The 57,671-nt window shown below is 68.1% G+C and carries 52 protein-coding genes and 3 tRNA genes (2 of these 55 only partly in view); 47 read left to right on the top strand and 8 right to left on the bottom strand.

The features are described from left to right. From QME70_04940 to QME70_04775, 34 genes are all read left to right on the top strand, one after another. A protein-coding gene (locus tag QME70_04940; protein ID MDI6893950.1) for an ADP-ribosylglycohydrolase family protein crosses the window boundary here: on the top strand, window positions 1–715 show its 3' portion. 272 nt of this gene lie to the left of the window's left edge; 715 of the gene's 987 nt are visible here — the last part of the coding sequence; its start codon lies beyond the left edge, outside the window; its stop codon occupies window positions 713–715. An 8-nt stretch (window positions 716–723) separates the two neighbouring features. Next, a complete protein-coding gene (locus tag QME70_04935; protein MDI6893949.1) occupies window positions 724–957 on the top strand; it encodes an NAD(P)H-dependent oxidoreductase in 234 nt (77 codons plus the stop codon). 82 nt (window positions 958–1,039) lie between these two features. Next, entirely contained in the window at window positions 1,040–2,896 is a 1,857-nt protein-coding gene (locus QME70_04930) for an ATP-binding protein (protein MDI6893948.1), read from the top strand. 260 nt (window positions 2,897–3,156) lie between these two features. Further along, window positions 3,157–6,108 (top strand): N-6 DNA methylase, encoded by a 2,952-nt coding sequence (locus QME70_04925; protein MDI6893947.1) that lies wholly within the window; start codon window positions 3,157–3,159, stop codon window positions 6,106–6,108. A gap of 464 nt (window positions 6,109–6,572) precedes the next feature. Then, window positions 6,573–8,567: a methionine--tRNA ligase gene (metG, locus tag QME70_04920; protein MDI6893946.1), complete on the top strand. Its 1,995-nt coding sequence runs from the start codon at window positions 6,573–6,575 to the stop codon at window positions 8,565–8,567. Window positions 8,568–8,601: 34 nt separating this feature from the next. After that, entirely contained in the window at window positions 8,602–9,435 is an 834-nt protein-coding gene (locus tag QME70_04915; protein MDI6893945.1) for a TatD family hydrolase, read from the top strand. Between the two features lie 111 nt (window positions 9,436–9,546). Further along, window positions 9,547–10,005: an Hsp20/alpha crystallin family protein gene (locus QME70_04910; GenBank protein MDI6893944.1), complete on the top strand. Its 459-nt coding sequence runs from the start codon at window positions 9,547–9,549 to the stop codon at window positions 10,003–10,005. A 218-nt stretch (window positions 10,006–10,223) separates the two neighbouring features. Then, entirely contained in the window at window positions 10,224–11,168 is a 945-nt protein-coding gene (locus QME70_04905) for a ubiquitin-like domain-containing protein (GenBank protein MDI6893943.1), read from the top strand. Beyond that, window positions 11,129–12,070 (top strand): 16S rRNA (adenine(1518)-N(6)/adenine(1519)-N(6))-dimethyltransferase RsmA, encoded by a 942-nt coding sequence (gene rsmA, locus QME70_04900; protein ID MDI6893942.1) that lies wholly within the window; start codon window positions 11,129–11,131, stop codon window positions 12,068–12,070. Before QME70_04905 ends, rsmA begins: the two co-directional genes overlap by 40 nt. 171 nt (window positions 12,071–12,241) lie before the next feature. After that, the gene (locus QME70_04895; protein MDI6893941.1) at window positions 12,242–12,712 is read left to right on the top strand and encodes a ribonuclease H-like YkuK family protein; all 471 of its coding nucleotides are present in this window, start codon (window positions 12,242–12,244) and stop codon (window positions 12,710–12,712) included. 43 nt (window positions 12,713–12,755) lie between these two features. Beyond that, window positions 12,756–13,595, top strand: a complete 840-nt coding sequence (locus QME70_04890) for a GNAT family N-acetyltransferase (protein ID MDI6893940.1) — start codon at window positions 12,756–12,758, stop codon at window positions 13,593–13,595. A 286-nt stretch (window positions 13,596–13,881) separates the two neighbouring features. After that, on the top strand, window positions 13,882–14,160 hold the full coding sequence (locus QME70_04885) for a Veg family protein (GenBank protein MDI6893939.1): 279 nt from the start codon (window positions 13,882–13,884) through the stop codon (window positions 14,158–14,160). Between the two features lie 167 nt (window positions 14,161–14,327). Continuing rightward, window positions 14,328–15,326: a hypothetical protein gene (locus QME70_04880; protein MDI6893938.1), complete on the top strand. Its 999-nt coding sequence runs from the start codon at window positions 14,328–14,330 to the stop codon at window positions 15,324–15,326. A 133-nt stretch (window positions 15,327–15,459) separates the two neighbouring features. After that, complete coding sequence (gene ispE / locus QME70_04875) at window positions 15,460–16,359, top strand: 4-(cytidine 5'-diphospho)-2-C-methyl-D-erythritol kinase (GenBank protein ID MDI6893937.1); 900 nt, start codon at window positions 15,460–15,462, stop codon at window positions 16,357–16,359. A 49-nt stretch (window positions 16,360–16,408) separates the two neighbouring features. Further along, entirely contained in the window at window positions 16,409–17,167 is a 759-nt protein-coding gene (locus QME70_04870; protein MDI6893936.1) for a nucleotidyltransferase family protein, read from the top strand. Next, window positions 17,106–18,083, top strand: coding sequence for an NTP transferase domain-containing protein (locus tag QME70_04865; protein ID MDI6893935.1), 978 nt, complete (start codon window positions 17,106–17,108; stop codon window positions 18,081–18,083). Before QME70_04870 ends, QME70_04865 begins: the two co-directional genes overlap by 62 nt. 5 nt (window positions 18,084–18,088) lie before the next feature. Continuing rightward, on the top strand, window positions 18,089–19,033 hold the full coding sequence (locus QME70_04860; GenBank protein ID MDI6893934.1) for a ribose-phosphate pyrophosphokinase: 945 nt from the start codon (window positions 18,089–18,091) through the stop codon (window positions 19,031–19,033). A 10-nt stretch (window positions 19,034–19,043) separates the two neighbouring features. Continuing rightward, window positions 19,044–19,700 carry a 50S ribosomal protein L25 gene (locus QME70_04855; GenBank protein ID MDI6893933.1) on the top strand — a complete coding sequence of 219 codons (657 nt, stop codon included), beginning with the start codon at window positions 19,044–19,046 and terminating at the stop codon, window positions 19,698–19,700. Between the two features lie 12 nt (window positions 19,701–19,712). After that, window positions 19,713–20,279, top strand: a complete 567-nt coding sequence (pth, locus tag QME70_04850; protein ID MDI6893932.1) for an aminoacyl-tRNA hydrolase — start codon at window positions 19,713–19,715, stop codon at window positions 20,277–20,279. Further along, window positions 20,263–23,760 (top strand): transcription-repair coupling factor, encoded by a 3,498-nt coding sequence (gene mfd / locus QME70_04845; GenBank protein MDI6893931.1) that lies wholly within the window; start codon window positions 20,263–20,265, stop codon window positions 23,758–23,760. The genes pth and mfd overlap by 17 nt, the downstream gene beginning before the upstream one ends. A 117-nt stretch (window positions 23,761–23,877) precedes the next feature. After that, window positions 23,878–24,438, top strand: coding sequence for a stage V sporulation protein T (spoVT, locus tag QME70_04840; protein MDI6893930.1), 561 nt, complete (start codon window positions 23,878–23,880; stop codon window positions 24,436–24,438). 15 nt (window positions 24,439–24,453) lie between these two features. Beyond that, a complete protein-coding gene (locus tag QME70_04835) occupies window positions 24,454–26,055 on the top strand; it encodes a polysaccharide biosynthesis protein (GenBank protein ID MDI6893929.1) in 1,602 nt (533 codons plus the stop codon). Beyond that, window positions 26,022–27,650, top strand: coding sequence for a nucleoside triphosphate pyrophosphohydrolase (mazG, locus tag QME70_04830; protein MDI6893928.1), 1,629 nt, complete (start codon window positions 26,022–26,024; stop codon window positions 27,648–27,650). Before QME70_04835 ends, mazG begins: the two co-directional genes overlap by 34 nt. A gap of 59 nt (window positions 27,651–27,709) precedes the next feature. Beyond that, window positions 27,710–27,985, top strand: a complete 276-nt coding sequence (locus tag QME70_04825; GenBank protein ID MDI6893927.1) for an HU family DNA-binding protein — start codon at window positions 27,710–27,712, stop codon at window positions 27,983–27,985. A 12-nt stretch (window positions 27,986–27,997) separates the two neighbouring features. Beyond that, entirely contained in the window at window positions 27,998–28,255 is a 258-nt protein-coding gene (locus tag QME70_04820; protein ID MDI6893926.1) for a S4 domain-containing protein, read from the top strand. Window positions 28,256–28,296: 41 nt separating this feature from the next. Further along, entirely contained in the window at window positions 28,297–29,214 is a 918-nt protein-coding gene (locus QME70_04815; GenBank protein ID MDI6893925.1) for a SpoIID/LytB domain-containing protein, read from the top strand. 157 nt (window positions 29,215–29,371) lie between these two features. Continuing rightward, window positions 29,372–29,674, top strand: a complete 303-nt coding sequence (yabP, locus tag QME70_04810; protein MDI6893924.1) for a sporulation protein YabP — start codon at window positions 29,372–29,374, stop codon at window positions 29,672–29,674. A 15-nt stretch (window positions 29,675–29,689) separates the two neighbouring features. Next, on the top strand, window positions 29,690–30,058 hold the full coding sequence (locus QME70_04805; protein ID MDI6893923.1) for a spore cortex biosynthesis protein YabQ: 369 nt from the start codon (window positions 29,690–29,692) through the stop codon (window positions 30,056–30,058). Between the two features lie 86 nt (window positions 30,059–30,144). Continuing rightward, window positions 30,145–30,402, top strand: coding sequence for a sigma factor-like helix-turn-helix DNA-binding protein (locus QME70_04800; GenBank protein ID MDI6893922.1), 258 nt, complete (start codon window positions 30,145–30,147; stop codon window positions 30,400–30,402). A gap of 6 nt (window positions 30,403–30,408) precedes the next feature. Then, window positions 30,409–30,762 (top strand): septum formation initiator family protein, encoded by a 354-nt coding sequence (locus QME70_04795; protein ID MDI6893921.1) that lies wholly within the window; start codon window positions 30,409–30,411, stop codon window positions 30,760–30,762. Between the two features lie 88 nt (window positions 30,763–30,850). Next, a complete protein-coding gene (locus QME70_04790; GenBank protein MDI6893920.1) occupies window positions 30,851–31,240 on the top strand; it encodes a S1 RNA-binding domain-containing protein in 390 nt (129 codons plus the stop codon). Between the two features lie 92 nt (window positions 31,241–31,332). Next, a tRNA-Leu gene (locus QME70_04785) sits at window positions 31,333–31,419 on the top strand. 94 nt (window positions 31,420–31,513) lie between these two features. Then, window positions 31,514–33,616: an acetate--CoA ligase gene (locus tag QME70_04780; GenBank protein ID MDI6893919.1), complete on the top strand. Its 2,103-nt coding sequence runs from the start codon at window positions 31,514–31,516 to the stop codon at window positions 33,614–33,616. 10 nt (window positions 33,617–33,626) lie between these two features. Then, window positions 33,627–34,685: a phosphotransacetylase family protein gene (locus tag QME70_04775; protein ID MDI6893918.1), complete on the top strand. Its 1,059-nt coding sequence runs from the start codon at window positions 33,627–33,629 to the stop codon at window positions 34,683–34,685. Between the two features lie 63 nt (window positions 34,686–34,748). Here the strand turns inward: QME70_04775 and QME70_04770 are convergent, their stop codons facing one another. Beyond that, window positions 34,749–35,177: an NUDIX domain-containing protein gene (locus tag QME70_04770; protein MDI6893917.1), complete on the bottom strand. Its 429-nt coding sequence runs from the start codon at window positions 35,175–35,177 to the stop codon at window positions 34,749–34,751. 210 nt (window positions 35,178–35,387) lie between these two features. Here QME70_04770 and QME70_04765 point away from each other — a divergent pair. Both QME70_04765 and QME70_04760 read left to right on the top strand, forming a co-directional pair. Beyond that, window positions 35,388–35,464, top strand: a tRNA-Met gene (locus QME70_04765). 9 nt (window positions 35,465–35,473) lie between these two features. Next, window positions 35,474–35,549, top strand: a tRNA-Lys gene (locus tag QME70_04760). Window positions 35,550–36,405: 856 nt separating this feature from the next. On the opposite strand, the gene QME70_04755 is transcribed toward QME70_04760, so the two are convergent. Beyond that, window positions 36,406–36,639, bottom strand: a complete 234-nt coding sequence (locus tag QME70_04755) for a hypothetical protein (GenBank protein MDI6893916.1) — start codon at window positions 36,637–36,639, stop codon at window positions 36,406–36,408. A gap of 103 nt (window positions 36,640–36,742) precedes the next feature. Here QME70_04755 and QME70_04750 point away from each other — a divergent pair, with 103 nt between their 5' ends. The 3 genes from QME70_04750 to QME70_04740 all read left to right on the top strand — a co-directional run bounded on the left by QME70_04750 (window position 36,743) and on the right by QME70_04740 (window position 40,476). Continuing rightward, window positions 36,743–37,762, top strand: coding sequence for a DUF362 domain-containing protein (locus tag QME70_04750; protein ID MDI6893915.1), 1,020 nt, complete (start codon window positions 36,743–36,745; stop codon window positions 37,760–37,762). Between the two features lie 219 nt (window positions 37,763–37,981). Continuing rightward, window positions 37,982–38,701, top strand: coding sequence for a response regulator transcription factor (locus tag QME70_04745; GenBank protein MDI6893914.1), 720 nt, complete (start codon window positions 37,982–37,984; stop codon window positions 38,699–38,701). A gap of 2 nt (window positions 38,702–38,703) precedes the next feature. Continuing rightward, window positions 38,704–40,476, top strand: a complete 1,773-nt coding sequence (locus QME70_04740; GenBank protein ID MDI6893913.1) for an ATP-binding protein — start codon at window positions 38,704–38,706, stop codon at window positions 40,474–40,476. 28 nt (window positions 40,477–40,504) lie between these two features. On the opposite strand, the gene pstB is transcribed toward QME70_04740, so the two are convergent. Genes pstB through pstS form a run of 4 tightly spaced genes read right to left on the bottom strand, consistent with a single transcriptional unit; the run spans window position 40,505 to window position 44,287 of the window. After that, window positions 40,505–41,380: a phosphate ABC transporter ATP-binding protein PstB gene (gene pstB, locus QME70_04735; GenBank protein ID MDI6893912.1), complete on the bottom strand. Its 876-nt coding sequence runs from the start codon at window positions 41,378–41,380 to the stop codon at window positions 40,505–40,507. Continuing rightward, window positions 41,377–42,267 carry a phosphate ABC transporter permease PstA gene (pstA, locus tag QME70_04730; protein ID MDI6893911.1) on the bottom strand — a complete coding sequence of 297 codons (891 nt, stop codon included), beginning with the start codon at window positions 42,265–42,267 and terminating at the stop codon, window positions 41,377–41,379. The genes pstB and pstA overlap by 4 nt, the downstream gene beginning before the upstream one ends. After that, window positions 42,267–43,187 (bottom strand): phosphate ABC transporter permease subunit PstC, encoded by a 921-nt coding sequence (gene pstC / locus QME70_04725; protein MDI6893910.1) that lies wholly within the window; start codon window positions 43,185–43,187, stop codon window positions 42,267–42,269. Before pstC ends, pstA begins: the two co-directional genes overlap by 1 nt. Continuing rightward, on the bottom strand, window positions 43,184–44,287 hold the full coding sequence (gene pstS / locus QME70_04720) for a phosphate ABC transporter substrate-binding protein PstS (GenBank protein ID MDI6893909.1): 1,104 nt from the start codon (window positions 44,285–44,287) through the stop codon (window positions 43,184–43,186). The genes pstC and pstS overlap by 4 nt, the downstream gene beginning before the upstream one ends. Window positions 44,288–44,484: 197 nt before the next feature. Between pstS and QME70_04715 the strand changes: the two genes are divergently transcribed. The 4 genes from QME70_04715 (at window position 44,485) to QME70_04700 (ending at window position 47,626) form a co-directional block, all read left to right on the top strand. Next, on the top strand, window positions 44,485–45,330 hold the full coding sequence (locus QME70_04715; GenBank protein MDI6893908.1) for a class I SAM-dependent methyltransferase: 846 nt from the start codon (window positions 44,485–44,487) through the stop codon (window positions 45,328–45,330). A gap of 169 nt (window positions 45,331–45,499) precedes the next feature. Beyond that, window positions 45,500–46,549 carry a DUF5685 family protein gene (locus QME70_04710; protein MDI6893907.1) on the top strand — a complete coding sequence of 350 codons (1,050 nt, stop codon included), beginning with the start codon at window positions 45,500–45,502 and terminating at the stop codon, window positions 46,547–46,549. After that, window positions 46,437–47,069 carry a DnaJ domain-containing protein gene (locus tag QME70_04705; protein ID MDI6893906.1) on the top strand — a complete coding sequence of 211 codons (633 nt, stop codon included), beginning with the start codon at window positions 46,437–46,439 and terminating at the stop codon, window positions 47,067–47,069. Before QME70_04710 ends, QME70_04705 begins: the two co-directional genes overlap by 113 nt. Next, entirely contained in the window at window positions 47,060–47,626 is a 567-nt protein-coding gene (locus QME70_04700) for a hypothetical protein (protein ID MDI6893905.1), read from the top strand. Before QME70_04705 ends, QME70_04700 begins: the two co-directional genes overlap by 10 nt. On the opposite strand, the gene QME70_04695 is transcribed toward QME70_04700, so the two are convergent. Beyond that, on the bottom strand, window positions 47,614–48,966 hold the full coding sequence (locus QME70_04695) for an HD domain-containing protein (protein MDI6893904.1): 1,353 nt from the start codon (window positions 48,964–48,966) through the stop codon (window positions 47,614–47,616). The genes QME70_04700 and QME70_04695 overlap by 13 nt on opposite strands. 325 nt (window positions 48,967–49,291) lie before the next feature. Between QME70_04695 and QME70_04690 the strand changes: the two genes are divergently transcribed. The 3 genes from QME70_04690 (at window position 49,292) to ftsH (ending at window position 55,112) form a co-directional block, all read left to right on the top strand. Then, a complete protein-coding gene (locus QME70_04690; GenBank protein ID MDI6893903.1) occupies window positions 49,292–51,448 on the top strand; it encodes a SpoIIE family protein phosphatase in 2,157 nt (718 codons plus the stop codon). Window positions 51,449–51,700: 252 nt separating this feature from the next. Further along, the gene (tilS, locus tag QME70_04685) at window positions 51,701–53,191 is read left to right on the top strand and encodes a tRNA lysidine(34) synthetase TilS (protein ID MDI6893902.1); all 1,491 of its coding nucleotides are present in this window, start codon (window positions 51,701–51,703) and stop codon (window positions 53,189–53,191) included. Between the two features lies 1 nt (window position 53,192). Then, window positions 53,193–55,112, top strand: coding sequence for an ATP-dependent zinc metalloprotease FtsH (ftsH, locus tag QME70_04680; protein MDI6893901.1), 1,920 nt, complete (start codon window positions 53,193–53,195; stop codon window positions 55,110–55,112). Between the two features lie 65 nt (window positions 55,113–55,177). Here ftsH and QME70_04675 read toward each other — a convergent pair whose 3' ends face one another. Next, window positions 55,178–57,394: an LUD domain-containing protein gene (locus tag QME70_04675; protein MDI6893900.1), complete on the bottom strand. Its 2,217-nt coding sequence runs from the start codon at window positions 57,392–57,394 to the stop codon at window positions 55,178–55,180. A 239-nt stretch (window positions 57,395–57,633) separates the two neighbouring features. On the opposite strand from QME70_04675, the gene QME70_04670 reads away from it, so the two are divergent. Then, window positions 57,634–57,671: the beginning of an IclR family transcriptional regulator gene (locus QME70_04670; GenBank protein ID MDI6893899.1), read on the top strand. 760 nt of this gene lie beyond the right edge of the window; 38 of the gene's 798 nt are visible here — the first part of the coding sequence; it begins with the start codon at window positions 57,634–57,636; the stop codon falls past the right edge of the window.

Here is a 57,671-nt window from a genome sequence, read left to right as displayed (position 1 = left end):
GTGGCTGGCAGCGCAGGACGACCCGGGCCAGCGAAGGGCGCCGGGGCTAACCTGCCTCGCGGCACTGAGGTCTGGGAAGATGGGCACGGTCGAGCGCCCCCTCAACGATAGCAAGGGTTGCGGAGGAGTTATGCGGGTGGCGCCGGTGGGCCTGGCGCTGCCGGGGCAGCCCGACGCCGCCTTCGCCTTGGGGGTGCGCACCGCCGCCATCACCCACGGCCACGCAGGCGGATACCTCCCGGCCGGGTCGCTGGCTGCGCTGCTTTCCCGGCTGGTGGCCGGCCAGGATCTGCACGAGGCGGCGGCTGCCGAGGCACATCGGCGTGAGCTGGACCCTGACACCCGGCACCTGCTGGGCCGGGCCATGGACCTGGCCCAGGGCGATCTGCCGCCGGCTCATGCCATCGCGGCTCTGGGCGAAGGGTGGACGGGTGACGAGGCACTGGCGATAGGCGTGTTCTGCGCCCTGAGGTACGCTGGATCGCCGGCGAAGGACGATTGCTTCCGGCAGGGCGTGCTGGCATCCGTCAACCATTCGGGCGACAGCGATAGCACCGGTGCGGTGGCGGGGGGAATCCTCGGTGCTTGGCTGGGCGAGGGTGCCATCCCGCCCGACTGGCTCACCGACCTGGAAGGCAGGGCGTCCCTCGTGATGGTGGCCGACGAGATATACGGGGCCTTCGGTACGCCTGCCCCGCCATCGGTGCCGAGGTAGCCAAAGGGGTGGGCGGCGTGCTGGTGGTGGGGATGGTGGCAAGTCCCCGCAAGGGGATGAATACGGACACGCTGGTAAGGCGGACCCTGGAAGGTGCCCGCGCAGCGGGGGCCGAGACCGGCCTCATCTACCTCAATGACCTGGAGGTCAGGCCCTGCCAGGCCTGCCCCCGGCCGCCGAGGGCGCTTTTATCTGGGTGGCGGACTATTCTCGAGATCCGGGGCATGCTCTGGTCACGATGAGGTTGTGGTGCAGGGACGTGAACGCAGAGGGCCTTCGACCTGGGCCTGCGCGTGGCCGGTGCCGAGGTGGGGGGGAGAAGCAGTGCGCTTTCAGGTGGTGGGTGCCACCACCCCGCATGAAGTGTGGGTGGTATCGGGGGAGCGGCCCCTGCGGGTGAGCGAGATGGTGGTGCTGGAGGACGAGTTGCTGGGCAATCCCCAGGCCCAGGTGGTGGAGACCCGCTCCCATAACCGGTTTTTCCCGCTGACCACGGACCAGGGGGCCCCCGACCGCCAGGTCCTGCAGGCCCTACAGCTGATGGGGTACGACGTGCAGCAGGAGGAAGTCCACCTGGCCCGCGTGCGGCTGCTGGAGGAGGCGCCGTTCCCGGTGCGGGTGGGGATCACCGCCCGCCCGGCCACCTTCGCCGAGGTGCGGCACCGGCTGGTGCGGGCGTCTCCCGCCCGGGGGCTGGTGCTGGGCGTGATCAAGAGCACCGAGGAAATGGTGCCCGAGCTGGACGACGACTTGCAGGATCTCGTGTGCACGGTGCGGGGCGATGAGGTCCGTCCCCAGGACGGGGTGCCCTTCCTGATCGGCCCCGCTTCCTGGCAGCAGTATCCCCACCTGGGCATCTTCGGAGGGTCGGGGTCGGGGAAGTCCTTCGCCGTACGCGTGATCCTGGAGGAACTTATGCGCCTGGACCTGCCCGCCGTGGTCCTGGACCCCCACTTCGAGATGGATTTCTCCCAGCCCGCGCCGGGGCTACCGCCGGGAGGGGCACGGGGTTTCGAGGGGCAGTTCCGCACCCTGCTCATCGGCCAGGAGGTGGGGGTGGACTTCACCGAACTGGGGACGTACGACCTGATCAACCTCCTGGGGGCGGTGACCCCCCTCACCGAGCCCATGGCCAATGCCGTGGAACTGCTGCACCGGCGCATGGATTCCTACACTTCCTTCGCCAACCGGGTGGCGGACCTGGCGACGGCCCTCGAAGAGGGGAAGGCGGGGCTGGATCGGCGCGGCCAGGATCCCTCCCTGCCGGCCCAGGAAAAGCAGCGCCACGCCCGCCTCCTGGAGTTGCTGGGCGAGTTCGGCAGCCTGCCCCTGGCCTCGGTGCGAGGCATTCAGTGGCGCCTGCGCCGCCTGGAGCACGCCGGCCTGTTTGGCGCCGACATCCGGCCGGTGGAGCAGTTGCTGCTGGCGGGGAAGGTGGCGGTCATCCAGGGGCCCATCTGGTTGCTGGAGGTCTTTGCCGCCTACCTGCTGGGGAACCTGTACCGCCGGCGCCGTTCTTACCGGGATGCCCTGCAGCGGGGGGAGCAGTCTTCCTTCTTCCCGCCCTTCGTGGTGGTCACCGACGAGGCCCACAACTTCGCCCCCCGCGGGCTGGAGGCGCCCGCCAAGCGCCTTCTCCGCGAGATCGCCCAGGAGGGCCGCAAGTACGGGGTATTCCTGGTACTGGCCACCCAGCGCCCCGCCCTCCTGGACGAGACCGTCACCGCCCAGCTCAACACCAAGTTCGTCTTCCGCACCGTGCGGGCCAGCGACCTGGAAGTGATCAAGGAAGAGACCGATATGACCGCGGACGAGGTCCGCCGCCTGCCTTACCTCCCCACTGGCGACACCTTCGTCTCCGCCGCCGCCATCGGGCGCACCATCCCCGTGCGCATCCGGGCGGCCTGGAGTGCCGCCCCCCACGCCCGCGATCCCTGGGAGGAACTGCGGCAGCGCCAGACGGCATGGCAGGAGAAGGCATGGGAGGCGGTGGCCGACCTCCTCCCCATCTCCACCGCCAACCTGGTGCACCTCCTGCCCAGGCTGCGCGAGAGGCTGGGCGAGGACCTGGGCCCCAAAGAGGTGGTGGACTGGCTGGATCGCCTCGCCAATGAGGGCCGGCTCCACAGGGCCCAGACCCCTTTCGGCGCCACCTACCGCGCCCCCGGCCATCCCGCGTAGCCTGGGTTCTGTGGGGACGGCGCGGGTGTGCGGCTGCGACATCATCTGATGCCCAGCAGATCCGGTTTCTGCCTTTTTGGTATAATCGGCGTGTGTTCGGGCGGGTGCGCGTGCCCCTGTCTTCCTGTGCCACGGGCACGGTTGCGCGGCCAAGGGAGCCCCGGGCCCCGCTGCCGGGACCGCCCGACAGGGTCCGCACTTTGTTGCACCCCGGTAACTGGACACGTTAGAATCTGTCAGGGGTGGGGACACTGGGAGTCATGTCGGAGGACCGGCTCAGGCAGATAGCCACCACCCTTGCTCAGCGCCCCGGTCACGAGACGGTCCGGGCACTGATCAGGGAGCTTGTCGTAAACTTCCTCGGGCTGAACGATTCCGACGTCAGGCTGGAAGACCCCCTTCCCCGGATACGCGGTCGGATCGATGCTTTGACCGGACGAACAGCCATGGAGATCAAGTCCGACCTTAGACGTGAAAACAAGGACGCCGAAGAAAAGCTTGGGCGATACCTCGCAGAACTGGAAGACAAGAGCCCGGAAAGGTACATAGGCATCACCACCGACGGTGCCCTTTACCGCTCGTACTCCCTAAAACACGGGAACCTGAGACTCCTGCAAGAGTTCGTTCTCTCCCGAGACGACCCCAGGCAGTTTCTGGCGTGGCTGGATGCATCCCTGGCCGCGCGGTCCACGTTGCCTGCGGAACCGGAAACGGTCCGGCAGGTGCTCGGCAAGGGAAGCCTCGCCTGGCAGGTAGCCAAGCAAGAGCTTTCAGGCCTTTGGCAGGAGGTCGGTAGCCGCTCGAGTTCCCTACTCAGACGGCAACTGTGGGCCAAGTTGCTCGAGATGGTCTACGGATCGCGCGTCGACGCCGACGATTTGTTTTTCCAGCACACGTACCTGAGCATAGTGGCTAAAGCTGTGGCCACTCGGGTCCTGGGCGGCGGCCTGTCTGAGCCGGAACAGTTGCTGTCCGGCCGGTTCTTTCGCGACGTGCGCATCTTCGGTGTGGTGGAGCACGACTTTTTCAGTTGGGTCCTCCTGGCATCGTCGGGCGCCGAGGTGGTCAGACGCATTGCGCGCGAGGTGCTGCGCATACGCCTCGAGGAAATGCGCCACGACATCTTGAAAGGCCTGTACGAGTCACTGGTCGATCCTGAACAGCGCCACGACCTGGGGGAGTACTATACGCCCGACTGGCTGGCTGCGTGGATCTGCGACCATGCCATCACTGACCCCCTCAACCAGAGGGTTCTGGACCCAGCTTGCGGGTCGGGTACGTTCCTCTTCCACGCAGTTCGCAAGTTTATTGCCGCCACAGAGCACGCCGGGTTGGACCGGCCAACTGCTCTTTCCCTTTGTTGCAGACAAGTACGGGGGATTGACATACACCCTCTTGCGGTTCAGATCGCCCGCGTGACCTATCTGCTGGCGATAGGCCAGGAACGGCTGCGTGAGCACCCCGCGCTGACGATCCCCGTTTACCTCGGCGACTCCCTCCAGTGGGGAGGCGGCATCTACGGCAGGATCTTCGGCCAGGACGTGTCGATCCCCGTGAATGGGGGCGAACTCTACTTTCCCGCCGCCATCGCGGAGAATCCGGTGCTTTACGACGAACTGGTGGATGTCATGATCGACCTTGCCGCGAAGGCTTGCGATGACCAGCCGGTGAGGGCGTGGTTGACCCGCAAGGGGATGGACGACGAGCGAGTTCTGAGTGGTGTGTGCGAGACCTACAGGCAGTTGCGGCAACTCCTGGAGACAGGCAGGGACGACATATGGGGTTACTACGCGCGAAACCTCAGTCGGCCCATATGGCTGTCTAGCAAGGGCGAGCGCTCGGACGTGCTGGTGGGAAACCCGCCCTGGCTATCATACCGGTTCATGTCCGATCGCATCCAGGAACGGTTTCGCCTGGCGTGTCACAACTACAACATATGGGTGGGCGGCAAGGTGGCCACCCATCAGGACCTGTCTTCCTACTTCTTCGTCAGGTGTGCGGACCTGTACCTTCGCGAAGGCGGTACCCTTGCCTTCATCATGCCGTACGGAGCGATGAATGCCCGACAGTATGCCCGCTTACGGTCCGGCCAGTTCGGGGCACTGATGAGGTTCCGGTTCACCGAAGCCTGGGCCTTCGATGAGAAGGTCCGGCCTCTCTTCGAGATCCCGTCTTGCGTCCTTTTCGGCAGCGTTACCAGGGGAACGACCGGGGTGCCCGCGACTGTCAAGAGGTACACCGGTGCGCTCCCGCGGAAGGACGCAACTCCTGAGGAGGCAGAATCGCATCTGGCTGTGAGCGAAGCGCCCTGGCCCACCGAAAGGGGAGACGAACAGTCCGAGTACGCGAGACTGTTCAAGAACGGTGCCACCGTCTATCCCCGGGTCCTCGTCGTGGTGAGAAAGTCTTCTCCCGGTCCGCTGGGCGAGGATCCTGCCTATCCGCGGATTGAGAGCCGCAGGAGCGGCCGCGAGAAGAAACCCTGGAGCAATGTGCCGCCACTTGGCGGTACGGTCGAAGCAGAGTTCCTGTACCACTTGTGGTTGGGGGAATCCGTCGCACCGTTCCGGCTCTTGCGCCCGCTACTGGCGGTCATCCCGTGGGATCGGGTGCAGGGTCGGCTGCTGGATGCGGAGGCTGCACGCCGGACGGGCTACCTGCGCCTGGCGACTTGGCTTGCCAATGCCGAAGCCTTCTGGGTCAAATACGGCAGACGAGGGGTCACCCTCATCGAGCACCTGGACCATTACGGCAAGCTGTCATCTCAGTTCCCATCCCCGGTGGTAAGAGTTGTGTATGCCGCATCAGGCTCCTTGCCTGCTGCCGCTATCCTGGAAGATGCGCAGGGGATTGCGGAACACGGCCTCTACTGGGCTGCCGTCAAGGATCGATCGGAGGGCCTGTACCTGTGCAGCGTTCTGAACAGCGATGTGCTGAGGGAGCGGATTGCCAGCCGGCAGGTCAAAGGCCAGTGGGGAGCACGCCACTTCGACAAGCTGCCAGTGAGCGCTCCCATCCCCGAGTTCGAAGCCCGAGATGCCCTGCACCAGAAGCTAGTAGAAGCGGGCGAGCGGGCTGAGCAAGTTGCGTCTACTGTCTCCGTGGAGGAAGTCACCCATTTCGTGCGGGCACGCCAGCTCATCCGCCGGGCGCTTGAGGACGCGGGCCTCCTGGCTGAAACCAACGCCCTGGTGCTGGAGTTGCTGTCTTAAGCGGGGACTGCATGGGGCACAGGCTGGTTGACAGGGGTTGACCTGACGGATATATTACTGGCAAAGGCGATGCGGGGGCGGGAGTACGGCTGGAGGGCCGTCCCAGAGAGCCGGGGAAGGTGCAAGCCGGCACGGTGATCCAGCTCGAACATGGCCCCTGAGCCGCAGGCTGAACGACCCATGCCCGGGGCGGCCGCATCAGGAGGTCAGCGTGGGGCGGGGTGCCAGTAGGCTGTGCCGGACGGCGGCCGTTATCCTGCCGGGGTGTGTGAGCCGGGCTGTCAGGTCTCCCAGGGCGGGGCAGGTGCAAGCGCCATGGGGCCGTTGTGGCTCGGGGCGCACCTGCCGAGGCCCGGGAGGCACGTGCCGGGTGAACAGGGTGGTACCGCGGTATCCCCGCCCCTGAAGGGCGGGGATTTTGCTGTCTGCGGTCGCCCGTACGCCGAAAGAAGGGAGGGTCTGCGATGGGAAAGTTATACATCACCACCCCCATCTACTATCCCAGTGCCAATCTCCACATCGGCCACGCGTACACCACGGTGGCGGCCGATGCCCTGGCCAGGTTCCACCGCCTACGGGGTGACGACACCTGGTTCCTGACCGGTACGGACGAGCACGGCCAGAAGATAGAGCAGGCGGCCCGCGCGGCCGGCAAGGAGCCCCTGGAGTTCGTGGACGGCATAGTGGCGGGCATCCGCGACCTCTGGCGGGTGCTGGACATCACGTACGACGACTTCATCCGCACCACTGAGCCGCGTCACCAGCAGGTGATCGGCGACATCTTCACCCGGCTATGGCAGAAGGGCGACATCTACCTGGGGCGGTACGAGGGCTGGTACTGCACCGGCTGCGAGGCGTACTACACCGAAACCCAGGCCAAGGACGCCGGCTACCACTGCCCGGACCACGACAAGCCCCTGGAACGGGTGGGCGAGGACGCCTACTTCTTCCGGTTGTCGGCGTACGCGGACCGGTTGCGCGAGCACATCGAGCGCAACCCGGAGTTCATCCAGCCCCCCTCACGGCGTCAGGAGATGCTGAGCTTCATCGACCAGGGCCTGGAGGACCTGTGCGTCTCGCGCAGTTCCTTCCGCTGGGGCATCCCGGTGCCGTTCGCACCGGGCCACGTGGTGTACGTGTGGATCGACGCCCTCTGCAACTACATCTCGGCGCTGGGATACCCGGACGGGGAACGGTACCGTCGTTACTGGCCGGCGGACGTGCATCTGGTGGGCAAGGAGATCCTCCGGTTCCACACCATCATCTGGCCCATCATCTTGATGGCCCTGGGCGAGCCCCTGCCCAGGCGGGTGTTCGGGCACGGCTGGCTGGTGCTGGAGTCGGGCAAGATGTCCAAGACCCGGGGTAACGTGGTGGATCCCCTGGTGCTGGTGGAGCGATACGGCCTGGACGCCGTGCGCTACTTCCTCCTGCGCGAGATCCCCTTCGGTGCGGACGGGTACTACAGCGAGGAGGCCCTGGTGCGGCGCACCAACAGCGACCTGGCCAACGACCTGGGTAACCTGGTGCACCGGAGCCTGAACATGCTGAAGCGGTTCGCGGGCGGCAGGGTGCCTGCACCCGCCCGACGGGAGCCGGTGGACGACGAAATCCCCGCCCTGGCCGCCGAGGTGGTGGAGAGCTTCGCCCGCTCTATGGAGGACCTGCAGATCTCCACGGCCCTGGCCGAGGTCTGGCGCCTGGTGGGACGCCTCAACAAGTACATCGATGAGGCTGCCCCCTGGGCCCTGCGCCGGGCCGGCGATGAGCGGGTGAATACGGTACTGTATCGGATGGCGGAAGGAATACGGCTCCTGAGCGTGTTGCTCAAGCCCGTGCTGGTGCGGTCGGCTCCCCTCATGTGGGAAAGCGTGGGGGCCCCCCGGCCCTTCGCCGAAGTGTCGTGGGAGGATACCCGCTGGGGACTGCTGCCTCCCGGCTCCCCCGTGAAGGTGGGCGAGCCCCTCTTCCCGCGCCGGGAGCTGGGCGGTGCGGTGGTGGCGGGTCCGCACGCCGTGGGCACGGAGGGCGAGGCCGCCGCCGCGGGCCCCGGGAAAGGTGCGCCGGAGGCGGAGGCGGGTGAGGGCGAGGAGGACCGGGGTATGGCCACCGCGGAGGTGGGCGAGGGCGAGGAGGGCCCGGTGTCCATCGATGCCTTCAAGCGGCTCGACCTGCGGGTGGCGCGGGTGGCGGGGGCCGAGAAGGTCCCCGGGGCCGACCGCCTGCTCAGGCTGCGGATCGACCTGGGCGGTGAGGAACGCGAGATCGTGGCGGGTATCGCCGAGCACTACCGGCCCGAGGACGTGGTGGGCCGGTCGGTGGTGGTGATCGCCAACCTGCAGCCGGCCCGCATCCGGGGCATTGAGTCCCACGGCATGTTGCTGGCAGCCCAGAAGGGCGGGCGGCTGGTGCTGGTCACCACGGACGGCGATATCCCCTCCGGGGCCCGTGTCACCTGAGATGCCGCGCTCCCGTCACCTGGGGTCAGGCGGGATGGCCGGCGCCGGACGGGCGGCAGAGCACGTGGTCATACGCGAGTACGGTGGGGGGTGGGGTGAGACGGACCTGATTGACAGTCATGCGCACCTGGACTTCCCCCAGTTTGACCGGGACCGGGCCCAGGTGATGGAGAGGGCGTGGCGGGCCGGGCTGGTGGCCGTGGTGAACCCTGGCGCCGACCTGGCCTCCAGCCGGCGGGCCTGCGATCTGGCGGCCCGCCAGGAGCGGGTGTGGGCGGCGGTGGGCATCCACCCCCACGACGCGAATCAATGGGCTGGGGTTGCGAAGGAGATCCGACGCCTGGCGCAGGGGCCGCGGGTAGTGGCCATCGGCGAGACCGGGCTGGACTACTACCGCATGTTGAGCCCGGCCGACGTCCAGCAGGAGGCCTTCGCCGGTCACATCGGCCTCGCCCGGGAGCTGGGCCTGCGCCTCATCCTGCACTGCCGGGATGCTTACCCCGACATGATGGAGATCCTGCGCCGGGAGAAGGCGGGCGAGGTGGGGGGCGTGCTGCACTGCTTTTCCGGTGATGAGGAAGCGGCCCGCCGGGCGCTGAACATGGGGTTTCACCTCGGGTTTGCCGGGCCGGTCACCTTTGCCAACGCCCACGGTCTCCGCCGGGTGCTCCGCGTCGTCCCCCTCGACCGCATTCTGGTGGAGACAGACTGTCCCTACCTGGCCCCAGAACCCTGGCGAGGGAAGCGCAACGAGCCGGCCTTTGTGGCCAGGGTGGCGGAGGCGGTGGCGCAGGCCAGGGGGGTACCCCCCGACAGGCTCGCCGCCCTGACCACCGAGAACGCCCGCCGCCTTTTCCGCCTTACCTGAATCCTGCCCCGCCTCGTGCCACTGATGCCGTGGTTCCTGGGCGGTGGCGCATAGGGCATGGCCTTCCTCCTCATACTTACTCAGGAAACAGTGGGGAAGGGAGGCAGGACTGTGCGGGACATCGAGCGTTGGGCTCCCGGGCCGTGGCGGCGGTGGAGGGAGTTGGAGTCCGAGGCCGGGCGGCTCCTGGGGGTAATGCCCTGGTGGGGTTCGGTGGCGGAGCGCGCCCACCATTGGGAGCCTTCCGTGGACATGTTCGAGACCGATAAGGACGTAGTGGTGGTGGCCGAGGTGCCCGGGCTGCGGGCGCAGGACCTGAATGTGAACGTGCGGCACAACGTACTGACCGTCGCCGGACGTACCAGCGAGGAAAGGGAGCGGGAGGACGCCACCTACCACTGGCGGGAGCGGCGTTTCGGCTCCTTCCACCGCAGCTTCCAGCTACCCGCTGAGGTGGATGCCGAGCGGGCGCGGGCCGAATACCGGAACGGGGTCCTGGAGGTACACCTCCCCAAGGTGGAAGACGCCGGCTTCAAGAACGTGCGCGTTGAGGTGAAGAACGAGGGGTGAAGGCTGACCCGGTGCCGGGCCGTGGATGCGGTGGCAATGCTCGGGGGTTGCCCTGGGAGGGTCCCGATGGCAGGTGTGGTGGCGAGGTGCCGGGACAGGGTGGGCGTGGCAGGGATGGCAGGGGCGTCCGTCGAATTCTGTCTACCTGTAGGGGGTCGACAGGACTGATCAGATGGAGAGATGCAGGGGGGAACCGGTACCTGCGGGCGCTAGCCATCATGCTTGGGGCGGCGATCCTGCTGGCGGTGCCGCTGTTCCTTCCGGACAAACAGGTTGAAGTTCTCGCTGATGGCAAGGTCTTTTCGGTGTCCACCTCCGCCCGCCGGGTGGAGCAGGCTCTCGCCGGGGCGGGGATCAGGCTGAGTGCCCGGGATGTGGTGGTGCCCGAGCCTGGCTCTTCCCTCAGGCCCGGGATGCGGGTGCACGTGTACCGTTGCGTGCCCCTCAGCATCACCGCAGACGGCATCACGCGCGAGTTGAGTTCCCCCGGTCCTACGGTGGCTGCCGTGCTGCGAGAAGCAGGGGTCGCTCTCGGGTCCCACGACGAGGTCATCCCGGGTCTCGAGGCCGCGGTCCAGCCCGGGATGGCCATCCGCGTGGTGCGCATTACTTACGGAGAGGCCACGACGCGGGAGGAGATACCGCACCGGGTGGAGAGGCGCGACGACGAGGGCATACCTTTTGGGCTGGCACGGGTTCTGCAGCGCGGCAAACCGGGTGTGCAACAGGTGACTTACCGGGTGAAGTACGCCGACGGTCAGGAAGTGGCCCGCGAGCCGGTGGGCTACCAGGTGGTGCGGCAGCCGGTGACCGAAGTGGTGGCGGTGGGCCGGGCCTCCTCCATCTCCCGGGGCGGGCAGGTGATCCGCTTCCGGCGGGCCATGGAAGTGACGGCCACCGCCTACTACCCGGGACCCGAGTCGTGCGGGCCCAACGCCACCGGGTACACCTACACCGGGATGAAGGCCGGGCGGGGCATCGTGGCGGTCGATCCCAGGGTAATCCCCCTGGGCACCAGGCTGTACGTTGAGGGTTACGGTTACGGGCTGGCCGCCGACATCGGGGGAGCCATCAAGGGCAGCAAGGTCGACCTGTGCTACGATACCCTGGCCGAGGCCTGGAAGTGGGGAAAGCGAAGGGTCATCGTCTACATCCTGCCCTAGCCGGGGAAGCTCTGCCCTCTGACTGGCGGGAGCACCTCGCCTCGCCCAGCGTGCTGCGCAGGCTGCTGGCCCAGCGGGGGGTCTCGCCCCGTCACCAGTGGGGGCAGAACTTCCTCATCGATGGGAACATCCTGCGGAAGATCGTGGAGCACTGTGCCCTTCACCCTGCTGATGTGGTGATCGAGGTGGGGGCGGGGGTGGGCACGCTCACGCGGGCCCTGGGGAGGGCTGCCGCCCGCGTGGTGGCCCTGGAGATCGACCCCGCCCTGGTGGGCGTCCTGGAGGAGGCGGTGGCCGACCTGCCCGCGGTGACCGTGCGGGAAGCCGACGCCCTGAGGGTGGATTGGGCGGAGCTGCTGGTGGAGGCCCGGCGGCAGGCCGGCCCGGGGGGCAGGGTGAAGCTGGCGGGGAACCTGCCGTACTACCTCACGGCCCTCCTTCTCTACCTGTGGCTGGAAGAGCCCCTGGACTGGGACATGGCGGTGGTTACCCTCCAGAAGGAAGCGGCGGAGAGGCTGGTGGCCGGTCCCGGTTCCAGGGCGTACGGTGCCCTGTCGGTGCTGGCTGCCGTGCGGGGCGGGGCTCGCCTGGTGGCGAAGGTCTCGCCCGGCTGCTTTTTCCCGCGGCCGCTGGTGTGGTCGGCGGTGGCGGTGCTGGAACGCAAGGGGGACCTGCACCTGCCCCCGGGCCTGACCGACGTGCTGCGGGCCGCCTTCGGACAGCGCCGCAAGACCCTCCTCAACGCCCTGGCCGGTTCCCCGGTGGCGGCCGCCCGGGGGGAAGCCGCCGTTCTGCTGCGGGAAGCGGGGGTGGACCCCGGCCGGCGCGCCGAGGAGCTGAGTGTGAGTGAGTTTCTCGCTCTGGCCGCCGTGCTCAGTGCCCGCCGCTCCTCCCCTCGCTGACGAGCGGTTCCGTGCCACTTCCTGCGGTCGCCGCCCGGGCCGCCGCCGGGCGACCACCGCGCGGGCCGCCATCTGATGGGCGTCCGCGGGGGCTGACGGTTGACGTGCGCTGCGGGCACCAGGTGATGTTGTGCCGGGATTCGTGTTACAATGGGGACCAGGTGGGGGAGGATGTACTTCACAAGCCCGACCAGGGGCGTGCTGGGATTCGAGCAGATGTTCTCCGATATCATGGGCTTCGTGGCCGAAGACCCCGACGCCTCGTACAAGCTGATCATCGGTACCGACTCCCAGGTTCACGATGACGTGCTCTTCGTGACCGCCGTCATCATCCACCGCCTGGGCAAGGGGGGCCGTTATTACTTCACCAGGCGCAGGGAGCGCAAGATGCCCAGCCTGCGGCAGCGCATTTTCTACGAGGTGGCCCTATCCCTGGGTGTGGCCAGCCGGCTGGCCGAGCGGCTGGCCCAGAATGGCTCTTCCGGCCTGGACATTGAGATCCACCTGGACGTGGGACGGAACGGCGAGACCCGGGACATGATCCGCGAAGTGGTGGGCATGGTCACCGGCACCGGTTTTGACGCCAAGATCAAGCCCAACTCTTACGGCGCATCCAAGGTAGCCGACAAATACGCCCGCTAGAGGTCGCCGGCGTCGCCGGTGGGTCGGGGTCCGGGGGTGGGAAATGGCGCCATTCGAATTCCGCGGTCTGGACGAATCGAACTGGCTGGCCGTGTGCGCGTGCGGTCATGTGGACCGTTACGACGAGCGCCAGGTAGAAAGCCGCCGGTGCTACCTGGAAGAAGAAGCAGCCAACGGCGTCCGAGTGGTGGTGGCGCACCTGGACGGGCAGCCCGTGGGGTTTGTCGAGGTGGTGCCGATCGAGAGGGCCGCCCGCGACGTCCATGGTGAGGGAGCCCTTTTGGTACATTGCGTGACGGTGTTCCAGAAAGGCCTGGGGGTGGGGCGTGCCCTGATCGACGAAGCCTCCCGTCTGGCTTTGACGCAGTCACGCGACCTGGTAGTGGACGCCCTCGCCGGGGTGTACGGGTTTATGCCGGTGGAATTCTTCAGCCGCTTGGGATTCGAACTGGTGGAGACGCGGGGCACGCGCCGGCTCATGGTCAAGCGCCTGGGCCGCTCCACCGGCGAAAAGCCGGCTCGTCGGATCGCAGCCTATATGCATCCCACCTACACATTTGAGCCCGTGCCGGGAGCGGTGGTCGTAGACGTGTTTTTCACGCCGCTCTGCACGGGACAGTGGAGCCCGGAGGCCGCCATCATGCGGGAGGCGGCCCGGCCCTACGGGGACCGGGTGGTGGTGCGGGTATACAACTGCGGCGACCTGGCCGTCAGGCGACGTTACGGGATTGCCCGTGCCGTCTTCGTAAACGGCGTCATGCGACCCAACGGGGACGTCATTACGCTCGAGGAGGCTCGCCGCCTGCTGGAGCGGGCCTTCGCGGAGCCGCCTGTGCCTGGGGGCGGGCCACGCTGGGATGACACCATATCCCGTCTTTTTTGAGCTGGTGCAGCGCCATGCGGGCGCCCAGGAGAAGGCGCGGGGGGTGTCGTCCGTGGCCCGGGTGCCCAGGGCGGGGGGTGTCGTCCGTGGTCCGGGCGCGCCTCACACGGTACTGCTGCGTTCGGGGTGTGCGGTGCAGGGGGACACCGCGGGTGAGGCGAACGTGCGATTTGGGGTTGACAGGGGCGGACCGCAGACGTAAAATACATGTTCTTGACGAGGGCGCCAAACTGTGATACAATTGGCGCATAAGGTTGCTTTTGGCGGGGCGAAGGGAAGGATGTGAATGCCGACCAGCCAGGTGCTGCGCATAATCCGTGAGAACATCGACTGCCATGTGGGCGAGAAGGTCAGAGTGCGCGCCAACAAGGGGCGGCGCAAGGTAGTGGAGAAGGAAGGCATCCTGGAGAAGACCTACCCCTCCATCTTCGTGGTCAAGATCGAAGGCAAGCAGATACCCATGCGGCGGGTTTCTTTCAGCTATACGGATGTGCTTACCGCGGCCGTAGAAGTAATCGTATGCACTGACGAGGGAGAGAAGCGCCTACAGGTTTGCAGCGGCTGAGCACAGGCTAAGGGTTCGGGCGGGCAGGCCCCCATGCGGGGGCCTGTTTCTTTATCTCCACTGTGTTTGACCCGGGGGCAGGTGCTTCACCGTTCGACGGTGCCCGTGCATAGGATGGTTACATAAGACGGGCAACAACGGGCAGGTGGTGCACCCTGGAAAGGGTTTTGGGATCGCTGCGGCGGGCCCGGCGCTTCCTCCTGGGACTGGATAACGTGGTGGGAGTGGGCGTCGGGTACAAAGAGGTGGGCGGAGAGCCAACCGCCCACCTGGGTGTGACGGTGCTGGTGAGACGAAAAGTGGCAACACGCGACCTCCACCCCCGCCACCATGTCCCCTACCGGCTGGGTCAGGTGGCCACAGATGTGGTGGAAGTGGGGGATCTGCGGTTCCTTTCCCGCACGGACCGCGTGCGCCCGCTGGTACCGGGGGTGAGCATCGGCCACTGGCAGGTGAGCGCCGGTACCCTGGGTGCGGTGGTGCGCGATAAGCGCACCGGGGAGCTCATGATCCTGTCCAACAACCACGTGCTGGCCAACAGCACTGACGGCCGGGATGGCCGCGCCCGCAAGGGAGACCCCATCCGTCAGCCCGGGACCTACGACGGGGGAACGGAGGCCGACACGGTGGCCCACCTGGAGCGCTTCGTCCCCCTGTTCCGGGCGGGGCCGAGCAGTCTGGCTTCCTGTCCGGTGGCGCGCCGGGTAGAGAAGATTGCCGATCGCCTGGTGGCGGGACTGCGCTCCTCCTACGGCGTTCACATCTATCCGCGGCGCAGCAGGGAGAACGTGGTGGACGCTGCCGTGGCCCGGCCTCTGCCGGGGATATCCCTCGAGCCCACCGTCCTGGGAGTAGGCCGGGTTACCGGGACCGCCGAGCCGGAAATCGGACTGGAAGTGATGAAAAGCGGTCGCACCACGGGTCTGACGCAGGGTCGGCTGCGCGTGATGCACGCGGTGGTCAGGGTAGCCGTTTCCGACACGGAGTGGGCCTTCTTCACCAAGCAGCTCGTGTTCACCGCCATTGGGGCGCCCGGGGATAGCGGGTCCCTGATCGTGACCCCCGAAGGCGCGGCAGTGGCACTGCTGGCTGCGGGCTCCGACCGCGCCACCATCGCTTCTGACATTCGCCGGGTGCTGGAACTCCTGGACGTGGAGCTGGCCTGACGCCGGCCTCGCTATTTGCCGGCGTCTTTCCGGCCAGCGGAGGAATTGAGCCCGCCGGGCGAGAATGGACAAGTGGCGGCCGCCCGCGGTCAGGCCCTGTCTGCTGCACAGGGGCGGCACCGCTGGTGGTCAGGTGTCCATACTCCTCCCTGCTTTCGCCAAGATCAATCTGGCTCTCGAGGTCGGTCCCCGTCTCCCTGACGGCTATCACCGGTTGCGCACCGTGTTTCAGGCCGTCAGCCTTTGCGACCTGGTATCCCTGCGATGTTCTCCCGGCCTGGAGGTGAAATGCGTCTGGCCGGGAGTTCCCGAGGGAGAGGGGAACCTGGCCTACCGGGCGGCCCGTTCCCTCCGCGACCTGGCGGAGTGCCTGGCCGGCAGGGGGGTGCGCATCGATCTGTACAAAGCCATCCCCCCGGCTGCGGGCCTGGGCGGAGGGAGCTCTGATGCCGCCGCCACGTTGCGAGGCCTGACCTGGCTTTGGGATGTGCAGGTACTGGCGAGCGAGATGACCCGGCTGGCCGCCGCGCTGGGCAGCGATGTTCCCTTCTTTCTCGCCGGGGGAACGATGCTGGGTGAAGGAAGAGGGGACGTGTGCAGTCCCCTGCCTGAGCTTCCCCCCTGCGTGCTGGTGGTGACATGGCCTGCCTGCCAGGTGGCTACGGCCGAGGTCTATCGCCTTTGGGACGGCGCGTCGCGGCCGCCGGTGCCCGGAGGCAAGGGGGTGGACGCGGTCCGGGATGCCCTGGAGCACGGTGACCTGCCAGGTGTGGCGGGTGCCATGTGGAATGACCTGCGCCCGGTTACGGAGCACCTGGTCCCGGAGGTAGGGGAGCTGCGCGCGTTGCTCGTGGGGGCTGGAGCCCTGGGCACGGAGATGAGCGGGAGCGGCCCGGCTGTCTTCGGGGTTTTCTCTGCGTCCCGGGCCGCCGAGCGCGCCCTCGATGGGCTTCACGGTCGGGGATATCGTGCTTTCCTGTGCAGGCCCGTGGGCCGGTGGTCTCTCTACCCGGGCGCGGGAGAGTCCGGTTAGAATGGGATGGCGAGTGGACGGGCCAGCCATGACATGGGAGGGGTCAGCCATGACGGGTGGACTGGTGCTGGCGGGGGCTCCCAACCGGGGCCGCTTGCGCGCAGTAAGCGATGTCCCTTTCGAGGCCCTGATCCCGGTGGGAGACCGCCCGCTCGTGGACTACGTGGTGGAAGCCATGGCCGGTTGCGCCGGGCTGGAGCGGGTGGTGGTGGTGGGCCCCGCCGAACTGGCATACCTGGCCCGGCCTCCCCGGGTGGAGGTGGTGGAGGGTACCGCAGGCCTGGTGGACAACCTGGCCCGGGGCCTGCAGGCTTTTCCCGCCGGTGAGCCGGTGGTGGTGGCTACCGGAGACCTCCCCCTCCTCACTCCCGAGGTGGTGGAGGCGTTCCTGGCGGAGTGCCGGGCGCTGGGGGAGCACGATTTCTACTATGCGGTCATCCCCAAACACGCCATCGTCTCCCGCTACCCCGGGGCCAGGCGCAGCTGGATCGGACTGCGAGACCTGGCCGTCACGGGGGGCAACATATTCATGCTCAGGCCCGGGGCGGCACTGGCCATCCTTCCTCTCCTCAAGCGGGTAACCGACCTGCGCAAGAGCCCCCTGGGGCTCGCCTCCATGTTGGGGCCTTTCCTGGTGGTAAAGTACCTTCTGGGAAGGCTGACCCTGGGCGAGGCCGAGCGACGGGTGCAGAGTTACTTCCATATCAGCGGGCGGGCGGTGGTCACCCGCCATCCGGAAGTGGGGATTGACGTTGATAAGCCGGCAGACCTCGAACTGGTCACCTCCATCCTCGTCTCTCGAGGCTGATCCCGACCTGGTGGCGGTGGTGCTGGCTGCCGGCCAGGGCAAGCGCATGAAGTCGTCCCTGGTTAAGGTGCTCCATCCCCTGCGGGGCCGGCCGCTGGTGGGGCACGTGCTGGACGCCGTGCGGGGCGCCCGCGCCTCGCGGGTGATCGTGGTGGTGGGAGTCCAGGGGGACCGGGTGCAGGAAGCGCTGCACGGGGAAGGTGTGGAGTTCGTGCACCAGGACCGTCCCCTGGGCACGGCCCACGCCGTGCTGGCAACCAGGCCGCTCCTGGAAGGGTACCGCGGCGACGTGCTGGTGGTGTACGGGGATACTCCCCTGTTGGATGCCGGGGATCTGCGATCCCTGGTGGAAGCGCGGCGCCGGGCGGGCGCAGTCCTGGCCTTCCTCACCACGCGCCTGCCCGATCCCACCGGGTACGGGCGGGTGATCCGCGACGCGGCAGGGCGCGTGGTGGGCATCGTAGAAGAGGTTGACTGCACTCCCCAGCAGCGGGCCGTCGCCGAGGTGAACGCCGGAGTTTACTGCTTCCTGGCACCCCGGCTGTGGGGTGCGCTGGAGCTGGTGGGTCGGGCCAATGCCCAGGGAGAATTCTATCTGACCGATGCGGTGGGGATCATGAGCGGACGGGGCGAGGAGATCGTGGCCGTCACCGTCCCCCCCGAGCGGACGGAGGGAGTCAGTGACCGGGCGGACCTGGCGCGGATGGAATCCACCCTGCGGCGTTCCCACGTGGAGGCCGTCATGCGTCAGGGCGTAACGGTGGCCGATCCCGCCGCGGCCTACCTGGGGGAGCATGTGGAAGCGGAAAGGGACGTGCTGATCGGACCGGGCACGGTGGTCGAGGGGCTGGTGCGGGTCAGGAAGGGTGCGACGGTGGGGCCACTGGTAGTCATCAAGCAGCGCGATAGGGGGTAGCGACGGTGGCAGCATTGGCAGCAGAGCTACAGTTGTTCGCCGGGGGGGCCAACGTGCCCCTGGCCCTGGAGGTGTCCGAGTACCTGGGCATCCCCCTTGGGGGCATGGAACTGAAGCGCTTCGCCGATGGCGAGGCCAGGGTGATGATAATGGAGAGCGTGCGCGGGCACGATTGCTTCGTCATCCAGCCCACGTCCCGGCCCGTCAACGAGAACCTTGTGGAACTCCTGATCATCATCGATGCGTTGCGCCGGGCGTCGGCCTGGCGTATCACGGCGGTGATCCCGTACTACGGCTACGCCCGCCAGGACCGCAAGTTTCGGGGCCGGGAACCCATCACGGCCAAGCTGGTGGCCAACCTGCTCACCGTGGCCGGCGTAGACCGGGTGGTCACCATGGACCTGCACGCCGGGCAGATCCAGGGATTCTTCGACATCCCGGTGGACCACCTCACCGCCGCTCCTCTGCTGGCTGACTACTTCCGCCAGAAGGGACTGGAGGACATCGTGGTGGTGTCGCCGGACGTGGGAGGAGTCGCGCGGGCCCGCGGCCTGGCCGAAAGGCTGGGGGCGCCCCTGGCCATTGTGGACAAGCGCCGGCCGGAGCCCAACGTGGCGGAGGCGATGAACGTGATTGGACGGGTGGCGGGAAAAGTGGCTATAATCATGGATGACATCGTGGATACGGGCGGCACGCTGGTGGAGAGCGCCGCGGCGCTCAGGGATCGGGGGGCGAAAGCGTTGTACGCGTGTTGCACCCACGCCATCCTCTCCGGGGACGGGCCCCGCCGCATACACGAGAGCCTGCTGGAGGAGCTGGTGATCACCAACACCATCGATCAGCGGGGCCGTCTCGGCCCCAAGCTCAAGGTGATATCCGTGGCTCCCCTGCTGGGCGAGGCCATCCGGCGTATCCATTCCGACCTGTCGGTCTCGGAGCTATTCCAGTGAGGTGACAGAAGTGGCAGAAATCAGGCTGAAGGCTCGCCGCCGCGAGGCGGGGAAGGGGCCTGCCCACCGCAGCCGCCGGGAAGGCTGGGTGCCCGCCATCCTCTACGGACGGGAGGCGGGGAGCATCCCCGTGCAGGTTCTCACTCATGACCTGGACCGGCACCTGGCGGCCGGGCTGGGTACGGGTACCGTGGTGCGGGTCGACGTGGAAGATGGCGAACGCAGGGAATGGACGGCGGTGTTGAAGGAAATCCAGCGGGACCCGGTCAGCCTGCGGGTGATGCACCTGGATTTCCAGCAGGTATTGCTGGGGGACGTACTCGTGGTGGAGATCCCGGTGGTGGTGAGGGGCGCGGAGGAAGTGATGCGCCGGGGAGGCATCGTGCAGCATCAGCTCCCCCGCGTGCGGATAGAGGCTCCGGTCACCGCCATCCCCGCCGACATCGAGGTGGACGTGTGCGGGCTTGGCGTCGGCCAGCACCTCACAGTGGCCGACCTGCGGCTGCCCCCCGGGGTCAGGATGGCGGAGAAGCCTGACGAAGTGGTGATCACGGTGCTGGCCCCCAGGCGTGAGGAAGAGGAGAAGCCCGCCGCGGAGCCGGCCGCCGGGGAAGCGGCTGCCGGAGAAAGGGCCGGAGAAGGTGCGACCCCTGGAGGTGGTACCTAGCTGCGGCTGTTCGTGGGCCTGGGTAACTCGGGGGAGAGATATCGGCTCACGCGCCACAACCTGGGAGCCTGGGTGGTGGAAGGGCTGTCCCGCCGGTGGGATATCCCCCTTTCCCGACGCGTGGGAGGGGGACTTATTGGCCTGGGCCGGGTGGGGGCGCAGAAGGTAGGACTCTTCTTTCCCCTCACCTTCATGAACCTGAGCGGGGCTGCGGTGGGGCAGGCCGTCACCCGGCTGGGCCTGGTGCCCGCCGACCTGCTCTTGATCCACGATGACCTGGACCTCGAGGCCGGCCGGCTGCGCATGCGTCCGGCCGGAGGATCGGGCGGGCACCGGGGTGTGGAGTCGGTGATACTCGCCCTCGGCACGGAGGATATCCCGCGCCTGCGGGTGGGCATAGGACGTCCCCCGGCGGACATGGACCCCGCCGATTTTGTGCTTGCCCCCATGAGCGAGGAGGAAGTGGAATTCTACCGTATAGTGGTGGAGAAGGCTGTAGAAGGGTGTGCCCTGCTCCTGGAACGCGGCCTCGACGTGGCCATGGGATGGGTTAACTCGGCAGATGCTTCCGCTGGTTGATTTCTGCGCAAAAAGCGAGGAGATAGAGAGGCTGGCCCGCCAGCTTCTCGGGCGGGCGTGCCTGGTCCACGGAGCACCGGGGTCGGTGCGCTCCCTGGTGATTGCTGCCCTGCACCGCGTCAGCAAGCGGCCCTTTCTCGTGGTCACCGCCTCCACCGCCCTGGCGGAACGGCGGGCCCGGGACCTGAGCACGCTGTTGGGCGAGCAGGTCTACCTTTTTCCGCCTCTGGAGGTGCTGCCCTACGAGGTGCTGGCCCGGTCCGGGTCGCTCTTGTGGAGCCGGGCGGCCGTGCTCACCTTCCTCCTGCGGGGAAAGACAGGGGTGGTGGTGGCGCCCCTGAGTGCGCTGCTGCGCAGGCTGGCCGATCCCGCCTGGCTCGGCGGCCTGGATATGCAGCTTGAGCCGGGGATGAGCTTGGCCCCCGCCGACCTGGCCCGCCGGTGGCAGGAGGCCGGCTACGAGCGGGTGGATGCCGTGGAGACGCGGGGGCAGTTCTCCTGGCGGGGTGGCATCCTGGACGTGTACCCGCCTGGAGAGGAACTTCCCCTGCGGGTGGAGTTCTTCGGCGATGACGTAGAATCCGTGCGCCGCTTCGACCCGGCCAGCCAGCGCTCTCTGGCCGCTCAGCGGTCCCCGGCCAGCCAGCGCCCCGTGGCCACCCTGGAGACGGGGGTCGTTGGTCCGGCCCGGGAAGACCTCTTCTCGCCCGAGCAAAGGGAGCGGGCCCGCCGGGAAATCGCGCGGGATCTGGCCCGCACCGTGGAGCGCCTCGCCGCGAGGGGAAGGGCCGCCGAAGCGCGCCGGCTGGAGGAGAGAGTGGGCGAGCACCTGGCCAGGATGGAGGACGGCCTCTTTGTGGGCGTGGATCAGTACCTGCCGTACCTCTGCCCCACCGCATACACCCTCCTCGACTACTTCCCCGAGCCCCCGGTGGTGGTCCTGGACGAACCCGACCGCCTGCGGGAGGCGGCCGAAGAAGCCGAGAAGGCGGGCAGGGAACAGGTAGCCCAGCTCCTGAGCCAGGGCCTGCTCCTCCCCCGGCAGGTGGATGTGTATCTGGGCGCGGATGCCCTGCAGCAGCGGCTGGCCGGGCAGCCGCGGGTATTCTTTTCTCTGCTGCGCGGCCGCGCGCCCGCCGGCGAGACCATCGTGGATTTTCCGGGCCGCAGCCTCCCCGTGTACCACGGGCACTGGCCCTCCTTCATGGACGATCTCCGCCGATGGAGGCGGGGGGGCCGGGTGCTGGTGGTGGCTACCACGTCCGACCGGGGACGGGCCCTGGCGGAGAGGCTGGGGGACGAGGGAGTGTTGGCCCCCCGCGTGACGCCTCTGACCCGCGTACCCGAGCCGGGGGAGGTCCTGGTCACCGAGGGCGACCTGGAGACGGCGTTCGAACTGCCTTCCCTCAACCTGGCCGTGGTCACCGATGCGGCCGTGTACGGGCGTCCCAAGCGGCGGCAACTGCCCAGACCCCGGGAAGGGGTACGCCTGGAACTGGGGGAGCTGCGGCCCGGCGACTACGTGGTGCACCAGAGTCACGGCATCGGCCGCTACCTGGGAGTGCGCACCCTGGAGATCGAGGGAGCGCACAGGGACTACCTGTTCGTGCAGTATGCGGGCGGCGACGCTCTCTACGTGCCCACTGAGCAGGTTCACCTGGTGCAGAAATACGTGGGGCCGGAGGGGCATCAGCCCCGTCTCAACCGCCTGGGGGGTACCGAGTGGACGCGGGCGCGCAACCGGGTGAAGGAATCGGTACGTCAGATGGCCCAGGAGCTGTTGCGGCTGTACGCCTTCCGTCAGGCCCTCCCGGGATATGCCTTTTCGCCCGACTCCCCCTGGCAGGGGGAGTTCGAGGATTCCTTTCGCTACGAGGAGACGCCCGACCAGCGCCAGGCCACGGAAGAGATCAAACGAGATATGGAGAAACCCCGCCCTATGGATCGCCTCCTGTGCGGAGACGTGGGTTACGGCAAGACGGAGGTGGCCATCAGGGCCGCCTTCAAGGCCGTCATGGACGGCAAGCAGGTGGCGGTGCTGGTCCCCACCACCATCCTGGCCCAGCAGCACTACTACACCTTCCGGGAGCGCCTGGCCGGGTATCCCGTAGCCGTAGAAGTGCTCTCGCGGTTCCGCTCGCCCCGCGAGCAGGATGCGGTGCTGGAGCGGCTGCGCCGGGGAACGGTGGACATCGTCATCGGTACCCACCGCCTCCTGCAGGATGATGTGGGGTTCCGGGACCTGGGCTTGCTCATCGTAGACGAAGAGCACCGGTTCGGGGTGGCCCACAAGGAGCGCCTCAAGCAGCTGCGGCTCAGCGTGGACGTGCTCAGCCTCACCGCCACACCCATTCCCCGCACCCTGCACATGGCCCTGGCGGGCCTGCGGGACATGAGTGCGATCGAGACTCCCCCCGAGGACCGCTATCCCGTGCAGACCTATGTGGTGGAGTATTCGGAGTACCTGGTGCGGGAGGCCATCGAACGGGAGCTGCGCCGGCGGGGGCAGGTGTTCTACGTCCACAACCGGGTGCGCACCATCGAGCGGGCTGCCGCCCGGGTAGGCAGGCTGGTCCCCGGGACCCGGGTCGCCATAGCCCACGGCCAGATGCGGGAGGAGCAGCTGGAACGCGTCATGCTGGAGTTCCTCAACGGGGAGTATGACGTGCTGGTGTGTACCAGCATCATCGAGTCGGGTCTGGACATGCCCAACGTGAACACCCTCATCGTGGAGGACGCCGGCGAGCTGGGGCTGGCCCAGCTTTACCAGCTGCGGGGACGGGTGGGGCGGTCCAACCGCCTGGCTTACGCCTACTTCACCTTCCGGCCCGACCAGCGGCTCACCGAGGCGGCGGAGCGCCGCCTGCAGGCACTTTCCGAGTTCACCGAGCTGGGTTCGGGATTCAAGATCGCCATGCGCGACCTGGAGATCCGGGGGGCGGGCAACCTGCTGGGGCCGGAGCAGCACGGCTTCATCATGGCGGTGGGGCTGGACATGTACTGCTGCCTCCTGGAGGAGGCGGTGCGGGAGATGCAGGGTCAGCCCGTGACCGAGGAAGCTCCGGTAACCCTGGAACTCAAGGTAGATGCTTATCTCCCGGACGAATGGATTTCGGATTCCGGCCAGAAGATCGCCGCTTACAAGCTGCTGGCCGCCGTACGGGGGGCGCGGGATGCCCAGCTCGTGCGCGAGGAGCTGGAAGACCGGTACGGACCGATGCCCCTGCCTGCCCGCAACCTGCTGGCCGTGGCCCGCGTCAAGGCGGCCTGCCAGCGCCTGGGCATCACCAGCGTGAGCCAGATACGCGATCGCGTGCTCATTCGCCTGCCCCGCGAGCTTCCCCGCCGGCCCCGCGGTCCCATTTCGTACAGCGGAGGACGCCGGCCCAGTCTCACCATTTCGGCCCAGGGTCGCTCCCCGGAGAAGCTGCTGTCGGACCTGGAAGCCCTGCTGGCCCAGCTCGAGGAGAGCCCCGCCTAGGGGTCCCCCCCGAGAGGCCCCCTCGGGGGCCGGGCCCATATTTGGAAAAAATGAATAAACCTGTAAGGCGGGCTATATACTAAGCGCGAAAGCCAGGCCCAAAGGGAGGGTTGTCCCATGAAAGCCACGGGCATCGTCAGGCGCATCGATGACCTGGGGCGGGTAGTGATCCCGAAGGAGATACGCCGTACCCTCCGCATCCGCGAGGGTGACCCTCTGGAGATATTCGTAGACCGCGACGGGGAGGTCATCCTCAAGAAGTACTCACCCATCGGCGAACTCGGTGATTTCGCCAAAGAGTACGCCGACTCCCTCTACGAGGCGGTGGGGCAGGTGGCCCTGATCACCGACCGGGATACAGTGGTGGCGGTGTCGGGGGCTCCCAAGAAGGAGTTCCTGAACAAGCCCATCGGTTCCCTGGTGGAAACCGCCATGGAGGAGCGCAAGACCCTGGTGGTGGGCGGGAAGGCGGAGGCGCGCATAAAGGGAAGCATCGTAGGAGACGAGGAGGAAGAGACCAAGTTCACCGCAGCTGTCATCGCCCCTATCGTGGCGGAGGGTGACCCCCTGGGAGCGGTGTGCATCGGCGCCCGCGACCCCGATGCCCAGATCACCCAGCTGGAGATCAAGCTGGCGGAGACTGCCGCCGGGTTTCTGGCCAAGCAGATGGAACAGTAAAGACGGGGGGACGGCTTGAGGGAGGATAGCTTTCTCCGGGGGGTACTGGTCCTCACTCTCGCCGGGCTGGCTGCCAGGGCACTGGGTGCCGTATACCGGGTATTCCTTTACCCTTTGCTGGGGCCCGAGGGGATCGGCCTTTTCCAGATGGCTTACCCGGTGTACAGCACCCTGCTCGTTCTGTCCACATCCGGCGCCAACGTGGCCCTTTCCCGCATGGTGTCCGCCCGCCTGGGGGCGGGGAAGTCCGCCGAGGTGGGGGTGGTGTTCCGCGCGGTCCTGGGGGTTCTGGCCGTGGTGGGAGTCGCCCTGGGTGCCGCCCTGTTCGCGGCTTCGCCCTGGCTGGCCGGGGCGGTATACCGGGAGCCCCGGGCCGCGCCGGCCCTGCAGGCGGTGGCTCCCGCCGTGCTGGCCGTGGTGATGATGAGTGCCTACCGGGGTTTGTTCCAGGGGTACCAGAAGATGCACCCGCCTGCCGTGTCCCAGATCGTGGAGCAGGTGGTGCGCGTGGGCACCATGTTCCTGCTGGCCTGGCTGCTGCTCCCCGCGGGGGTGGCGCCGGCGGCGGCGGGAGCCGCCTTTGGCGCGACCACCGGAGGGGCGGCCGGCCTGGTCTACCTGGCGTGGTGTGCGCGCGCCCGGCCAGGCGACGACGCCGCGGAGCGTGGTGCTCGCAGGGGCGGGCCCCCGCGAGGCGGGGATTTCCTGCCGGTGATGCGGGAGTTCCTGGGGCAGGCGGTGCCCGTGTCCATGACGGGGGCCATGTTCACCGTGTTCACCCTGGCGGACGTGGTGGTTCCCGCCCGCCTGCAGGCAGCCGGGTTCTCGCCCGAAGCCGCCACCGCCTGGTATGGACGCCTTACCGGGGGCGCCATGCCCCTGGTGAACCTGCCCTCCCTTTTCAGTGCCTCTCTGCAGCTGGCCCTGGTGCCCGCCGTGGCGCGTTGCCTGGCCGCCGGCGACCGCGAGGGGGCTGCCGACCGCGCCGCCACGGGGTTGCGATTCACGGTGACTCTCACTGCAGCAGCGGCCGTGGGCCTGGCCGTCCTGGCGGAGCCCATCTGTGCCACGCTTTACGGCGACCCCAAGGTGGCCGTGGCCCTCCGTCCCCTGGCGGGGGCAGCGCTCTTCCTCGGGTTGCAGCAGGCCACGGCCGGCATCCTGCAGGGGCTGGGGGAGGTGGCCGTTCCCCTCTGGCACCTGGGGGTCGCTGCGGTCTTGAAGGTGGTGATGACCTGGTACGTGGCCGGGCAGCCGTCGGGGGTGGTAGGGGTGGCCTGGGCCACGGTGGCGGGGTTCGGCCTGGCCGGCCTGCTGGGGATCGCTGCCGTAGCCCGGCGACTGGGCCGGGTGGCCTCCGTCTCGGACCTGGTCCTGCGCCCGGGCGCGGCCCTGGCGGTGATGGGGCTCTGCCTGCCCGCCCTGTACCGGTGGGGACAGGGGGCAACGGGGTCGCCCTGGGGCGGCATCGGTCTCGGGGTGGTGGCGGGGGCATGCCTCTACCTGGTGGCTCTGCTGGTGGTGGGAGGATTCCGGGAAAGCGATCTGGAAATGCTCCCGGCGAGAGCCCGGTTTCTGGAGGCGTGGCTCAGGAGGAGTGGCCTGCTGCGTCCCTGACCTCCGGCCCGGTGAGGCCACGGGGAGAGGGCCGGGAGAAAGAGAGGGAGGTCGTGCACACCGTTTACGTCGTGGGCATGGGGCCGGGGCCGGCAGAGGAGGTGCCGGCCCGCAATCTTCGCCTGTTGCAGGGGCGTACCCCGGAGGGGATGGCGCCCGTGCTGTTGCGCACCGCCCACCATCCCCTGGCCGCCTGGCTGAGCCGGCGGGAAGTGGCCTGGGAATCCTGCGATTCCCTCTACGAGGAGGCGGCGGACTTCGACCGGCTTTACGGGGAGATTGCCGCCCGGGTGCTGGAGCGGGCCGGCGAACACGGCACTGTGGTCTACGGCGTGCCTGGGCACCCGTTGGTGGGCGAGCGCACGGTGGGTCTCCTGCTGGAAGAGGCGCCGTCGCGGCGGGTGAAGGTGCGCCTGCTGGGTGCTCCCTCCTTCCTGGAGGCGGTTTTCAGCGCCCTGGGCCGGGACCCCCTGAACGACGGTTTTGAGGCGGTCGATGCCCGTCTCCCCGCTGCCTGGATGCCGCGAGGGGACAAGCCCCTGCTGGTATGCCAGCTGTGGCACCCTCTGCTCCTTTCCGACCTCAAGCTCAGGCTCCTGGACCTGTACCCGCCCGACCACCGGGTGGCCCTGGTGAGCGGCGGAGGCCGGGGCGAGGCGGTTTCGTGGATACCCCTGGTGGACCTGGACCGGGGGTCCCACGCGGGTCCTGCCGTAAGCCTGTGGGTGCCTCCCCTGCCGCTCCCGGCCCGGCCTGCTTCCCTGGCCCAGAAAGTGGTGCGGGCGGTGGAGGTGGTGGCCCGCCTGCGCGGGCAGGGGGGGTGTCCCTGGGACCGGGAGCAGACCCACCTCAGCCTGCGTCCCTACGCGATCGAGGAGGCGTACGAGGTGGCCGAGGCCATCCGCCAGGGGGATAAACTGGCCGAGGAACTGGGAGACTTACTGTTGCAGGTGCTGCTGCATGCCCAGATCGCCCGCGAGGAGGGGGATTTCGACCTGGGCACCGTTTGTGACCTCCTGGTGGATAAGTTGCTGCGTCGTCATCCTCATGTCTTCGCAACCGCCAGCGCCCGGACTCCGGCGGAGGTGCTGCGCCGGTGGAACGAGATCAAGAAGGAGGAGCGGGGCGAGGAATCCTCCGCTCTGGACGGGGTGCCCGTGGCTCTTCCCGCGCTCCAGCGGGCATGGCGGGTACAGGGGCGCGCCCGGGAGGTGGGATTCGACTGGGAGGCGGGAGACGTGGCCGGGGTGCTGGGGAAAGTCCAGGAGGAACTGGACGAGGTGCGGGCCGCCGCCGGTGCACCGCATCCCGGCGGGCCGGCCCCCGCCGGAGGCGGTCACGTGGGGGACGTTCGTTACGGCGGGCCTGATGGGACCGTAGAGCGGGAACTGGGCGACCTGCTGTTCGCCGTGGTGAATGCCTGTCGCATTCTGGGTGCCGACCCCGAGGTGGCCCTGCAGGATGCGGTCGATCGGTTCTCCCGGCGCTTCCGCGCGATGGAGAGGATGGCCCGGGAAGCCGGGAAGAATATGGGCGAGATGTCCCTGGAGGAAATGGATTCCTTGTGGGAAGCGGCCAAGAGGCAGGAAGAATAGGACTTTTGTCGAATCAGGTCGGTGGCAGGAGTGGCAAAAAAGGGAAGGAGGATACGGGATTGAACAAGGCGGATTTGGTGGCAGTGGTGGCGCAGAAGACGGGCATGACCAAGCGGGACGCGGACAAGGCGGTCACCGCTACCTTCGAGGCCATCCACGAGGCACTCAGCCGGGGTGGGAAGGTGGCTGTGGTCGGGTTCGGGACCTTTGAGGTACGTAATCGTGCCGCCCGGAAGGGCCGCAACCCGCGCACGGGTGAAGAGATCGCCATCGCCCCCGGGCGGGCCCCCGTGTTCCGGCCGGGTAAGAGCCTCAAGGAAGCGGTGGTCAAGTAGCTCCGGTCGGAAGTGCGCCTGGATAAGTTCCTCCAGGTGAGCCGGCTGGTCAGGCGGCGGACCTGGGCACGGGAGATGTGCTTGGCCGGCCGGGTGAGCGTGAACGGCAAGACGGCCAGGCCGGCCACGGCGGTACGGGTGGGGGACCTGATCAGGCTGGACACCGAGTGGCGGGTGGTGGAAGTGCGGGTGCTCGAGGTGCGGGAGCGAGCGTCTGCGGAAGAGGCCCGCCGCATGTACGAGGTGGTTTCCAGCCAGCACCGCGACTAAGCACATAGCGCGCGGGCCACCCTAGCGGGCGGGTGAGGGAAATGTCCCGTCCGGCCAGGGTGGTCCTTCTTTTCATCGCGGTGGCCGCTATTGCCGCCCAGGCGGTCCTGGAGGCTCCCACCTACCGCCGGCCCTTCGGGGGAGAGCCGGCTGTCACCATCTACTGGCACGGTACGGGTGAGCGCGGCACCCTCCCCATGGAGGAGTATGTCGCCGGGGTGGTGGCGGCCGAGATGGATCCCCGCTGGCCGGTGGAAGCGCTGGCGGCTCAGGCCGTCATCGCCCGCACCTTCGCGGTCGAGCGGCTGGCGCGGGGCGGGGTACGGCGTGCCCACGGCACCGATGTGTGCGACGACCCCGGCCACTTCCAGGCATATGACCCGGAGGCGATCACTCCGGGGGTCAGGCGAGCGGTAGCCCGCACCCGGGGGCTGGTCCTGACCTACGGGGGAGAGGTGGCTCAGGCTTTCTATCACGCCCATTCGGGAGGTTACACCGCCACGCCCGGGGAAGGGGTGGACTTCCGCGGCGCTGCCCCCTACCTGCAGGCTCGGCCCGACCCCTACAGCGGCGACGCCATGCGCTGGAAGGCCTGGGTGACGCCGGCAGAGGTACGGGCCGCCGCCCGGCGGATGGGAGTGAAGTTGGGGCGGGTGCTGCCAGCGGAGGTGACGGCCCGGGGGCCTTCGGGGCGGGCGGTGACCTTCCGGTTCGGGGGAAAGGAGGTGCCCGCCGCCCGCTTCCGCCTGGAGCTGGACGGCGGCATGCGCATCAGGTCCACCCTGATCGATGGCATGGAAGTTTCGGGCGGCCGGCTGGTCATAACCGGGAGGGGGTTCGGCCACGGAGTGGGGCTTTCCCAGTTCGGGGCCATGCGCATGGCCCAGTCGGGCCATGACTTCCGCGCCATCCTGGCCTTCTATTATCCCGGCACCGTGCTGGAGCGCCGCTGGCACTGAGGCCGCCTCCCTGGCGGTGTGCTCGTGCCGCTGCGGTGCTCCGTGGGGGCCGGCAGCAGCGGCGCCCCAATCGGCGGCAGCGGTGCCCGGGGAGTGATAAGTTGTCCCGGCTCCGCATACCCTGGGGTGGGAAAGTGTTCCACAGGGGGGGCCCGGGATGGACGACAAGAACCTGGAAGGCCTGGGTGAGCATCTGGTCTCCATCGTGAACCGGGAGAAGCTGGAGGTGCGGGGCGTTTCCCGGGTGGAATCCTTCGACGAAGAGGAGGTCGTGCTGGAAACCGATCTGGGGATGCTCACCATCCGGGGGCAGGATCTCCACATCCAGAACGTGGACGTGGAGCAGGGCCAGTTTGCGGTGGAAGGATTGGTCAACGCCCTGCAGTACGCCGCCGTCCCGCGGGCGCGCGGGGGCCGGAGCAAGGGTCGCAGCGGCCTGTGGGACCGCATCCTGCGGTGACCCGGGGAGCGGGCAGTGGCGGGCGTGGAGGACGACCTTTACGCCTTTTCCGTCATGATCCTGGCCGGGGTGGGGCTGGGCCTGTCCTTTGACGTGTACCAGGCTGGCCGGCGGCTGGTCCGCGTCCGGGGATTGCTCTCCTTCCTGCTCGACTTGGGGTACGGGCTGGGAGCAGGCGCGTGGCTGGCCGGGTGGCTGGTGGTGGCCAACTGGGGCCAGTTGCGCTGGTACGCGTTTGCGGGCGTTCTGCTGGGGGTGTGGACCTACGCTTACCTGGGCAGTCCCCTGGTAAGGCACATCCTGCGCGCCACCGGCAGGGCGCTGCGCCGGCTGGGACGCCGGCTGGCCCGCCTGGTTACGCGTCCGCAGCCACCGGCAGGCTGACGGTGATCGGGCACCGGGGGGGAGGAAAGGGGCGCACCGGTGGCGAATAGGTTTTGTACTAAGGTTGTCCACAGCTTGTCCACAGGTTGTGCATAACCGGGAGGGCGGCCGCCACGCAACTGGAGATCCGCAAGGCCGAAAGACTCAGTTTTCGCGAGCGCCAGGTGGTCGTCCTCAAGGAGATGGGCCTCGGGAACGAGGCGGTCGCACGCCGGCTGGGGATCGCCGCCACGACGGTGGCCACCCTCTACAGCCGGGCCCGCAGCAAGGGGTATGAAGTGGTGATAGTACTGCCGGGCGAAGCCCTGGGGATTCCGCCCGAAGAGGAACCGCCGGAGGAATGATGGACCATGCGCTCGGGGACGCAACGCCTCTTTAGACAGGTGAAGGGGTCCGGGTACCGGCGCTGGCTGCGCACGCTGGCCCGGTTGGGCGTGGCGGCCTTCTGCCTGCTCCTCCTTTCTTCATTCCTGCGCGCGGGCTGGGAGCTGTGGACGCTGAAGCACGAGGAGGCGCGGCTCAGGCTGGCCGTGGAAACCCTGCGCGAGCAAAACCGCACCCTGCTCTCCCAGATGGAAGATATGCAGCAGGATGCATACATCCAGAAGGCGGCGCGCGAGCTGGGGTTGGTCAATCCCGGCGAGATACTGTACTTCCCTGTGAAAGAACCACCTGCCGGCTCCCCGCCTGCCACTTCTCCTTGACAGTTTTCGGGCGCCCGCCCTATAATGGGCACGGTGCTGCTCGCTCAATCGAAGGGCGGAGCCTCTGAGGGAGGTACAACCGCGCCACATGCCCGGTTTGGAAGTGGGCGCCATAGTGGAAGGTGTGGTCACAGGTATCACGCGGTTCGGTGCTTTCGTATTGTTGCCCAACGGTCAAACGGGATTGGTACACATCTCTGAGGTCGCTGACGCCTACGTACGCGACATTAAGGACTATCTTAACGAGAACGACAGGGTACTGGTCAAGATCCTGTCGTACGACGAAAAGGGAAAGATAGGACTGTCCGTGCGGCAGGCGCAACCGGGCGGCGGCCCGCGCAAGGACCGGGAACGCCGGCGGGCCGAGTGGATGGCCTTCGAGGACAAGCTGGCCAAGTTCATGAAGGATAGCGAGGATAGGCTTACCGATCTGAAGCGGCACACCGAGTCCAAGCGGGGAGGCCGCGGCGCCAGGTAGGCTCATTCCGGGAGCACGAGGACCGGTGGCCGCGACACCGGGGAGCGAGGGCGCCAGATAGCGCAGCGCGAGTGCGTATCCAGCAGACGCGGGCCGGGATGGCGGAACAGGCAGACGCGGGGGACTTAAAATCCCTTGGGTGCAAGCCCGTGTGGGTTCAACTCCCACTCCCGGCACCAATTTTTTGTGCAGCCGCGGAGGCCTCCTGGCGGGAAGCGCACCCGCAGCGTACGTCTCCCCGGTGAAGTCTCCTCTGTGGAAGGATGAGGGCGGATGGCTTTGCTCGACAGGTTGTTTCGGCCCCGGGCCGTGGCGGTAGTAGGTGCCTCCCGGGCACCCGGCAAGATCGGGCACGCGTTGGTGGCCAACCTGCTGGCGTCCGGCTTTCGCGGCGCCATGTATCCCGTCAACCCCCGCGAGGAAGAAATCGAGGGATTGAAATGCTACGCGCGGGTGGCCGACATCCCGCAGCCGGTGGACGTGGCGGTGATATCCGTCCCTGCTCCCGCTGTGGCTCAGGTGGCAGAGGATTGCGGTAAGGCGGGCGTGGGTCATCTGATAGTGATCACAGCCGGCTTCAAGGAAACGGGCCGGGAGGGTGCCGAGCGCGAAAAGGAGCTAGCGGAAGTTTGCCGCCGGTACGGGATGCGCATGGTGGGTCCCAACTGCCTGGGGATCATGGATACTTACACCCCCATGAACGCCACCTTCTCGGCGAACTTCCCCTACCGGGGGCGTATCGCCTTCATCTCCCAGAGCGGGGCCCTGTGCGCTGCCATCCTGGACTGGAGCCTGAAGCGGGGGATCGGTTTTTCCAGGTTCATCAGCGTGGGGAACAAGGCCGACCTGACCGAGGCCGATTTCATCGAAGATGCGGCGGCCGACCCCCAGACCAAGGTGATCTGCCTCTACCTGGAAAGCGTGGAGGAAGGCGCCCGCTTCGTACGCGCCTGCCGCCGGGCCAGTCGTAGCACCCCTATCCTGGTCATCAAGAGCGGTACCAGCCAGGCGGGTGCTCAGGCGGCGTCCTCCCACACCGGTGCCCTGGCCGGCAGCGACCTGGCCTACGAGACCGCCTTCCGCCAGGCCGGGGTGCTGCGCGTGCACACCATGGAGGAGCTGTTCGACCTGGCCCAGGCCTTCGTCCGCCAGCCGGCACCTCCCGGTAACAGGGTGGCCATCGTGACCAACTCGGGGGGCCCCGGCGTGCTGGCGGCCGATGCCATTGAGAACTCGCCCCTCACCATGGCGCGATTCGAGAAGGAGACCATCGAGCGGCTGCGCGCTTCCCTGCCCGCGGCCGCCAACGTGTTCAACCCCGTGGACGTGATAGGTGATGCCCACTGGGACCGTTACGATGCTGCCCTGGGGGTGGTGCTCGAGGATCCCGGCGTGGACGGGGTGCTGGTGGTGCTCACCCCCACGGCCACCGTGGAGGCCGACCTGGTGGCCCAGAAGATCGTGGATCACCACGGACGCCATCCCGGGAAGCCCGTGCTGGCGGCGTTCCTGGGAGGCGCCTCGGTGGAGGAAGCCACCCGGTACCTCTTGGGCAACGGCATCCCCTGCTATCCCTTCCCCGAGCCCGCCATCTCGGCCCTGGCCGGATTACTACGGTATCGGGAGTTGTCGGAGGCTCCGGTGGCCGAGGAGGAATGGGCCTTCCCCGATGCGGACCGCACCGCAGTCGAGGAAGTGTTCTCCTTCGTGCGGCGGGACAAGCGGGTGGTCCTCCTGGGGTCCGAGGCCTTTCGGGTGGCGGAAGCCTACGGCATCCCCTGCGCGCCCTCGTATCTGGCCACCACCCCGGACGCTGCCCGGCGCCTGGCGGAGCACATGGGCTTCCCGGTGGTGCTCAAGGTGGCGTCACCTCAGATCCTCCACAAGACGGACGTGGGCGGCGTAAAGGTGGGTCTGTCCACCCCCGAGGAAGTCAGGCGGGCCTTCGTGGACATCATGGAGAGTGTCCACAGCCATCTGCCCAAAAGCGTCGTATACGGGATTGAGGTGCAGAAGATGATGCCGCCGGGCCGGGAGCTGATCGTGGGGGTCACCCGGGACGTCCAGTTCGGGCCCCTCCTCATGTTCGGCCTGGGCGGCGTGTACGTGAACCTGCTCAAGGACGTGTCCTTCCGCCTGGCCCACGGGCTCACCCGCGAGGAGGCCCACGCCATGATCCGGCAGACGCGGGCCTACACTCTGCTGCGCGGCTTCCGCGGGGAGCGCCCGGCCGACATCGAGGCCCTGGTCGATACCATCGGCCGGGTGGGGCAGCTGGTGCGGGACTTCCCGGAGATCACCGAGATGGACATCAACCCCGTATTCGCCTACGAGAAGGGGCTGGCCGCCCTGGACGTGAAGATTACCATAAGATGAGGTGGAGAGCATGAAGAGCCTGTACCTGTTGGGAACGACCCCCGGCTGCGGCAAGACCGCGCTGGCCGTGGGGATGGCCCAGAAGCTGAGAGACGAGGGGTTCGCCGTGGGCTACTTCAAGCCGGTGGGAAGTGTGCCCACGGGGTACAGGCGCGTGGACGAAGACGCCTCCCTCATGGCGACCCTCCTCGCCATGGGCATCTCGCCCGAGAAGCTCACCCTGGTTTCTGCGGGGCCCTACTACCTGACCCGCTATGAGCAGCCGGGCACCCTCCCGGAGGAGATCGGAGAGGCTTACCGCCGGGCTGCCGAAGGCCGCGACGTCATGCTCATCGAAGACCCGGGCCGGCCCCACCTGCTTCTCACCCTGGGGCTGGACGCCGTTTCCCTGGCCGGTCACCTGGGGGCGCAAACCGTGCTGGTGAGCCGGGTGGAAAACGACTTCAGCGTCGATCGCGCCCTTCTCTTTGCCCAGTACCTGCAGGGCCGGCGGGTGCCCATGCTGGGTGTGGTGTTCAACAACGTACCCCGGCCCCTTCTGGACAAGACGCGGGGGGTGTATGCCCCTCTCATCGAAAGGGAAGGGGTCCGGGTGCTGGGGGTCCTGCCCTGCCGTCCCGAGATTGCCGCCCCCACCGTGCAGGAGTTCGCCGACGTGCTGGGCGGCGAGATCCTGGTGGGGGAAGAGCACCTGGGCAACCTGGTAGAAGAGATCATGATCGGGGCCATGACCCTGGAGAGTGCCCTGGGGTACCTGCGTCGCGCTCCCCGCAAGGCCCTCATCACCGGCGGCGACCGCACCGACATGTGTATGGCCGCCCTGGAGACGGACACCGCCGTCCTTATCCTGACGGGCGGGCTGTTCCCCAACGTGAACGTGCTGGCCCGCGCCGCCGAGCGGGGCGTGCCCGTCATGCTCGTCCACTACGACACCTACACCACGGTGCACAGGCTGCAGGAGGTGGCCCGCAAGATCAAGCCCGACGACGCGGAAGCCGTTTCCCTGTGCCGGGAACTGGTGGACGAGGGCATCGCCTGGGAGGCCATCCTCAGCGCCCTGCGCTCCTGATCAGCGTGCAAAGCCCGGCGTCTGATGCGGAAGGCGGGGGACGCCCGGGCCGGGAGGCCAACATCACCCCCCGCGCCTCAGCGCGAGTTCCTTGAGGACCCCCAAGTCCTGCTTCCTTTCGATCAGCGACATGGCCAGGTCGACGGGGACCCACCTGGCGATCTTGTTCTCGCCGGGCGCCGGGTGGGGGGAGTGGTCTTCCCCGGCCGGTCTGGCCAGGAAGAAGTGGATCCTTTCCAGCACGACGGGGGGATGACGGTCCAGCAGCCTCTCCACGCATACGGGCCGGGCGTCAACTATCTCCACGTGATACCCGGTTTCCTCGCGGACCTCACGGACCGCAGCTTCCTGTGCAGTCTCTCCCGGCTCGAGGCGGCCCTTGGGCAGGGTGGGATCCGGGTACGGCGGGTCCCATATGAGGAGTACGCATCCCTTCCCATCGATCCGGTCCAGCACCACGCACCCCGCGGCTTCCCACACCGGGATCTCCAAGGGATCACCTCCTGCGCGCTCGCCATCCTTGCGGCGACTTCCCTGCCGGGTGCGGTGTCCCGCGGCAGAGCTCGCCTCAGGATATATCGAAAACGGGTGGCGCAAGCAGCACTTGATCGCCGCGCCAGAGCACGAAGCGCTGCGAAGCGCTGAAGTGCTCCTTTGCTTGACTCGGGGAGGTTTGTGTCCGTATAATAAGCGTTGGCCGGTGGCGGCGTAGCTCAGGTGGTCAGAGCATGCGGTTCATACCCGCAGTGTCGCTGGTTCGAATCCAGCCGCCGCTACCACTATCAGGTGGACCATTAGCTCAACTGGTAGAGCATCCGACTCTTAATCGGAGGGTTGCAGGTTCGAGTCCTGCATGGTCCACCAGCAAAGACCAACAGCCGCAAGGGTTTTCGAGACGGGTTGAAATGGAAGCGAGCCTCCGGGGACTAGATGGAGACTGAATGGAGACTATCCGGGGGCAGCAGCTTATACGGGCGGGCATTAGACCCGCCCTCCGTTCTTTTGGGCGGCCTGGAAGATGGAGTCTATCGCCAAGGCCGCTTCCTTATGCATTCCGGGGAGCACGTGGCTGTAAACGTCCAGAGTGACGTTAATCGCCGAGTGCCCCAGCCATCAAGAAGGGTACGTTTTCTCAGTCCGGTTAAAAGTCAATGGGGGTGACATTTTCACAGTCGGTTGACACGAGCCGGCAGCCGCCCCTGCAACCCTTTGGGCCCGCCCGGGCCAGGCTCGCCGCGTCCTCTCAACCTGCTACGGCCAGAGACGCACCCATAGGCGGATTAGGCCGGGAATCGGCCAGGAGAGCCCGGAAGGAGAATCGCATACAGCCGCAAAAGAATATGGGTAGATTGGAGAGGGGACACCAAGGGACGGGTAGGGGCGGCGAGAATGCCCGTAAGCACTCTTAATCGGAAGGTTGCAGGTTCGAGTCCTCCAGGGTCCACCAACCTGATTGTGGCAGGTTTCATTCGCAGTTCGCGTGCAACGGGGGGTCGCAAGCCCCCCGATTATTGACGCAGAGCCAGTCCGGCGGTGCTTTTGGAAGGCAGGGCGGTAGGTTGGCTACGGACGTCCTGCGGGAACTCGTCAGGAGAATAGTGGCAGTGGCGCAGCCGGATCGCGTCATCCTGTTCGGTTCTGCAGCTCGCCGCCGCGCCGGTCCAGACATACTGCTGTGAAAGCAGAGGCCGAGCGGATACTGGAGGAGACTCAGCTCCTCTCAATCCTGGCCCCGCATGGCGAGGCCCGGGTCGTTGGTAGCGTGGCTCTCGACCTGGTGGTCAAGAGGGACATCGACGTGCACCTTCTGGTGGCTGAGGGCACCGATCTTTTCGACGTGGCGTGTTCCGTCTGTCGCAAGCTCTTCGGCGAGGGGAACGTGCATGAGTTGCGCATCACGCGCTATCCCGAAAAGGGCAGCGTCAAGGTGGCGGTAGATCATGAGTTCGCTCATCTACGAGGCCGTTGTCCGAAGGGGGGTGCGCACCCCGGAGGAGTTTGGGGAGTTCCTTTCTTGCCAGGGGACACGATGACCGGAAAGGAGAGGTGGTGCGGCCATGCCTGCGGATGTGATCTTTGCCCGGGTGCGTGACGCAGAGGGATTTGCCCGGGTGGTGCGGGAAGCTGGCATACGTGCGGAGGGCGAGTCCCCGGTTTTCGTGATCAAGCCCGCCTGGTTCAGTCCCCATCGTGCCAACTTCACCGGGGCGCGGGAGCTGGATCTGCTGCTGTCATGCCTGCCCCCGGGAAGGAGGGTGGTGATCGAGGGATACAGCGGCGCGCGCAACTTCGGAGGACGTGAAATCACGCCCTACAACACCCGCGAGAACTGGGGGTGGATTCGCGAACAGGACCAGCTCTTTCGCGACCGGATGGGTATCAGCGACGTCCTCTCACGCCACGCGGCCGAGTACCTGAACGTTACCGAAGAGGTGTGGCAGGGCAGGACAGCGCCTGCGGCCGCAGTGCGGGAACTCGTGGAGCACGCCTACGGTCCGGGCGAGTCGGCCGGTGGAGCGGGGCGGCGGGGTGCAGAGCCCGCCGTGGCTCAGGAGGAGTTGTTCGGGGTGGTGCCGCAGTGCCTCTTCGAGCTGCGGGGTAGCATCCTGATCAGCCTGGCCAAGCTCAAGACGGGCAGCTGGTCTCTCAAGAACCTGTTCGGTCTCATCCCCGATCCGCTGCGCGACCGCTGGCACGGGGAGGACGGCCGCCTGCTGGGCAGGAGTATCGTGGACATCGCTGCCATATATCGCGCCCTTTTCCGCGTGGAGGGGGTCGTGGAGGCCGTCTACGAGACCGCGCTGTACCGTGAGGGCGGCAGCCACCACACCGACTGGGGCGACTACGACGTGGTGGAGAATCCCGGGCTGGTGCTGGCGGGACGGAAGCTCGTCACCCTGGACTGCTGCGCTGCCCGGATGGTGGGCTGGTTCGACATCGGTGAGCGGAGCTTCGCCCGCATCGGGGAGAAGGTATTCGGTGAAGCGGCAGCCGTCCCGCCCGAACTGACGCCTGACCTCGACCGCTACGCTCTCCAGTCCGGTTTCAGCGCTGGGGAAGCAGGTGGAGGAGGGTGACCTCGGGGCGGCAGAACAGGCGCGCGTGGGGGCTGATGGTGCCCACGCCCGCGAACGGTGTAGGATGGCACCACCTGTATAACCTCGCAGGGAGGGACAGTCAAGATGCCGACGGCATGGCCGGCACGCGGTGCCGTCGCTACATGGCGGGGTGCACAGTTGATATAATGCTGGACGGAGGCACTTCCGGGCTGAGGGATACTGGCGACCGGGGGGTGCGTGGTGAAGGCCAAGGTCCTGGTGGTTGAAGATGAGGGGGTTCTGCGTTCCACCCTGAAGTTCAATCTGGAGAAGGAAGGCTACGCGGTGGCGACCGCCCGCGACGGCTGGGAGGCTCTGGAGGCGGCGCGGGCAGAGAAGCCGGATCTGGTGCTGCTCGACATCATGCTGCCGGAGCTGGACGGGATCGAGGTGTGTCGCCACCTTCGCCGGGAAAGTGCCGTGCCCGTGATCATGCTCACCGCCCGCGGGGAGGAGATCGACCGGGTGGTGGGCCTGGAGGTCGGCGCGGACGACTACGTCACCAAGCCTTTCAGCATGAGGGAGTTGGTGGCGCGGGTGCGGGCCGTGTTGCGGCGGGTGGCGCTGGATCGCGAGGCCGCTTCCGCTTCTACCCGCGAGAGCGCGCGGGTGATGGAGGCGGGTCCGGTGACCATGGACGCGGCGGCCCGGCGGGTGCGGGTGCGGGGCGAACTGGTGGAGCTCCGCCCCAAGGAGTTCGACCTGCTCTGGTTGCTCGTTCAGAACCGGGGGGTGGCGCTTTCCCGCGATCTCATCCTGGAGAAGGTGTGGGGGTACGACTTCCCCGGTGACGCCCGCACGGTGGACGTGCACGTCCGCTGGCTGCGGGAGAAGATAGAGGAAGACCCCGGGCAGCCGCGCTGGATTACCACCGTGCGGGGCCTGGGTTACCGGTTCGAGCCGGAGCAGGCGGGGTAGCGGTGCGGTCGCTGGCGGGAAGGGCAGCCCTGGTATACACCTTGCTGATAGTGGTGTTCCTGGGGGGCGCCGGCTGGTATCTTACTGCGGCGGCCGAGAGATTTGCGCTGCAAAGTCTGAGGGATCAACTGTCGGGGCAGGCGGGGGCGGTGGCCATGGCCGTCCTGCCTTACCTTCGCAACCAGCCCGGCGCGGCGGACCAGGCGCACTCCGGGTCGGCGCGCGAGCTTGCTGCCCTGCGGAGCCTGGTGGCGGAGCTTGCCTCGACCATTGCTGCCCGGGTGACCATCGTGGATCTCGCCGGGACGGTGCTGGGGGATTCCCATCACGACCCCGAGACCATGGAGAATCACGCCGACCGACCCGAGATCCGCAGTGCCGTAGCGCATGGTTGGGGGTCGGCCATCCGGCAGAGCAGCACCCTGGGCGAGCGCATGCTGTACGTGGCAGTCCCCATCGGGGACCCGGCGCGGCCGGTAGGGGTGGCGCGGGTGGCCTGGCCCCTCGCCCGGGTGGATCGCTGGCTGGGAGATCTCCGGCGCACGTTCCTGCTTGGCACCCTGGTGTCCGTTGTGCTGGCGGTGATAGCGTCGGTGGCGGTGTCGCGGTGGCTGGGACGACCGCTGGTGGAGCTGGGTGCGCGGGCGCGGGCCATGGCCGGGGGTGACATGACCGCCCGGCTGTACCTGCGCGAGCCACACGAGGTGGCCGAGATCGGTACCGCCCTGAACGAGCTGGCCTCCCGCCTGCAGGGGACCATCTCCGAGCTAGAGCTGCAGCGGCACGAGCTGGCCGCCCTGCTGGAACAGATGGCGGACGGGGTGGTGGTTGTCGACCGCTCCGGCCTGCCCGTGCGCAGCAACGCGGCCGCCCGTCGCCTGCTGGGGTCGGGGCTGGCCACCCCCGGGGTGCGGGTAACCGAGGTGGTACCCCGGCCGGAAGTGCGGGACGCTCTGGAGCGGTGCCTGGCCGGGGAGCGCCAGGAGGTGATCCTGCAGCACGGCGACCTGCTCCTGCGCCTGGTGCTCACGCCGGTGGAGCAGGGTGCCCTCATCCTGGTGCAGGACCTGACGCCGGTGCGCCGCCTGGAGACCATGCGCCGGGACTTCGTGGCCAACCTGTCCCACGAGATCCGCACTCCCCTGGCGGTAATAAAGGCCCTGGCGGAGACGCTGGAGCGCACCGGCAGTCCCGAAGAAGCGCGGCCCTTTCTGGTCCAGATCACGGGCCAGGTGGACCGTCTCACCCGGCTTACACGGCGCCTGATGGAACTGGCGCGCCTGGAGTCGGGGAGTCCCGAGCTGCACCTGGAGGAGTGCCATCTGGGGGAAATCGCCCGCTCCACGGTGGACAGCCTGGCACCCATGGCCCGGCCCAAAGGCATCGCGGTGGAGGTGGACGTGCCGCCCGACCTGCCGGCAGTGCGGGGAGATCGGGACCTCCTGCGGGAACTGCTGGGGAACCTGCTGGACAACGCCCTGAAGTTCACCCCGGCGGGGGGCCGGGTGAGCGTCTCTGCCTGCAGCCGGGATGGGGAAATCCTGGTCCAGGTGAAGGATACCGGCAGGGGAATCCCGGCAACGGAACTCCCCCGCATATTCGAGCGCTTTTACAAGGGCCGGACCCCAGGAGGTGCAGGAACCGGCCTGGGCCTGGCCATCTGCAAGCACATAGTGCTGGTCCACGGCGGCGAGATCTGGGCGGAGAGCGAGCCGGGGGAGGGTTCCACGTTCTCCTTCACTCTTCCCCGGCGCGGTCCCTCGCCACCTCCCTGACAGCCGCGGTGCGGCCGAGGCAGGGCGGTTAGCCGAAGCGGCCGGTGATGTATGCCTCGGTGCGGGGGTCGGAGGGATTGGTGAAGAGCTGGTGGGTGGGCCCGTATTCCACCAGCTCGCCGTTCAGGAGAAAGGCGGTGTAATCCGACACGCGCGCAGCCTGCTGCATGTTGTGGGTCACGATGACGATGGTGTAGCGCTCCCGCAGTTCGGTCATGAGATCCTCGATGCGGGCGGTGGAGGCGGGATCGAGGGCCGAGCAGGGCTCGTCCATCAGCAGCACCGCCGGCTCCACCGCCAGAGCCCGCGCGATGCACAGGCGCTGCTGCTGCCCGCCGGAGAGACGGGCCCCGGGCTCGTGCAGCCTGTCCTTGACCTCATCCCAGAGGGCGGCCATGTGCAGGCTCTTTTCCACCCGCTCGTCCAGCTCCTTGCGCCCGACGCGCCCGGCCAGCTGCAACCCGGCGGCCACGTTGGCGTAGATGCTCATGGTGGGAAAGGGGTTCGCCCTCTGGAAGACCATGCCCACCCTGCGCCGCACGTACACCGGCTCCACGCCCGCGGCGTAGATGTCCTGGCCGTCCAGGAGGACGGTGCCGCGCACCCGGGCCCCGGGAACCACCTCGTGCATCCGGTTCAGGCAGCGGATGAACGTGGACTTGCCGCAGCCGGATGGCCCGATGATGGCGGTCACCTGGCGGGGCTTGATGGCCAGGGTCACGCCCCGCACCGCTTCGTTGGTGCCGTACCAGGCGTGGAGGTCGCGGGTCTCCAGATGCCCGGGTCCGACCGGGGCGATCTCCCGGGCGACGGCTTCCTCCGCAATCCTCCCCCGGGCCAGGGAGCGGCGGAGGGCGGGATGGAGATCGAGGGATTGGGGAGCCACTGCCATGCCTGTGCTCATTGCGGTACACCCCTTGCGCGGCCCAGAACGAGACGGGCGACGATGTTGAGTAAGAGGACCAGGGAGATCAGTATAGCCGCCCCCGCCCATGCCCTCATCTGGGTGTGAGGGTAGGGCGTGAGGGCGAAGGTGAAGATCTGTACGGGCAGGGTGGCGATGGGCTGGCCCAGGGCTGCACTCCAGAAGTTGTTGTTGAGGGCGGTGAAGAGGAGGGGAGCGGTTTCACCGGCGATGCGTGCCACCCCGAGCATGGCCCCGGTGAGGATACCGGTGCTGGCAGCGGGCAGCACGATGCGCAGGATTACCTTCCAGGGCGGGATGCCCAGAGCCAGCCCCGCCTCCCGGACGGACGCGGGGACCATGCGCAGCATCTCCTCCGTGGTCCGTGCCACCACGGGCAGCATGATGATGGCCAGCGCCGTCGCCCCCGCCAGGGCGGAAAAGCGTCCCATCCTGATCACCACCAGGTTGTACACGAACAGCCCGATGGCGATGGAGGGAACTCCGCTCAGCACCTCGGCGGCAAAGCGGATGGCATCTCCGAGGGAACCCCGGCCGTGCTCGCCCAGGTAGACACCGGCGATCACTCCCGCGGGGATCGCGACTGCCACCGCCAGGCCGGTGACTATGAGGGACCCCACGATGCCGTTGGCCATGCCTCCTCCGGGCTGGGTGATGGCCCCCGGGAGGCGGGTGAGGAGGTTCCAGTCCAGGGCGGCGAATCCCTTGATCATCACGTAGTACAGCAGGCTGAACAGGGGGACCAGGACCAGAGCCGTGGCCAGGGCCGGTAGCCGCAGCAGCACCCGGTCCCGGGCCAGGCGGCGCCGGACGTTGACGTCATCCGCCCCTGACAGCGAGACGGCCTGGGACCGGGATGCGGTCATCACTGCGCGTTCACCCCCAGGCGGCGTACCAGGAGCCGGGCCAGGATGTTGACCAGCAGGCTGACCCCGAGGAGCAAGAGCCCGATCTCCATGAGGGCCGAAACATAGATCCGGGTGGTCGCCTCGGCGAACTCGTTGGCTATCACGGAGGCCATGGTCGAGGCGGGCGAGAAGAGGGAGGCCGAAATCCTGGGCGCGTTGCCGATGACCATGGTGACGGCCATGGTCTCGCCCAGGGCCCGTCCCAACCCCAGGATTATGCCCCCGATGATTCCCGAGCGACCGAAGGGCAGCACCACGCGGCTGATCACTTCCGAGCGCGTGCCGCCCAGGGCGAGCATAGCTTCGCGCTGGCTGGCCGGCACCGCGGCGATGACGTCGCGGGAGATGGCGGCGATGGTGGGCAGAATCATGATGGCCAGGATGAATCCCCCGGCCAGCATCCCGATGCCGTAGGCCGGTCCATGGAAAAACGGTATGAACCCCAGCCCTGCCCCCAGCGGGGCCTGCACCCAGCGGCGCAGCCAGGGGGCGAACACGTACATGCCCCACAGGCCATAGACGACGCTGGGGACCGCGGCCAGCAACTCGACGGTGAAGGAGAGGGGACGGCGCCAGCGGGCGGGGGCCAGCTCGGCCAGGTAGATGGCGGTCATCACGCCCAGCGGGGCGGCGATCAGGACCGCCAGGGCCGACGACACCACGGTGCCGAAGATGAAGGGCAGGGCGCCGAACTCCCCGGCCACCGGGTCCCAGTCCTGCCTGACCAGAAAGTGCCATCCGAAGGTCTGCCGCGCCATGGCGGAGGCCCGGTACAGCTCCCAGACCATCCCGCCCAGGACGGCCGGCACCGCCAGGGCAAAGAGGGCGGTGCCGCCCCTGAGCAGGCCTTCATGGGTGATACGGAGTCGCGTTGTCACTTGAGAATGGGCTGACCCTGGTAGGTGACCGTCTTGAGGGTCTTCTGCACCATGTCCTGGACGTTGGCGGGGAGGGGAGCGTAGAGCAACCGGGACACCATGTTCTCGCCATCCGTCAGCGCCCACTGCAGGAGCTCCAGCAGGGCCCGGCCCTTGGCGAGGTCGCTCTGTTGGGCGTAGATGAGCAGCCAGGTGAAGCCGGAGATGGGATAGGCGTTGTCGCCCGGCTGGTCGACGATCATGATCCGGTAGTCTTCCGGGATGTTCTGGGCCGCGCCGGCCGCCGCAGTCACCGAGTCGATGGACGGCTCCACGAACTTGCCCGCCCGGTTCTTGACCAGGGCGTAACCCAGCTTGTTCTCGACGGCATATGCCAGCTCCACGTAACCGATGGCGCCTTCGGTCTGCTGCACCTGGGTGGTGACACCCTCATTGCCCTTGGCGCCCACACCCGTGGGCCATCCCACGGAGGTACCGGAGCCCACGCGCGACTTCCATTCCGGGCTCACCGCGCTGAGATAGGCGGTGAAGATGTTGGTGGTGCCGCTGCCGTCGGACCGGTGCACCACCACGATGTCCTTGCCCGGCAGCTTCGCCCCGGGGTTTTCCCGCGTCATGGCGGGGTCATTCCACTTCTTGATCTTGCCCAGGTAGACTCCCGCGATGACTTCCGGGGTCAGGCGCAGGCCCGTCCCCACGCCGGGGAGATTGTAGGTGAGGACGACGGCGCCCATCACGGTGGGGATGTGCAGGAGCTTCCCCGGGGCCTCCTTCAGCCTCTCGTCGGTCATGGGAGCATCGGAAGCGCCGAAATCAACCGTCTTCTCGATGATGGCCTTCTGACCGCCGCCTGACCCGATGGACTGGTAGTTGATCTGGATGTTCGGGTGCAGCTTGTTGTACTCGGTGAACCACAGCGAGTAGATGGGGAAAGGAAAGCTGGCGCCCGCGCCATTCAGCACCACCTTCTGGGGTTCGCCGGTTCCGGTACCGCTGCCGGGCCGAGCCGACTCCTTGCCGCCCGCGCACCCCGCCGTGATGAGGGCTGCCGACAGCACGAGGACCATGACAAGCCGTTTGCCCGCCGAGAGCTGTCCCATGGAACCCCCAACCCCCTTCGTCGCGTAGACTCATCTGGCTTGACTCTAGACGCCGGCAGTTAAGCGACAATTCGAAGCAGGTTAAGGCCCGTCCAACGCCCTGTTAACGTTTCGTTAAATGCATAAGTCCGCCTCCGCCCGGGCGGCGCGCGGCATGTGCTATCATGGGGGCGAAACCCGGGAGGAGGTCGCACGCGGTGGACCCTGTGCATCGGTTGCAGGTGCAAGAGGAGCCGGGCGAGAGATCCGGCCAGCGGTTGCGGGTGGAAGAGGGCCCGGGTGATGGAATCGGCTCCCGGTTGCGGGTGGAAGAGGAGCTGGGCGATACGTTCAGCCGCAGGTTGCGCGTCGAGGACATCGACCTGGATTGCGGCTTCGACAGCATGAAGCTCATGCGCGCGCGCATGCTGGGGCTGCTGGGGGATGTGTCCGGCCTACAAGTGCTGGACGTGGGCTGCGGGCTGGGTCGCCTGTCGGTCGCCCTCGCCCGCCGCGGGGCCCTGGTCACCGCAGGCGACATCTCCGAGGGGATGCTTGCTCAGACCCGGCGACTGGGGGAGAGGTACGGGGTGGCGGACCGGATCACCCCGGTGAGAACGAACGCCGAGGCCATGCCCTTCTCTGACAGCAGCTTCGACCTGGTGGCGGGCACGGGCATCCTGCACCACGTGGACGTCCCCCGCGCCCTGGCGGAGATACGGCGGGTCCTCCGCCCCGGGGGTCGGGCGCTCTTCGAGGAGCCCCTGGGGCACAACCCCTTCCTGCAGCTATTCCGGCGGCTCACGCCCGATCGGCGCAGCCGCTTCGAACAACCCTTCCTGGTGCGGGAGATCGAGGAGTGGGGGCGGTACTTCGCACGGGTGAGCCACGAGGAGCACTACCTGCTCACCATTCCCCTGTTCTTCCTCAAGAAGTACCTGCCCCTGAACTGGGGCGGGAGTCTGATCCCTCCCCTGGTGCGACTGGATGATGCCCTGGTGAAGCGCTGCCCCGCCCTGCGGCCCTACTGCTGGGTCTCCCTCATCAGCCTCCAGCGTGATTGAGTACCCCGACCGGCGGGGTGGCTTGCCCTAGCGCCCGGGGTATCCGGTGGTGGCGGGGATGCCCTGCCAGGTGTCGCAGGCCACCACTATCACCGCCGGGTAGCCTTCCAGGTAGCGGAAACCGGTCTCGAACGGGCAGGCAGGACCGCATGCTGAGACTGGCGAACTGATGCGTGTGTTCGGATACGTGCGCCCGGACCGGGCGGAGCTGAAGGTGCGTGAATATCAGGTATTCCGGGCCCATTACTGCGGGCTCTGTGCCGCTCTGGCCCGCCTGGGAGGAACGACGGCCCGGTTCACGGTGAGCTACGAAGGGGCATTCCTGGGGCTCCTGCTTTCGTCGCTGCGCCCGGATGCGGTGACGTACCGGCGCGGGCGCTGTCCCCTTCCGCCCTGGCGACAGGTGCCCCTGGCAGTGGCACCGTGCGAGCAGCGGTATGCCGCTGCCGTCAATGTCCTGCTGGCCTATCACAGGCTGGGGGACGATGTGCGGGATTCCGGTGCCGGGCACATGCGCTGGTTGGGCGCCGCGGGCGGGCGCCTGCTCCTCGGGAGCGCGGCCCGCCGCGCGGCCGGGTTGTTCCCGCATCAGGCGGGCGTGGTGGAACAGTGCCTGGCGGACTTGCAGGCACGGGAACGGGAGGGGTGCGCGGACCTGGACCGGGCGGCCGATCCCTTCGCCCGCCTGCTGGCCGAGGTGGCTGCCGGCCCCGGGGATTGGGACCCGCGCCCGGGCGATGCCGGGGCCGGCGGCCGCATCCGCGAAGGCCTGCGCCACCTGGGTTACAACCTGGGCAAGTGGGTGTACACGGCCGACGCCATGGCCGACCTGGAAGCCGACCTGGCAGCGGGCCGCTACAACCCGGTTGTGGCCGTCTGTGGCGGCAGGCCGGCGAGCGACCCTGGCGCCCGGGGCGGGGGTGCTCTGCGGGAGCGGGCGAGGGCGAGGGTCGATTTCCTCCTCACCCAGTGCCTGGCGCGGGTAGCCGAGGTGGTAGAGCTCCTGCCCCTCGAGAGCAACCGGGGATTGATAGAGAACGTGGTGTACCTGGGTCTGCGGGATCAGACCGAAAAGGTGCTGGCAGGACCCGGGGGAGGCGAGCGTTGTGACAGATCCGTACGAGGTGCTGGGTTTGAAACCCGGTGCCAGCGAAGCGGAGATCAAGCGGGCGTACCGGGAGCTGGTCAAGAAGTACCATCCCGACCGGTACCGGGATAACCCGCTGGCGGAGCTGGCCGAGGAGAAGCTGCGGGAGGTCAACGAAGCCTACGAGTACCTCATGGCGCAGCGGCAGGGCGCGGGCGGCAGCACGGGTCGGGGCTGGTCGCGGTCCGGAGCCGCAGGCGAGGGCAGGACGGGGGGTGGCTATGGGGCGGGCACCCGGGGTGATTACGCCCGCGTGCGCCAGCTCATTGACCTGGGTGACCTCGATCAGGCGGAGGATCTGCTGCGCACTCTCAACCCGAGGGATCCGGAGTGGATGTTCCTCAAGGGGGTTGTCTCCCTGCGCAAGGGCTGGTACGACCAGGCGTACCATCTGTTCCGGCAGGCGGCGGCGACCGCCCCCACCAACTATGAGTACCGGCAGGCGGTGGAGCAGATGGAGGCGGCGGGACGCACCTATCGGGCGGCGGGGCGCCGACGTGAGGGGGTCGATCCCTGCACGGTGTGTACGGCGCTGTGGTGCGCCGACTGCATGTGTGAGAGTTGCGGAGGGGATCTGGTCTCGTGCTGCTAAGCGCGCGCGGGCTCTCCCTGGGGGCCCTGGTGGTGGCCGCCACGGTACTGCTGGTGTACCTGGCCGTGGCGATGCCGGCGAACCGGCTGTTTTTCCTGGGGGCGAGCACCCTGGGCCTGCACATTCTGGCCCTTGAGGCCGGCCCGGCGGCGGCCGGGGCGGCCGTGCTGGCCTCTTCCCTGCTGGTCTTCCTGCTGCTTCCGGTGGGGCCCTGGACCCTGGCGTTCTGGGGGTTCTTCGCCCCTTATGCTCTGGTGAAGTACGGCGCCGGTCGGTTGCGGCGGCCTGCGCTGGCCTGGATGCTGAAGCTGCTCTTCTTCAACCTGGGCCTGGCGGGAGCCCTGGCCCTCTTCCTGGTGGCGCCGGCTGCGGGCGAGGCCGGACTGCTGGCCCGTCTGTTCCCCTGGGGAGATCGCTTCTGGCCGGCGACGGGAGGAGCGTCATGGTTCTCGGCAGTGGTCGCGGTCGGCAATGGGGCCTTCCTGGTCTACGATTGGGCCCTTTCGTACTTCGCGGCGTACTGGATGCGCCGGTTCCGGCCCCGCTACGGCACCTGACCTGGTCGCATGGGCCCCGGGGCCGGGCGGTGTTCGTTGGGGAAGCCCATGACCTCCGTGGCTGCCCTGCCCACGGCGGGGGCCAGGGGGGCAGGGGCGAAGACATAGAAGCGCCAGAGGTGGCGATACATCTCGTCCAGGCAGGCGATCTCCCGGCCGCCCACCTCCGGGTCGTTGAACAGTCCGGGCCCGGCGGGGCCGATGATGGGCACCGCTGCTTCCTTCATGGCGGTTGCCTCCGGGCAGTACACGATCACCGCCGCCTCCGGGGGGAAGGTCCCGCTGCCCGTCCCCGCTGAGGGGGCGATGGCGGCGGCGCGGGCGATCTCTGCTTCCAGAGTGCGGCGCCCGGCCGCCGAGTGGCGGAAGCGGGCGATGAGGTCGTGCTGGGCTTCCCCGCCGATGCCGTCGAGGGAGAGGACATAGGCGCGCTTGTGCAGGCGGCGTTCCCGCAGGGCCCCGAGCAGGGCGGCGATGCCGGGATGGGGCGGACCCTCCGGCACCCGGGCAGGGAGGCACTCCAGCAGGGTCTCGTCTGTGAGGTCGTAGAGGTGCGCTTCCGTGAGGCCCTGGTGGGTGGCCAGCTCCACCGCCCTGGCCACCATCGCGCCGGCCGCGATCTTGGCGTGGTGGTAATAGAGGCGCTCGGTGAGGAAGTAGCGCAGGCGGACGAGGTGGGAAAGCTCCGTCCGCGCGTCGGGCCGCTCCATGCCGTGCCGGGTGAGGTTGAAAGTCAACTGCCCCCCGGTGAGGCGGAAATACGCGAACACCCGGTCGTCGTATGCCTGGCGGAGTCCGGCGTAGTAGGAGTCTCGGCGAACGTAATCCAGCAGGTCGGCGTCCACGGCTCCCGCCACCATCTGCCTCACCCAGGGGGGTATGCCGCGGGCGGCTCCCTGGTCGGTCAGTGCGGCGCAGACGTCTTCTGCCAGGCCGAGGTGGTGGAGGACCTCCCCCGTGGGTCCTTCCTTCAGGAAGCGGGCGAAGCGGGCGGGGGTATCATGGCGGGGGAATATGCGGGTCTCGTCCTCGAAAGTGTGACCGAAAGGCAGGTGGGTGATGTCGTGGACCAGGGCGGCCATGCGGGCCAGGCGGACCAGGTCCGGGTCGAGGGATTCACCGGAGGAGGCGATGGCCGCCAGCAGGCGTTGCCCCACGGCCAGGGTCCCCAGGGAGTGCTCGAAGCGGGTGTGGGTGCATCCCGGGTAGACCAGGTATGCGGTTCCCACCTGCTTGATGCCCCGCAGGCGCTGAAGGGGGCGGGTGTCCAGCACCGCCGCTTCTTCGCGAGAAACCGCCACGTCGCCGTGCACGGGATCGCGAATGATGACACCGCTCATGCTTATCCTCCTCTCTGGAGCCGCCCGGCGCGGGGGTGTACTCCGGGCTGCCCTGCGGGGCTGCCTGCCCTTGCCTGCGGGCGCAAACCTGGTCGGCTGCGGCGCTGTGCGCCCTGCCTGCGCTGCAGCCCTGCCTGCGCTGTAGCCCTGCCCGCATGCGGCGCAGCCCTGGCCGCCTGGGCTGCCGCGCGACGCCCGGGATTCGACGGAGATCGGGGCCGGCCGACGCGGGGCGGCGAGGGATGGCGATAGAAATCTTGTGATTACGCGGTAAGTGACAAACTCTGCGGGCCGTCCCTTCTATAATGTTCCAGGGGCGGAAACCGTGGGCAACGGTTCCTATGCCAGATGGGCCGGCAGCTGGCGCTGGGCCCGTCCCCGTTCGCAGGCCCTGGTGACCACGGCGGGTAGGGTCCTGGGGGACAGGCTGTGGCCGCTTCTGTTGCTGGGCGTGTTGCTGGCGAGGGCCTCCCTCTTTGGTTCGCTCTACCCCTTCGGCCTCCCCTTCTACCTGGCTGCCGCCGGCGCCCGTCCCCGGGCCCGACTGCCGGTGGCGGCAGCTCTGGTGGCGGGTGCGGCCACCCGGAGCCCCGTGCTGGGCCTGGAGTTGGGGTTGCTCCTCCTGTTTGCCCAGCTTCTCCTGGCCCGGCTGCCGGCCCACGCCGACACCAACCCCCTGGGGCTGGGAGTGATCGCCTTTTCCCTCACGGCCACGGTGAGGTCGGCGGCGGCCGTGGTCGCGGGCCCGACTCCTGTGGATTTGGCGCTGGCCCTGGCCGAGTCCTTCCTGGCCCTCCTCCTCACCCTGGTCAGCAGCTACGCGTTGCCTGCCCGGCCCCGGCTTCGCGAGACCGCGGAGGAGATGGCCCAGGTGCGGGGGAGCCGGGGAGGCATGGAGCAGGTGTTCGCCCTGGCCGTGCTGGGAGCCGGTGCGGTGGCGGGCACGGCCGGCATCCCCCTGGGTCCTCTGGATGCCGAGGGCATCATGGTGCTTTTCCTGGCCCTGGTGGCCGGTTACGCGGGCGGCGCCGGTCTGGGGGCAGCCGCGGGAGTGGTTACCGGCCTGGTGACCGCTGCTCCGGGGTCCGCCTGGGCGGTGGCCGTCCCTGCCTTCGCCGGCCTGACGGCAGGAGTGTTCCGCGAGCTGGGCCGCGTGGGCACGGGCATAGGGGGCATGCTGGGTTCCCTCCTCATGACCTTTCACTCCTACCCCCATGCGCCGGCCGGCCTGGTGCTGGCGGAGTGCACGGCCGCCCTGGTATTGTTTGCTCTGATCCCCGGCGGCTGGCTGGAGACGGCCCGGGCGGCCTTCCGCGGGGCGGGCGAGGCCGAGCTGGGGGTGACGCGCCAGCGGCGGCTGCACGACCGGGTGGTGCAGCGTCTTCACAGCACCTCCAGGCTGCTCACCGAGCTGGACCGCAGCCTGGCATCCTGCACCGCCCCATCCCGGGTGGAAACCCTCTGGGATTTCGCCGGGCCGGTGGCCTTCCGCCTATGTGACCGGTGCCACGGGTTCCGCGCCTGCTGGGAGGAGGAGTTTCACCAGACCTATCGCGGCATCCTGGGGCTCCTGGAGGTGGCGGAGCGGGGAGGCAAACCCACCCTGGCCGACCTTCCCGAAGGGCTCGGGCGCCGGTGTCCCCATGCCGAGCAACTGGTGGCGGCGGTGGCCGGTCTGGGCGAGCTGTACCACACCAGCCGCCACTGGCAGGAGCGAGTGCAGGAGTACTGCTCTCTCATGCACCAGCAGGTGGCCACTCTGGCCAGAGTGATCGGCAGGATGGCCGACCAGGCGGCCGCTCCGCCCAGCCCGGCTACCGGGGTACACCCCCTGGCGTACGAGATCAGTTCGACCACCCTGCCGCGCCACGGGGAGCGGGTGCCGGGGGACGGGGTGCTCATCAAGGAACTGGAAGATCAGCGGGTGCTCGTGGTGATCTCCGACGGCATGGGGGTGGGGGAAGAGGCGCACCGGAGCAGCGAGTCTGCCTGCGCCTTGATGGCGCGCATGGTGGACGCCGGGTTCGATCTGACTCTGGCTGCCAGGCTGGCCAACCTGGTGTTGCAGCGGCAGGGGGAACAGGACCGGTTCGTGACCCTGGACGCCGCCGTGGTGGATCTGCGTACCGGACAGGGGGCGATCCTCAAGATGGGGGCTGCCCCTTCCTACCTGAAGAGAGGAAAGGAGGTGAGTCCCCTTTACTCCCCCTCCTGGCCCGTGGGCATACTCCCCCTGGTGCGGACGGAGGTTCAGGAGCTTGCCCTGGCGCCGGGGGACCTGCTGGTGATGGCCACCGATGGGCTGTGGGACCGGGAGGGGCAGCGGGACGAAGACTGGGTGCTGGCCTGGTTGACCCGGGCCAATGCCGTCATGCCCGCGGAAGTGGCCGAGCGACTGATTGCTCGGGCCACCGACCACGGGCGGCGTCCCCTGGAAGACGACGTGGCGGTGGCGGTGTTGCGGGTGCTGCCCCCCGCATAACATGGGTAGGGCCCTCGTACAGCACCCATGCAGAGTGCCCGGTTGAGGTTTGAGCAGTCTTGGCGACCTCTCCCAACCCCTCGGGAGTGGGCGAAAGCCCGCTCCCCCTTTTTCTCCCGGCATCCACGGTATGGGTGCTCCATCCACGGGCCGGGCCTTCCCCGGCAGGCACGGGACGCGCGCTCCCGGCATCGGCCGGTCCAGGTGCAGGAAAAGGTGGCCAGTTGGTGAAACTCTGTACGGGGAAACACGTTGGGGGACGTATACGGGCGGGTCCTGGCATATGTGGAGCGGCACGGGATGTTCTCCCCGGGCGACGCCATCGTGGTGGCGGTGTCGGGAGGCGCGGATTCCGTCGCCCTGCTGCATGTCATGGGACGGCTGGCGAAGCGCATGGGATTACGCCTTCACGCGGGGCACCTCAACCACCTGCTGCGGGCCGATCAGGCGGAGGAAGACGCCAGGTTCGTGGCGGACCTGGCCCGGTCGCTGGGTATCCCCTGCACCGTGGGCCGGGAAGACGTGGCGGCCCGGGCGGCTTCCTCGGGCACCGGGCTGGAGGAGGCAGGCAGGGAAGCCCGCTATGCCTTCCTGGGACGCCTGGCCGGGGACGTGGGAGCCAGGCGCATTGCCCTCGGCCACACCCGGGATGACCAGGCGGAGACGGTCCTCATGCGCATCATCAGGGGAGCCGGCATTGAGGGACTGGCCGGCATCCCGCCCGTGCGAGGGTCCATCGTGCGCCCGCTCCTGCGGGTGGGGCATGCGGAACTGGAGGAGTACTGCCGCCAGCAAGGTCTGACCTGGCGGGTCGACCCCTATAATTTCGATCCCGGGTACCTGCGCAACCGGGTGCGTCATCACCTCTTGCCCTGCCTGGAGGAAGTGGCGGGAGCGGGGGTGCGGGAACGCCTGGCCGAACTCGCCGAGGCGCTGCGTCCCGACGTGGAGTGGCTGCGGGGAGTGGAGGAGCAAACGCTGGCAGATGTGAGCTCCCGCCGGGGAGAAGGTGTGTTGATCGACCTCGGGCGGCTGCCGGCCCTTCCCCCCGCCCTCCGGCGGCGGGTGCTCAGGCGGGCGATCCTTACGGTCAAGCGGCCGGGCCGGCAGGTGGGTCTTGCCCATGTGCAGGCGGTGCTCGACCTGCTGGGCGGCCGGGCCGTCCCCGAGGATGAGGGCGGCCTGGCAGGGGCGCGCAGTACAGGACACCGGCCGGCAGCGGAAGAGGTGCATCTCCCCGGTGGAGTGGTGGCGCGGCTGACGCCCGATGGCCTGGCCCTGGAGCCGGCGCCGGGCGAAGCCGGCCGGCCCAAACGGGACGAGGGAGCGACCGTCGGCTACCGGTACCGCCTGCCGGTGCCGGGGCTCGTGGAGGTGCCGGAGGCGGGACTGCTCATTCACGCAGCCGTGGTGCGCGATCCCGTGCAGGCGATCGGTCACCTTGCCCGGCGGGCACTGCTGGACTATAATAAGACGGGAGCGCAGTTGCTGGTGCGTTCGTGGCGACCGGGCGATCGGTTCTTCCCGCTGGGGATGGAATCGCCCAAGAAGCTCCACGACTTCTTCGTGGACGAGAAGGTTCCGCGGGTGCAAAGGCAACGTATCCCGCTTGTTTTGTCTGGAGACGAAATCATCTGGGTGGTGGGGTACCGCATCGACCATCGTTACCGGGTTACCCCTGCCACCCGTGAGGCGCTGGTCTTGGAAGCTTGCGACCTGGAAGAAGAAGAAAGGGGGGCATGACGTGAACCGGGCATTTCGCACGCTGGCAGTGTACGTGGCCGTGCTCTTCTTGAGCATCGTGGTCATCAACTACTTCTCTCAGCACGCCCCCGTTCAGGAGATTACGTACAACCAGTTCCTGCAGTACGCCAGAGACGGCCAGATCAACGACGCCGAGATCGTGGTGCAAAAGGGAGAGACTACCGGCCATCTCAAGTCCGGTCAGAGCTTCCGGGTGGTGCTCCCCGACGATCCCTCCCTTTACACGCTCCTGCAGGAGAAAGGCGTGGTCATGAAGTTCCGCCTCCCCCAGGACCCTCCCTGGTGGATGGCCCTCATCACCACCCTCCTCCCGGTCCTCCTCATCGCCGGAGTGTTCTTCCTCCTCATGCAGCAGACCCAGGGGACGGGCAGCCGGGTGATGCAGTTCGGACGCTCCCGGGCCCGCCTGGTTTCCGAAGACAAGAAGAAGATCACCTTCGCCGACCTGGGCGGCGTGGATGAGGTCAAAGAGGAACTCAAGGAGATAGTCGACTTCCTGCGCCATCCCAAGCGTTACCTGGAGATGGGAGCCCGCATCCCCAAGGGTGTCCTGCTCGTGGGTCCTCCCGGCACGGGCAAAACCCACGTGGCCCGGGCGGTGGCGGGAGAGGCCGGCGTCCCCTTCTTCTTCATAAGCGGCTCCGACTTCGTGGAGATGTTCGTGGGCGTGGGTGCTTCCCGCGTGCGCGACCTCTTCGAGCAGGCCAAGAAGCACGCGCCCGCCATCGTGTTCATCGACGAGATCGACGCTGTGGGCCGCCAGCGGGGAGCCGGGTACGGCGGCGGCCACGACGAACGCGAGCAAACCCTCAACCAGCTCCTGGTGGAGATGGACGGTTTCTCTACCAACGAGGGGATCATCGTGATGGCCGCCACCAACCGGCCCGACGTCCTCGACCCCGCCCTGCTGCGGCCGGGCCGTTTCGACCGCCAGGTGGTGATCGACCGGCCCGACCTGAAGGGTCGGGTAGAGATCCTGCGTATCCACAGCCGCACCAAGCCCCTGGACAAGGAAGTCGACCTGGAGATCATAGCCCGGCGCACGCCGGGATTCACCGGAGCCGACCTGGAAAACGTGGTGAACGAGGCGGCCCTGCTGGCGGCCCGGCAGCGGCGGCGCAAGATCAGCATGGACGATCTGCAGGACGCCATCGACCGGGTGGTGGCCGGTCCCGAGAAGAAGAGCCGGGTCATGAGTGAGAAGGAGCGACGGGTGATCGCCTACCACGAGGCGGCCCACGCCCTGGTGGCCAAGCTGCTGCCGGGTACCGATCCTGTGCACAAGGCATCCATCATCCCGCGGGGAGCGGCCCTGGGGTACGTGTTGCAGCTTCCCACCGAAGACCGCTACATCATGACCAAGGCGGAACTGATGGACCGCATCACTTCCGCCCTGGCGGGCCGGGCTGCAGAGGAACTGGTGTTCGACGAGGTTTCCACCGGCGCCGCCCACGACCTGGAGACGGTCACCAAGCTGGTGCGCCGCATGATCACGGAGTACGGCATGAGCGAAACCCTGGGCCCGCTCACCTTTGGCACGAAGGAAGAGCTGGTTTTCCTGGGGAGAGACATCGCCCGCGAGCGTAACTACTCTGAGGAAGTGGCAGCGGCCATCGACAAGGAAGTGCGGGGCATCGTCAACGCGTGCTACTCCCGGGCCACAGCGCTCTTGCGCGACCACCGGGAGACGCTGGACCGCGTGGCCTCTGCCCTTCTGGAAAGGGAAACCCTGGAGGGACCGGAGCTGGATGCCCTCATGGCCGGGGCTCCCGTGCCCAGCAAGCCGACCGTTCCCGGCTCCCGCTCCGGTGAGGAAGAAAGCGAAGAGAAGCCGGTTCCCCTTCCCGCGCCGGAAGTGCGGCCGGCACCTCCCCGTCCCGCTCCGGCCGCCGAGGGCTGAGCCAGCGGGGGCCTCGTCTGGGCGGTGGGGGGCGGGGCCGCTAGTGGGGGTGAGCCTCCTGACGGCTACGGCGGTAGCAGTAGCTCGGCGATGTGGGCCGCTCGCACGGTGGACCCTTGCCGGCGCAGGCCGCCCCGCAGCTGCAGGAGGCAGCCCGGGCAGGCCACCGCCACCACTTCAGCGCCGGCCTGGGCTACCCAGTCGAGTTTTTGCCCCAGCAGCGCCGCTGACACGGCGGGTTGCTTGAAGGAGTACGTGCCCCCGAATCCGCAGCAGCGGTCGGCGTGGGACATCTCCCGGAAGGTGTATCCCGGCAGCGAGGTCAGGAGCCGGCGGGGCGCCTGAGCGCCGCCCAGGCGGTAGCGCAGGTGGCAGGAATCGTGATACGTCACCGTAAGAGCGGGCCCGGTGGTGTCCCGGCTGGCCGTGGCGGGCGCGATGTGGCGCGGGTGTGGTGCCGCGGGAAGCATGTCGCGGGACGCCAGAAACTGGGTGAACTCGTACGTCCGGTCCGCCAGGGCCCGGGCCTGCTCCTCCCAGCGGGAGTCCCCCGCCAGGATGCGGGCAAAGTCCAGCTTGAGGGCCACCGCGCAGGTGGGGCAGCAGGTCACCACGGCATCGGCCCCGGAGTCCAGCAGGCGGCCGATGTTGTATCGGGCGGCCCGGGTGGCATCCTGCCCGGTGTATATGGCCGGGGCGCCGCAGCAGCCCTGGCCACGGGGATACGCCACCCGGAAGCCGGCCCGGCTCAGGACTTCCATGGCCGCCCGGCCGATTTCAGGGTACACGTGCTCGACCAGGCAGCCGGAGTAGAAGGCGACCGTCTTGACCCGCTCGGCTGGACCCTCGCCGGGCTCGCCCCGGTGCCGGCTGTACTGGGGCTCTTCCCGGCGAGATGAGCGCACTGCGTCGGGCAGCCGGGAGGCCAGGGGCGGCCTTAGGGCGGGTAGGGCACGGAACGAGGTCGCTTCGCGGAAGAGGGGGCCAGCAAGGGTGGTGCCCTGCCGCTGCAGGGGCAGGGAGGCCACCCGCGCGGCGCCCAGGGCGGCGCGGAGCAGGGCCGGGTGCGCGGTGATGGCCGCCGCCAGGCGATCGCTGGGGGCCGGGGGACGGGTACGGGCCAGCCGCCGGCGCAGTTCCAGGATGAGCTCCGGTATGGGCAATCCACAGGCGCAGTAATCCAGGCACGCTCCGCAGGCCGTGCACAGGGACTGGGCTCTGTCGGCCAGGGCCAGGCTGGCCGCTCCTCCGGGCAGGAAGGCGGTGAGCAGGCTGCCGATGCCTCCCGTGTAGGCACTTCCTCCGAAAACGTGTCCCCCGACGAGGGCGAACACCGGGCATACGTTCAGGCAGGCCGCACACCGCAGGCAGCGCAGCAGGATGCGGAAAGTACCGTCCTGGGCCAGCTCCAGCCTGCCGTTGTCGAGGAGGATGACATGCAGTTCTCTGGGGCCGGCCGGGGAGGGGCTGGGCCCTGAGATCATGGTGACGTAGCTGGTGAGATGCTGGGCGGTGGCATTGCGGGGCAGAATGCGCAGGATGGGGACGAGGTCGGCCATGGTGGGGATGAGCTTCTCGTAGCCCACGATGGCTACGTGCACGGGGGGGAGGGTGGTGGTGAGACGACCATTCCCCTCGTTGGTGAGGACGACCAGGGTCCCGGTGGAGGCCACCGCGGCGTTGGCCCCCGAGATCCCCAGTTGCGCGCTCAGGAATTCGTCCCGCAGGCGGCCGCGCGCCGCCCGCACCATGGCGGCGATGTCGGGCTCGACGGGCCGCGAGAGGACCCGGCTGAACACGGAGGCCACCTGGTCCCGGTTCAGGTGCAGGGCGGGCATCACCATGTGGGATGGGCGCTGGCCCAACTGCTGGATGATCCACTCGCCCAGGTCGCTTTCCACCACGTGCACTCCGGCGGCCGCCAGGGCGGGGTTGAGGTCGATCTCCTCGGAAGCCATGGACTTGGACTTGACCGCACGGCTGATTCCCTTTTCCCGGGCCAGCCGCACCACGTAATCGACGGCACTGCGGGCGTCGGGGGCGCGGAAGACGATCATGCCCCGGCTGCGGGCCGCCCGTTCGAACTGGTCGGCCAGCTCAGGCAGGCGGGCCATGGCCCGATCCTTGATGGCGGCCACCTGATCCCGCAGGGCGGGGAAGTCATACCCGGCGAAGACTTCTTGCCGCGACACCACGAACGCGTCGGCGAAACGACCCAAGACCCCGCGCAGCGTCTGGTTGGCCAGGGCTTCTCTGACCCGCTCGGAAGAGGGTGCGGTCACCTCTCGCATCACCGCCCGTGGCGTGATTGTGGCAAGGATTCGCCCCGCCGGCGCCGTGTTCCTGCGCCGGCCGCTGTAGCGCCGTGGCCCGCCGTCCTTGCGCGCTGGCTTGCCGGGGCGCTGCCCTCCCTGCGGTGAGGCCTCGCGGTTCTCGGTGTGGGTCGTGGTCTTACAGTGTGGAACGCAAAGAAGGAGTCGGGCGCAACCCGTCGAATGCATTGGTGACGGAGCGAGGAAGGGTGGCGAAGGCCCTGAGGGAACAAGACGGGCCCCGTGG

Source organism: Bacillota bacterium (genome assembly GCA_030019365.1).
Classification (GTDB): domain Bacteria; phylum Bacillota; class Sulfobacillia; order JACIYH01; family JACIYH01; genus JACIYH01.
The sequence above is the reverse complement of the archived record's forward strand: the minus strand, read 5'-3'. Positions and strand labels throughout refer to the sequence as shown.

Coding starts and splice junctions, on each gene's coding strand:
- pstS (MDI6893909.1), bottom strand. CDS start 44,287: ATGGGACAGCTCTCGGCGGGCAAACGGCTTGTCATGGTCCTCGTGCTG.
- QME70_04755 (MDI6893916.1), bottom strand. CDS start 36,639: ATGAGCGAACTCATGATCTACCGCCACCTTGACGCTGCCCTTTTCGGG.
- QME70_04775 (MDI6893918.1), top strand. CDS start 33,627: ATGAAGAGCCTGTACCTGTTGGGAACGACCCCCGGCTGCGGCAAGACC.
- QME70_04905 (MDI6893943.1), top strand. CDS start 10,224: ATGCTTGGGGCGGCGATCCTGCTGGCGGTGCCGCTGTTCCTTCCGGAC.
- QME70_04890 (MDI6893940.1), top strand. CDS start 12,756: ATGGCGCCATTCGAATTCCGCGGTCTGGACGAATCGAACTGGCTGGCC.
- QME70_04710 (MDI6893907.1), top strand. CDS start 45,500: ATGCGTGTGTTCGGATACGTGCGCCCGGACCGGGCGGAGCTGAAGGTG.
- mfd (MDI6893931.1), top strand. CDS start 20,263: ATGCTTCCGCTGGTTGATTTCTGCGCAAAAAGCGAGGAGATAGAGAGG.
- metG (MDI6893946.1), top strand. CDS start 6,573: ATGGGAAAGTTATACATCACCACCCCCATCTACTATCCCAGTGCCAAT.
- QME70_04915 (MDI6893945.1), top strand. CDS start 8,602: ATGGCCGGCGCCGGACGGGCGGCAGAGCACGTGGTCATACGCGAGTAC.
- spoVT (MDI6893930.1), top strand. CDS start 23,878: ATGAAAGCCACGGGCATCGTCAGGCGCATCGATGACCTGGGGCGGGTA.
- pstA (MDI6893911.1), bottom strand. CDS start 42,267: ATGACCGCATCCCGGTCCCAGGCCGTCTCGCTGTCAGGGGCGGATGAC.
- QME70_04795 (MDI6893921.1), top strand. CDS start 30,409: ATGCGCTCGGGGACGCAACGCCTCTTTAGACAGGTGAAGGGGTCCGGG.
- QME70_04750 (MDI6893915.1), top strand. CDS start 36,743: ATGCCTGCGGATGTGATCTTTGCCCGGGTGCGTGACGCAGAGGGATTT.
- QME70_04870 (MDI6893936.1), top strand. CDS start 16,409: ATGACGGGTGGACTGGTGCTGGCGGGGGCTCCCAACCGGGGCCGCTTG.
- QME70_04815 (MDI6893925.1), top strand. CDS start 28,297: ATGTCCCGTCCGGCCAGGGTGGTCCTTCTTTTCATCGCGGTGGCCGCT.
- QME70_04895 (MDI6893941.1), top strand. CDS start 12,242: ATGTACTTCACAAGCCCGACCAGGGGCGTGCTGGGATTCGAGCAGATG.
- pstB (MDI6893912.1), bottom strand. CDS start 41,380: ATGAGCACAGGCATGGCAGTGGCTCCCCAATCCCTCGATCTCCATCCC.
- QME70_04695 (MDI6893904.1), bottom strand. CDS start 48,966: ATGAGCGGTGTCATCATTCGCGATCCCGTGCACGGCGACGTGGCGGTT.
- QME70_04780 (MDI6893919.1), top strand. CDS start 31,514: ATGGCTTTGCTCGACAGGTTGTTTCGGCCCCGGGCCGTGGCGGTAGTA.
- QME70_04790 (MDI6893920.1), top strand. CDS start 30,851: ATGCCCGGTTTGGAAGTGGGCGCCATAGTGGAAGGTGTGGTCACAGGT.
- QME70_04925 (MDI6893947.1), top strand. CDS start 3,157: ATGTCGGAGGACCGGCTCAGGCAGATAGCCACCACCCTTGCTCAGCGC.
- yabP (MDI6893924.1), top strand. CDS start 29,372: ATGGACGACAAGAACCTGGAAGGCCTGGGTGAGCATCTGGTCTCCATC.
- QME70_04885 (MDI6893939.1), top strand. CDS start 13,882: ATGCCGACCAGCCAGGTGCTGCGCATAATCCGTGAGAACATCGACTGC.